Genomic DNA, 57,671 nt, shown 5'->3' on the forward strand with positions numbered 1-57,671 from the left:
GCACGCGATGAACACAATCCCGGGATCGGCCAGCACCGGAGGCACCTGGTTCATGATGGTCGACTGCGCCTCGGCGACCAGTCCAGCGCTGCGCTCCAGCGTGGCGGCCGTGGGCAGCAGGCCCAGCACGGCCGTTGACGCGGCGAACAGCCAGGTCAGGACGACGACGAGGGCAGCGAGGCCGACGGCGGGAACCAGAGCGGTGGGAAACCGGAACCGGCGGGCGGCAGCCATGGCGGAGACCACTGCTGCCGTGGTGAGGACCAGCGGAGGAAACCAGGCCCAGCCGTCGAAGACTCCGTACAGGCTGATGCTGCACAACAGGACCGCGGCAGCGCTGGCTCCGGCTGACGCCCAGTCCCACGGGGGCCGGAAACGCGAACGGGTGGACGCCGGCGGGGGAGGAGCCGGACCATCCGTTGAGGGCCGGCTCAGTGTGGCGGTCATGGGCGGTCCTCGTGGGGAATCGATGCAGCAGGAACGGGCGGGGCGGCGGAGGTTCCGAAGGTGGCCCAGATGCGGGCCACGTCGGATTCGGGGGTGGCTGCGGCAGCGTCCCAGCCGCCCGCGCGCAGGACGGCCAGTGCCGGGCCCACGTCCTGGACCCGGTCGGCCACCAGGATGGCGCAGGCCCGGGACGCGTAGTCGGCCACCGGCGCCAGCCGGCGCGCATCCTCGACGGACAGCCGTCCCAGCACGGCCACCAGCGGGCCGCGCCGGCGCTGGGCCAGGAAATCGAGCAGGGCATCGCCGAACGCTGCTCCGTTCCCGGCCGGTTGCTCGGACCCCGCCCTCCGTCGTCCGGCACGGTGGCCCGGCACGCTGCCGGCGCCGTCGTCGTTTGCGGCGTTGAGCAGCCGCTCCGAGGAGCGGGAATCAAGTTCCAGCGCCGCCAGCCCGTCAGCGATGTCCAGCAGGCCGCCCGGACCGCTGAACTCCCGCTGCCGGGGATCGGGCGCCGAGGGGGAGCGCGCCAGTGCCGGGCGGGCGCAGGCGTCCAGCAGGTGGAGGGAGTAACCGTTCTCCACCAGGTGCGCGGCCGTGGAGACCGCGGCCGTCACCGCCCACTCGAAGGACTCCGAGGTGGACAGTCCGTTGCCGCCGGCCGGATCCATCCAGAGGCTGGAGCCGGCGCCTCCTGCATAGCAGCCCTCCCGCGCGTCGAGCAGCAGCGTGGCGCCCGGGGAGGTGACGGGTTCTTCCTGCCGGACCATCAATTCGCCGTGCCGTGCGGTTGCTGCCCAGTGGACCCGCCGCATCGGATCGCCGGCGCGGTACTCGCGCGTGGACACGTCGTCCTCGCTGGGACTGCCGCGGCGCGGGCTGGCCACCGACCCTTCGGTGCCCCGCGGACTGCCGAGCACCGTGCGGGGCAGGGGCTGCGGTGCCGGGGACACCACCAGGGAATCCACGCCGCCGAGGGTGTGCAGCCGCCGGGAGAGGCCAAACAGGTCCTGGAAGTCCGCGGTCACGGGCCCGATGGAGAAAAGGCCGCGACGGGCGGAGCGCAGCTGGTACTCGTAGGTGCTGGCGCCGTCGGGTCCGGGAAAGCGCGCCGGAAACCGGAACACGGGGCTTTCCCCGAAGCGCAGCGGCAGCCCCTCGCGCATGGTGGCGCTCTCCCGGAGCGGCTGCGCCGGGCGCAGGGACAGGACCACCGTCACGGGAACCCCCGTCTCCGCGGAGGAGGGGCTGAAGGTGCGCTCGACGTCGAAAACCGGCTTCAGCAGCCGCAGCGCCAGCGCGGACAGCAGCGGCAGCACAAGCAGGAACACCCCCAGGACAAGCACGTCCCGGCGGCCCATGACCTGGGCGGTCAGCAGCGCGGCCAGTCCGGTCAGGAGCAAACCCCAGCCGCGCGGCGTCAGCAGCCGGGCGGTAGTCGCTAATTCCATGGAGCCTTCCCACGAGGAGTCGGACGAATTATGCCGGTGGTACTGCCGGAAGATGCCCGGCCTAACGCCGCATGCGCTCGCCGGCGGGACTGCGGGGAACGGGAACGCGGGAGAGCAGGTGCGCCAGCAGGCCGGTGGGCGTTTCGCCGGAGCTGGCCGCCTTGCGGTCCAGGATGATGCGGTGGGCCAGGACGGGGTCGGCCAGGAGCGAGATGTCATCGGGCAGAACGAAGTCCCGTCCCGCCAGCGCGGCGTGGGCCTTGGCGGCGCGCAGCAGCTGCAGCAGGGCCCGGGGGCTGGCGCCGAGCCTCAGGTGCGTGTGCTCGCGGGTCGCCTGGCCAATCGCCACCGTGTATTCCTTCACGGCGCCGGAGACGAAGATATCCCGGACCCGGGCCGTCATGGCGGCCACCTCAGCGACGTCGACGACGGCGGCAACCTTGTCCAGCGGCGACGTCGACTGGTGGGATTCCAGCATCTCGATTTCGGATTGCGTGTCGGGATATCCCATGGAGATGCGGGCCATGAACCGGTCGCGCTGGGCTTCGGGCAGCGGATAGGTGCCCTCCATCTCGATCGGGTTCTGCGTGGCCACCACCATGAACGGCTCGGCCAGCCGGTAGGTGCCCCCGTCCACGGTCACCTGTCGCTCTTCCATGCATTCCAGCAGCGCCGACTGGGTCTTGGCGGAAGCCCGGTTAATCTCGTCCCCGATCACGATGTTCGCGAAGATCGGGCCCTGGCGGAACTCGAACCGGTGGGAGTCCTGGTTGTAGATCGACACGCCGGTCACGTCCGAAGGCAGCAGATCCGGAGTGAACTGGATCCGGGTGACGGAACAGTCAATGGTCCGGGCCAGTGTTTTGGCGAGGAGTGTTTTGCCCACGCCGGGCACGTCCTCCAGCAGCACATGCCCCTGGGCGAGCAGCACGGTCAGCACCAGGGAGGCCGCCTCCTCCTTGCCGTCAATCACGGTGTTGATGGCGGAGAGGATGTCCGAGGCTGCTTGGTGGAAAGCCTCGGCATCCGGCGCCGGCGCCGCCCGCCGGTTCCAGGCTGCCGGTTGTCCGGAGGCCGCCGCTGCGGGAGGCTCCCCGGAAAACGGTGCGGTGCCTGCAGCTGGATTTCGAGCGTCCATGGATACCTTCCGAGCATCGGCGGATCGCGGGCGGACCCCCGGGACCGGGAACCGCCGGCGACGCTAAACAGTCCCCAGCCGGTACGGCAGCGGGCTTATGTCAGTACAGGTTACAAGCTCAATTAGGGTTAAAGACATGTGCAATGACAGCGGCTTTGTTCCGGGCGAAATACCTGCAGCCTACCTGGACTTCGCGTCCGGTTCGGGGAAGCCTTATCCTCCCGCACCGGAACCGCTTCCGGTGCCGGTGATCGACAACCACACGCACCTTGATTTTGCGCCCGGCGAGGCGGGCACCGCGGGCGTCAGGGCGGCCATGGACGCGGCCGAGGCGGCGGGCGTCCGCGGAGCCGTGCAGGTGGGCACCGACCTGGAGTCTTCCCGCTTCACCGTCCGGGTCCTGGACGAGGAACCGCGGCTGCTCGGTGCGGTGGCGATCCATCCCAACGATGCGCCGGTGCTGGCCGCCGAGGGCGCCCTGGACGCGGCGCTGGAAGAGATCGAAGCACTCGCCGGGCATCCGCGGGTGCGCGGCATCGGCGAAACCGGACTGGACTATTTCCGCACCGGCGCCGACGGCGTCGAGCGCCAGCAGTATTCCTTCCGCCGGCACATCGACATCGCCAAGCGGCTGGGCCTGGCCCTGCAGATCCACGACCGGGACGCGCACGACGACGTCGTGCGCGTGCTGCTCGAGGAGGGGGCGCCGGAGAACGTGGTGTTCCACTGCTTCTCCGGTGACGCGGACCTGGCGCGGACCTGCAACGAGCACGGCTGGAACATGTCCTTCGCCGGCACACTCACCTTCAAGAACGCGGGAAATCTCCGCGAAGGCCTCGCCGTGGCCGACCGGCGGTTGCTGCTGGTGGAAACCGACTCCCCGTTCCTGACCCCGCATCCGTTCCGGGGCCGGCCGAACGCCAGTTACATGGTGCCCTACACGGTGCGGTTCATGGCCGCCCAGCTGGGCGAGGATCTGGCCGAACTGGGCGCGGACCTGGTGGCGAACACGGTGCGGGTCTACGGCTCCTGGGACGCCGCCTCCTAGCGGTTTTACTGCTGCCGCCCCAGCCAGGGGCCCCGTGCTCCGCCACCGTGAGCCATGTCACATCGGCACCATGGACCACTTGGGAGCTCAAAAACTTCGGGTTGCTCTCACATCACGGTTCGATTACGGTAAGGAGCTATTAGCCGGGGTCGGGGAAGGCGCCGGAACTAATATCGAACCACACACCGTCCTGTGAACAGTGGCGCGCTCATTTCGCTTGAGATGCGGCGATGCCTCTGTGCCTGGTTGCGGCAGCGGTTCCTCGCCTGCGCACAGTGCCGCCCCGTGAGATCCGGGGACAACGGCTGCCACGCGCCCTCATCCCCGTGCCCGGACGCTCATAACGTTTGGAATTTCGTGGCACATGCACTCCTGAGGCGTGGGGTAAAACTGACCGGGCAGGCCGTAGTAATGGTCGCTCTCATCCTGGGGCTGGTGGCCTTTGTCGGCACCAACAAATCCGTTTCACTGACCGTCGACGGTCAGAGCAGCGACGTCAAGACCTTCGGCGGCACCGTCGCTGAAGTCCTGCAGAAGGCCGATGTCCAGGTCACCGCCGCCGACCGGGTGAGCCCCGATCTGGCCACCGAGGTCACCGACGGCGCCAGCATCGAGGTCTTCAAGGCCAAGACCGTGGACGTCACGCTCGACGGCGAAGGCCATACCATCAGCACCACCGGCCAGACCGTGGCCGACCTCGTCTCGGAGCTGCGCGTCGCCTCCAACTCGGCCGTATCGGCGTCGCTGGACACCGAACTGACCGGGCTGGACGATCCGATTTCGATCTCCACCCCCAAGACCGTCACCATGGTGCTGGACGGCAAGTCCTACAACCGCCCGACGACGGCGGGTACCGTCGCCGAACTGCTGGACGAAGCGGGCATCACCCTTGCCGCAACCGACCGGCTGTCCGCCCCGTCCACCGCTGCCCTGGCGGACGGCATGGCTCTGAAGGTCACCCGCGTGCAGCCCGGCGAAAAGGACACGGTCGCCGAGCCCGTGCCCTACAAAACCACCGAAGTGCCTGACCCCAACCTCCTTGAGGGTGAGAAAAAGGTGACGGTGAAGGGAACTCCCGGCGAGATTGTCCGGGTTTTCGACACGGTCCTGGTTGACGGCCGCGAGGCCAGCCGCACCCTGGTCAGCGAAACAGTTGCGGTCCCGCCGGCCGACGAGAAGATCGCCGTGGGCACCAAGAAGAAGCCTGCGAAGCCTGCAAAGCCGGCACCGGCCCCGGCCCCGGCGTCGGCATCGGCACCGGCTTCACCGGGCGGCGCTGCACCAGCCGGTGGAAACTGGGCCGCGCTGGCGCAGTGCGAATCCGGCGGAGACTGGCACATCAACACGGGCAACGGTTACTCCGGCGGGCTGCAGTTCAGCGCCTCCAGCTGGCTCGGCGCCGGCGGCGGCCAGTACGCGCCGATTGCTGCCGGAGCTACCCCCGCACAGCAGATTGCCGTGGCCGAGAAGCTTCGGGCCAACGGCGGATGGGGCCACTGGCCGTCCTGCGCCGCGAAGCTTGGCTTGCTCTAACGCAGCTTGCTCTGACGGAATCTGGCTGCCAAGGCCGCTGGAAAGCGCGCAGCCCGAATCCAGTTCGGCTGCACAACCCGGAACCGGGACCTGTAATCAGGTCCCGGTTCCGCCGGTTAAGCCCAGCGGAAGTCCGGTTCGCGCCTTGGCTGCCAGCCGTCCGGCGTGACCGGCGCGTTCCAGCGCGCCGGCGGCCGAGAACGCCGCCGCGCTCTGATCCAAAAACTCCGCGGCCTCCCTGTCGCTGCCCAGCGCCGCCAGGCTCAGGCCCAGGTGCAGGGCCACCTCGCCGGCCCCCTGTGGTGAGAGCGCCTCGCGGTGCTCGTAGACGTCGGTCAGCACCTGGACTGCCCCCACATGGTTGCCGGTCAGCTGCAGCCAGCGGCCGCGGCTGTGCAGGTTGGACAGCTTCTCTTCCTCGGTGCCGCCCACCACCGACAGTGCTGTTTCGGCGTGCATCAGGCACTCCCGGGTGGCGGCGTCGTGCAGCCCCTCCGCCAGCCGCAGGGCCGCCGAGCCACGGGTGAACGCGGCCCAAACCTCCAGGTCCGCGGCCGGCGTCAGGAGCGACGCTGCCCGGCCGTGATAGCGCACGCCGGCGGCGGCGTCACCGCGGCGGAAGGCCACGTCGCCCACGGCCCAGAAGCCCTTGCCGGCCGCCTGCCGGTCCGTGGAGGCTTCCAGCAGGGGAATCAGCAGTGTTCGGCAGTACCCCCAGGCCTCGTCCTGCAGGCCGCTCTCCGAAAGGGCTCCGATCAGCGCCTGGTACACCTCTATGTGCTGACCGGCGTCCAGCCGCACCGACCACCCCAGCTCCAGCGCACGCCGGGCGTGGTCCACCGCTTCGGGCAGGCGCCCGGCACCCTGGCAGGCCGTCGCCAGCAGCGTTTCGGCCTGCGGGCGCAGCGGTTGCCCTTCGGCCGCCAGCGGATGCCGGGCCAGCAGCTGCGCCTCCTCCACGCACGCAGCGTACTGATGCAGCCGGTGCAGGCACACGGCGGCCAGGAAAGTGAGCTCCCACCAGCCCATTGGGTCGCCCTCGGCCAGTGCGGCGTCGGCTGCCAGCTGAGCAAACCGCCGGGCAGCCCGGTAATTCCGTTCGTCCCAGGCCTGCGCGGCGGAGAACTCCAGAAAGGTTCGGCTGTCGGCACCGCTCTGCGGCCGCGGATAGCCCGGCACCGCCGTGAGCCGTTCGGCCAGGATCCGGACGGCGCCTCGGGGCGGTTCCCGCCGGCCCTTTTCCAGCTGTGATATCTCCCGTGCCCGGAAGGTGCTCCCGCCCAGTTCCGACTGGGTCAGGCAGCGGTCCGTGCGCACGAATTGAAGCCGTTTTCCGAACATTTCGCCCATTTGCCATTTCCGCCGATCTTGGGCCGCGGGACACCTGAACGCCGCGGGACATTTGAGCGGTGCATCCGTGTGGATCGTGCCTCTGTGTGAATTGTGCCTCCGTGCAAAAGGCTACCGACCACGTCACGGGGATGGCAGGGTGCTTGCCCGTTGACGGGAGGAAACGCGACGAACAGGAGTTTGCGCCCGGCGCGCGGCCCGCGGCGGCGGCGGGAACCTGGCCCGACCGGACCGGGCCGGGATGGCGCGCTCGGCTAGTATTACTCAGTGACTGAATCCGCTTCCGCCTCCCGTCCTCCGGTCAAACCGCTGCTGGGTGCCACCGATATCCGCGCCCTGGCCGATGAACTGGGAGTACGCCCGACCAAGACCCTCGGGCAGAACTTCGTGATTGACGGCAACACCATCCGCCGCATCGTCGCCGCCGCAGGCATCGGCCCTGAGGAAACGGTGCTCGAAGTCGGACCCGGCCTGGGCTCGCTCACGCTGGGGCTGCTGGACGCGGCCCGGTCCGTCGTCGCCGTCGAAATCGACCCCGTCCTGGCGGGGCGGTTGCCGGCCACCGTCGAATCCTGGCGGCCGGAAAAAGCCGGCCAGCTCCATGTGGTCCTCGGCGACGCGATGCGGATCACCGAGCTGCCGGTCGAGCCCACCGCACTGGTGGCCAACCTCCCGTACAACGTGGCAGTGCCCGTGGTGCTGCACCTGCTCGAGCGTTTCCCCTCCCTGCAGCACGGACTGGTCATGGTCCAGGATGAAGTCGCGGACCGGCTGGCCGCGGTGCCCGGTTCCAAGGTCTACGGCGTGCCCTCAGTGAAGGCGGCCTGGTACACCACCATGCGCAAGGCCGGGGTGATCGGGATGAACGTCTTCTGGCCGGCCCCCAAGATCGCCTCCGGGCTGGTCGGGTTCACCCGCCACGAACCGCTGGAGACAACGGCAACCCGTGAAGAAGTCTTCGCCGTGATCGACGCCGCCTTCGCCCAGCGCCGCAAGACCCTGCGCGCAGCACTGTCCGGCTGGGCCGGCAGCCCCGCCCAGGCGGAGAATGCGCTGGTGGCCGCCGGAGTGGATCCGAAGGCCCGCGGCGAGGTCATCGACATCCACGCCTTTGCGCGGATTGCCGAGGCCAAGGGTGCCGAGCCTGCAGCCTCGCCTGCCGCATCGCCGGCCGCGGACGGCGCATCCGGCAGCGAAGCGGACGGCGCAGCATCGGTCTAGGCGCAGGCCCCCGCATTAACGGCGCGGGCGGCACTTCCTCTAAGTTGGAAGATATGAGCGCAGCGAAGTTTTCATCCGCACAACCCCCGGCAGCGGCCCCTGCCTCCGTGCGGGTCCGCGCCCCGGGCAAGATCAACGTGTCACTGCGCGTCGGCCCGCTCCGGCCCAGCGGCTACCACGGGGTCGCCAGCGTCTATCTGGCCGTGTCGCTGTTCGAGGAGATCACCGCCACGGTCACCGAGACCCCGGGCATCACCGTCACGGTGAACAGCGACGGCGCACTGCAGGTTCCCGTCGGTGACATTCCGCTGGGCCCGGACAACCTTGCCGCACGCGCCGCGCAGGCCCTGGCCGCGTACGCGGACAACCCCACGGGCGTGCACCTGCACATCACCAAGCGGGTTCCCGTGGCCGGCGGGATGGGCGGCGGATCGGCCGACGCCGCGGCGGCCCTGGTGGCCTGCGACGCCCTCTGGAACACTCACCTGTCGCGGCAGGAACTGGCAGGCATCGCGGCCGGCCTGGGCGCTGACGTGCCCTTTTCGCTGCTCGGCGGCATCGCCGTCGGCCTGGGAGTGGGAGACGAACTCACCCCGGCCATCTCGAAGACGCCGCTGCACTGGGTGCTGGTCGCCTCCGACGCCGGCCTCTCCACGCCGGCCGTCTACGGCGCCCTTGACGCCCTCCGCGACGAACAGCAGGTACACGCCGCAGAGCCGGACGCCGTCGATCCGCAGATCCTGGCAGCCATGCGTTCCGGGAATGCCCGGGAGCTGGCAGCCGTTGTGTCCAATGACCTGCAGGCCGCGGCGCTCCGGCTGGCTCCCGAGCTGGACGGCGTCCTGCGCGCCGGCGAACGGCTCGGCGCGCTGGCCGGCATGGTGTCCGGCTCCGGGCCCACGGTGGCCTTCCTTGCCGAAGACGCGGACGCGGCAACGGACCTTGAAGCGGCGCTGCGTGCCGAAGGGCACCGCGCCCTCGCCGTCGAGGGGCCGGTCCACGGCGCCCGGCTGGCCCCCGCCGTCGTCGGCTGACCTTTCCAAACCTGCACAACACCCGTAAATCCCTGACCCGACAAGAAAGTAGTACCGATTGGCACACCTGCTTGGTGCTGAGAACCTCAGCATTTCCTTTGGCACCCGCACGATCCTGGACGGGGTTTCCCTGGGCCTGGAAGAGGGGGACCGCATTGGCGTTGTCGGCCGCAACGGCGACGGCAAGTCCACCCTGATGCGCCTGCTCGCCGAGCGGCAGACGCCCGACGACGGCCGCGTCACCCGCCGCCGCGACGTCACGGTCGGCTATCTGGACCAGTCGGACGTGCTGGACGGAGACCTCACCGTCGGCCAGGCCATTGTGGGCGACGCCGCCGACTACGAGTGGGCCTCGAACGCGCGCATCCGCGACGTCATGAGCGGGCTGATCCAGGAAGTGGACTGGAACGCCTCCGTCTCCTCGCTTTCCGGCGGGCAGAAGCGCCGCGTCGCCCTCGCCAAGCTGCTGACCGGGGACGACGACGTCGTCATGCTCGATGAGCCCACCAACCACCTGGACGTGGAAGGCGTGGCCTGGCTGGCGAAGCACCTGAAGACCCGCTGGCGCTCCGACGCCGGCGGCCTGCTCGTAGTCACCCACGACCGGTGGTTCCTGGACGAAATCTGCACGCGCACCTGGGAAGTCCACGATGCGATGATCGACCCCTTCGACGGCGGCTACGCAGCGTACGTGCTGGCCCGCGCCGAGCGCGACCGCACGGCCAACGTCATGGAGGGCAAGCGCCAGCAGCTCGTGAAGAAGGAACTGGCCTGGCTGCGCCGCGGCGCCCCCGCCCGCACCGCCAAGCCCAAGTTCCGCATCGAGGCGGCGAACAACCTGATCGCCGACGTGCCGGAGCCGCGCGACACCCTGTCGCTGAACAAGATGGCCACCGCCCGCCTCGGCAAGGACGTCCTGGACCTTGAAGAAGTGTCCCTGACCCTGGGCGACACCGAGCTGTTCAAGAACATCACCCTGCGCCTGGCGCCGGGGGAGCGGCTGGGCCTGGTGGGCGTCAACGGCGCCGGCAAGACCACCCTGCTGCGCCTGCTCAACGGTGAAATCGAGCCCACGTCGGGCCGGCTGAAGCGCGGCAAGACCGTGCAGACCGCCGTGCTGACGCAGGAGGTCAAGGAACTGGACGAGGTTGCCGACCTGCGCGTCATCGAGGTCATCGAAAATGAGAAGCGCGTGTTCAGCGTCGGCGGCAAGGACGTTTCCGCCGGCCAGCTGGTGGAGCAGCTGGGCTTCTCCCAGCAGCGCCAGTGGACCCCGGTGCGGGACCTCTCCGGCGGTGAGCGCCGCCGGCTGCAGCTGCTGCGCCTGCTCGTGGGTGAGCCGAACGTGTTGATGCTCGATGAGCCCACCAACGACCTGGACACCGACACCCTGGCGGCCGTCGAGGACGTCCTGGACGGCTGGCCCGGCACCCTCGTGGTGGTCTCGCACGACCGGTACCTGCTCGAACGCGTCACCGACCACCAGATGGCCCTGCTCGGCGACGGCAAGCTGCGCGGACTGCCCAACGGCGTCGACCAGTACCTCGAGCTGCGCGGCCAGGCGCTGGCGGCGAACTCCTCGGCGTCGACTGCCGCCCGCGGCTCCTCGCAGGCGGCCCGTGCCGCTGCGGCCGGCTCCTCGCGTCCGGGCTCCGGCGGCGGAGTGGCGACGGCGGTGGCCACCGCCTCGGGTGCCTCCGAGGCCGAGAAGCGGATCGCCAAGAAGGACCTGGTCCGGATCGACCGGCAGATGACCAAGCTCAAGGCGCAGGTCGAAAAGGTCAACACCCAAATGACCGCTGCCACGGAGAAGTCCGGCGGAGCAGACTTCGAGCAGCTGGCGGACCTGAACAAGAAGCTGCAGACCTTGGCCTCCGAGCAGGAGGACCTGGAGCTGCAGTGGCTGCAGGCCTCGGAAAAGCTGGAGTAGGGGTTCTCGGCCCGGTTCTGGGTTCAGGTTCTGGGTTCAAAGGGGAGGGCCGGGTCCGGTATTGGTCCGGAACCGGCCCTTCCCGCCCTTCCCGGGTCCCGGCCCTTCCCGGGCCCGCCCCTTCCCGGGCCCGCCCGCTCCGGATTCCCTCCGTTTTGTGAAAATTCGACCGGTTTGGTAAATCCCTGCCACTGCGGACTGGCAGGGATTTACCAAACTGGCAGCAGAATCCCAAAGTGGCAGCAGAACCGGGGTCAGGCTCGGTGTCTCGGGCTCGGCGGGTTCTGAGTGTGCACGTCTGGCGACTTCAGCGGCTCGGCGGGTTTCGAGTGTGCAGGTCTGCTGACTTTGGCGGCTCGGCGGCTCTCGAGTGTGCACGTCTGGCGACTTCAGCGGCTCGGCGGGTTTCGAGTGTGCACGCCTGGCGACCAAAACGGAGCGGAAGTCACCATACCTGCGCTCTCGGGGCGGTGGCCGGGGCGGAAGTCACCATACCTGCACTCTCGGGATGTGGGGCGGCCGTTCGGGGACTCTCTACCTGCCAAACCGGAGCGGGCCAGGGATTCTTGTTCCCCGCGCAGATCTTTCGTGCAGATCAGGGCCTCCGCAGAATTCCTTCGTGCAGATGAGGGCTTCTAATCATCAAAACCGGCCCATGTGAGTGCATTATCTGCACGAAGGATCCGGCCCGGGGCGGTTTGAGTGCATTATCTGCACGAGAGATCCGGCCCCGGGGCGGTTTGAGTGAGTCTGATGTCCCTTTCGGGAGGAATTGGGAGGGATCAGGCGCCGGCGAGCAGCTGCGGCAGGATGTGATCGCGCAGCAGCGGGGAGAGATCGTCGCGGACCAGGGCCTGCTCCGGATCCACCCAGAGCAGCTCCTCGATTTCGGCCGCAGCCACCAGCTGATCGGCGTGGACGCCGCTGGCCGCGGAGATCGTCCACGCGAAGAGCCCGGCATCAATGAAGGTGTCCTCTTCATTCGCGGCCGGGCCGTACCAGCGGCCCAGATCCAACAAATCCGTCTCCGCCAACTGCAGGCCCAGCTCCTCCCGGACTTCGCGGACAGCCGCCCCGGCGAAGGACTCGCCGGGCTCCAGCTTGCCGCCGGGCTGCATGAACTTCGAGGTTCCGCGCTTGCGCACCAGGAGCACCCGGCCGCGGTCATCGCGCACCAGCACCGCCGAAAGGGTCAGCACCACCGGGGGTTCGACGGCGAGACCGCCGTCGACGAGGAGGCCGCGGGAACCGGAAGGCAGGTCCGCCGGCTGCATGTGGCGCAGCTCGGGATCCTTCTGCAGCCCGGTCAGGCCGTTCCAGGACAGGTTCACCAGGTGTGCCGCGACAGTCGCCTTGTCCGGGGTGCGCGCGTCGAGCCACCACTGTCCGGTCATGGCAACCATGCCCACCAGCATCTGGGCGTACATGCCGCCCACTTCGGCGCTGAGGCCGCGGTTGCCGAATTCCTTGGACAGGATGTGCTCCACGTCGCCGGTGATCCGCGAGAGCAGCGTGGCGAAGGTGCCCTCGGGCTGCGACGGCGGTGCGTCCCGGACCAGGATGCGGAACCCGTCGGTGTGGTTTTCGATGTAGTCCAGCAGGGCGTAGGCCGCCCGCTCGATCAGGACGCGGGGACCGGCGTCGGCGCCGAGCGCTTCGGTGATGACAGTCAGGAGGCGGTCGAACTCGGCGTCCACCACCTCGGTGTAGAGCGCTTCCTTGGACCCGAAGTGCTCGTAGACAACGGGCTTGGACACGCCCGCGGTCGCGGCAATGTCCTCGATGGTGGCGCCGTCGAGCCCGCGCAGGGCAAACAGGCTGCGCGCCACGGTGAGCAGCTGGGCGCGCCGTTGCACGCCGGTCATGCGCAGGCGTGCTCCGCCCGCCGGAATTCTTACCACCTCCACAGTCTAAGGCCTCGCCCCGGGACTCCCGGGAACGCCCCGCGGGCCACCGGGAGCCGCACGAGCCCCGCCCCGGCGGGCCACCGGGAGCCGCACGAGCCCCGCCCCGGACCGCCCGCAGAGCGCCCCAAATGACGCCAACTCGCGCCGGTGTCCGCCGGCATGGCAAACTAAACTCTTGTGTGCGGGGCGACCTGCACATTTTCCGCCCTGGTGTAATGGCAGCACCCCGGCCTTTGGAGCCGTGGAGTATAGGTTCGAATCCTATGGGCGGAACGGCAGCAGTGCCGGTCCACACCCCCGGCGGCCGCCCCTTCAGCGGCCGTCCGACAACAGGAGCGCTTTTTCGTGACCACTCAGGATGCCGAATCCATCGAAAGCGCCGGCGGCGGTCCCGCCGCCGTCATCGTCTTGGCCGCCGGAGCCGGCACCCGGATGAAGTCCCGGACGCCGAAGATCCTCCACCCGGTCGGCGGCACCTCCATGGTCGGCCACGCCCTGGCCGCGGCCGAGGCCCTGCATCCCCGGGCCCTCGCCGTCGTCGTGCGGCACGAGCGGAACCGGGTGGCGGAACACGTGGCCGCCGCCGCTCCGCAGGCAGTGATCGTGGACCAGGACGACGTCCCCGGCACCGGCCGCGCCGTCCAGGTCGCCCTGGAGGCCCTGGATCGGTTCACTCCGCTGGAAGGCACCGTCGTGGTCACCTACGGCGATGTTCCCCTGCTGGAAGCGGACACCCTGCGCGAGCTCGTCACCGTCCACCGCATCGACGGCAACGCGGTCACCGTCCTCACCGCCCACCTGGCGGATCCCACCGGTTACGGCCGGATCCTGCGGGCCGACGACGGCACCGTCACCGCCATCGTGGAACACAAGGACGCCGACGCCGCCCAGCGCGCCGTCACCGAAATCAACTCCGGCATCTACGCCTTCGACGCCGCCGTGCTGCGCGATGCGCTGGCAAAGGTCACCTCGGACAACTCGCAGGGCGAGATGTACCTCACGGACGTGCTGGGCCTGGCCCGGGCCGACGGCGGCCGGGTCGCCGCCGTGGTCACCGACGACTTCTGGCAGGTGGAAGGCGCCAACGACCGCGTCCAGCTGGCCGCCCTGAACGCCGAGCACAACCGCCGGAACCTGGTGCGCTGGATGCGCGCCGGCGTCACCATCGTGGATCCCGCCACCACCTGGATCGACGGCTCGGTGACCCTCGACGAGGACGTCACCATCCTGCCCGGCACCCAGCTGCACGGCACCACCACGGTGGCGCGCGACGCCGTCGTCGGCCCGGACACCACGCTGACCAACGTGAGCGTGGGGGAGGGGGCAAAGGTCGTCCGCACCCACGGTTCCGATGCTCGCCTCGGCGCCGGAGCCGACGTCGGCCCCTTCGCCTATCTGCGTCCGGGCACCGTCCTGGGTGCCAAGGGCAAGATCGGCACGTTCGTGGAGACCAAGAACGCGAACATCGGCGCCGGGTCCAAGGTTCCGCACCTTTCCTATGTGGGGGACGCCACCATCGGCGAGCAGTCCAACATTGGTGCGGCGTCGGTTTTCGTGAATTACGACGGCGTGAACAAGCACCACACGACCATCGGATCGCACGTCCGGATGGGCAGCGACAACATGTATGTGGCCCCCGTTACAGTGGGCGACGGCGCGTACAGTGGAGCTGGAACGGTGGTCCGCAAGGACGTCCCGGCCGGTTCCTTGGCCATCAACGTAGCGCCGCAGCGCAACCTCGACGGCTGGGTGCTGACCAACCGCCCCGGCACCGCCGCCGCGGAAGCAGCGGCCGGCGCCACCAGCACCTCTTCCTCAGAAACTGATTCCCCCACGCGAGAAAGCGATCATTAATGAGCAGCGAGATCACCGCACAAGGTGAAAAGAAGCTTGTCCTTGCCACTGGCCGGGCACACCCGGAACTGGCCGAGGAGATCGCGCGCTGTCTTGACACGGATCTGCTGCCGCTGGCTTCCTATGACTTCGCCAACGGCGAGATCTATGTCCGTCCCGGGGAGAGCGTCCGCGGCACCGACGCCTTCGTGATCCAGGCGCACCCGGCACCCATGAACAACTGGCTCATGGAACAGCTGATCACCGTTGACGCGCTGAAGCGGGCCTCCGCCAAGCGCATCACCGTCGTCTCCCCGTTCTACCCGTACGCCCGGCAGGACAAGAAGGGCCGCGGACGCGAGCCCATCTCGGCCCGCCTGATCGCGGACCTGTACAAGACCGCCGGCGCGGACCGCATCATGAGCGTTGACCTGCACACCTCGCAGATCCAGGGCTTCTTCGACGGCCCCGTTGACCACCTGATGGCCATCCCGCTGCTGGCCGACTACATCCGCACCCGCGTTGACGTTTCCAACGTCACCGTGGTGTCCCCGGACACGGGCCGCGTCCGTGTTGCCGAGCAGTGGGCCGAGCGCCTGGGTGGCTCACCGCTGGCCTTCGTGCACAAGAGCCGCGACCTGACCGTGCCGAACCAGGCCGTGTCCAAGCAGGTCGTGGGCCAGGTCGCGGGCCGCACCTGCGTGCTGATTGACGACATGATCGACACCGGCGGAACCATCGCCGGCGCCGTGCGCGTGCTCAAGGAAGCCGGCGCCAAGGACGTCATCATCGCCGCCACCCACGCCGTCTTCTCCGACCCGGCCGCACGCACGCTGGCCGAGTCCGGCGCCCGCGAGGTAGTGGTCACCAACACGCTGCCGATCCCGGCCGCCAAGCGCTTCGACCAGCTGACCGTCCTCTCGATCGCACCGCTGATCGCCCGGGCCATCAAGGAAGTCTTCGAAGACGGCTCCGTCACCAGCCTCTTCGACGGCAAGGCCTAGCCTTCAAAGGCCGCCTCACCGCGGCCTGCACCACCGCACCGCCATGCTGCCCGTTCGGACTCCGGTTCGAGCGGGCAGCGTGCTGCTGGTAGGATGGTCTGCGATGCCTAGGCGAGGGAGAGGTCCGGATAATTCCGGACGTTACTCCGTTATCGACGGTGGCTGGCAACTTCTGACCGCACGTGCCTGATCTTCGGATCGGAGCGAAGCGCGCGGCGCTGTTCCCATACCGGCGCCTTCGTCCCGGCAACCACGGAACATCCAATATCAGGAGTTTGAAATGTCTGAGCAGAAGCTCGCAGGAACCGTCCGCACCGAATTCGGCAAGGGTGCTGCCCGCAAGGCACGCGTCGACAACATGATCCCGGCAGTCATTTACGGCCACGGCGCCGATGTCCTGCACATCCTGCTGCCCGCCAAGGCCACCACGCTGGCCGTGCGCACCGCCAACGCCCTGCTGGAAATCGACGTCGACGGCGAATCCCACCTGGCCCTGGCCAAGGACATCCAGCGCGACCCGATCAAGCAGATCATCGAGCACATCGACCTGCTGACCGTCCGCAAGGGCGAAAAGGTTGAGGTTGAGGTCAACGTCCACGTTGAAGGCGAACTGGCACCGGGCTCCTCCGTCTACAACCAGGAAGCCAACACGGTCCTGGTTGCCGCAGATGCCACCAACCTGCCGGAAACCATCGTGGTCAGCATCGAAGGCCGTGTCGCCGGCGAGCACATCTACGCTTCCGACCTGGAACTGCCTGCCGGCGTCGAGCTCCTGCTCGATCCCGAAACCATGGTCATCAACATCTCCGAGTCCACCGTTCAGGACCTCGGCGCTCCGTCCGACGAGCAGGTTGCCATTGCAGCTGCTGAAGTTGGCGCCGAAGCTTAATCCACTTCCGGGGTCTGCTCCCGGTGACGGAGCCGTCCGGTTCTTTTGAAGGAGCAGTACCTGCAGTGAACAGCAATACCTGGCTTGTAGTCGGGCTCGGGAATCCCGGGCCCGGCTACAGCCGTAACCGGCACAATATCGGCCAGATGGTCCTCGATGACCTGGCCTCCCGGGTGGGCGGGAACTTCAAGACCCACAAGTCCCGGGCACAGATCCTGGAAGGCCGGCTCGGCATCGGCGGCCCGCGCGTCATCCTGGCCAAGCCGCTGACCTACATGAACCTCTCGGGCGGGCCCGTGTCGGCACTGAGCAAATTCTTCGACATTCCGGCCGACCACGTGGTGGCGGTGCACGACGAAATCGACATCCCCTTCAACACGGTCAAGCTCAAATCCGGCGGCGGTGAAGGCGGCCACAACGGGCTCCGCGACATGAGCCGGGCCCTGGGCACCAAGGACTATCTCCGGGTCCGCGTCGGTGTGGGCCGCCCCCCGGGCCGGATGGACACCGCCGACTACGTACTGAAGGACTTTCCCTCCGTCGAGGCCAAGGAACTTCCCTTTCTGATCGGCGACGCGGCGGACGCCGTGGAACTGCTGCTGACCGACGGACTGACCGCCGCACAGCAGAAATTCCATTCCGTCGGCTCCTGAAACTTCCCCTGTTTCGATCTCCGGCCGGTCTGCCGTGAAGCCAACGCCCATGTCACAGGTAGTGCCGGGAAGAAAAACGGGTACGGATCCCGTCACGGCAAAGGCACCCAACCCCATTGTTGGACTCCCGCCCCGGGCCTAGACTTAAACCATGCCTTCGGGCATTGAAAGCTGGGGCCGGCGTCGGGAGGCCTCCGAGACTGGGCCACCCCCATCCCGGCGCCGGTCCCTTTACACAATAACCGGACAAATTATCCGGTGCACAACAGCCGGGCCCCGAACTGTTTTCCTCCCGTCGGGCGCCCGGTTTTTTTGCTGCCGCGGGTTGGGCATTCCCACCCGGCCTGTTCATGCATTTGTATCTAGTAGACGAAAGTCGTCATCCGGCGTACGCTCACCAGTGAGCGGCGGCAATACCACAAAGGAACTCTCAGCTCCGACGTCAAGCATCGAACGTGCTGCAGGGCGCCAGTGTGTGTTGCTCGCCGTCTGGCGTATTTGAATCGCGGGGGGCGCGGAAATACATATGGGGACCGACACTGAGGAGCGCGGCTGGCTGGTGGGCCGCGACGACTCCCTTGCCGAAGTTTTGCGCGCCGTCGAGGCGGGCGGCGGTGCCGTGGTGGTGGGCCCCGGCGGAATCGGAAAAACCGCACTGGTGCGGGCCGCTGCCGCCAATTCGTCCTTTCACGTGGTGAAGGTCAGGGGAAGTCAGATCGCAGGCAGGACTCCGTTCGGTGCCCTGGCCTGGCTAATCTCCGACCTGCCGGAAGGCCTGGCCTCCAGCCCCCTGAAGCTGCTGCAGGAACTGGAATCCTGCTTCGTGCGGCAGGCCGGGGGAAAGCGGATCCTGCTGCTGGTCGACAATGCCGAGCACCTGGATGATTCAACTGCCATGGTCCTCTCCCAATTGGTGCGCCGCTCCGCGGTAACCGTCCTCGCGGCCGCCGAAAAGCTGTCGGCGTCGGCACCGGAATTTCTGGCCCTGTGGACCGAAGGCCTGCTGCACCGGATCGATGTTCCTCCGCTCGCAGCGGAGCAGACCCGGGAGCTGATGCAGAAAGTCCTTGGGGGACGGGTCTCATCGGTGGCGGCCCAGGCCATGCACCGCCACTCCGGCGGCAATCCGCAAATGATCAGGCTTCTGACCCAGGATCAGGCTGATGGCGGAAGCCTCGTCCTGCAGGGCGATGTCTGGGGCCTCGCCAAGCCGCTCGTCTTCTCTGGGACAGTCACTGAATTGATCACGTCCCGGCTCAAACGGCTCCCGCCGGCGGAGCGCTCCCTGGTGGAGCTGCTGGCCTTGTCCAATGAGATTCCGTTGACCGTGGCGCAGACCTTGTTCCCCGCAGAAACCCTGGACTCCCTCGAAGAGGGCCGGGTCGTGGACATCACTGACCGCGTGATCCGGCTCGCCAGCGCCGGGACTGCCGCCGCCGTTGCCGGGGCCGTGCGGCCGGGCCGCAGCCGGGAACTCTGGGAAGAGGTTTCGCCTCTGGTGGATCCGTCGTTGCTGGGCCCTTCCGCGCTGGACAGTTTTGCCCGCTGGTCGCTGACCTGCCAAGGCACCCTGGACCCGGAGACAGCCACGCGTGCGGCCCGGCTGTCCACTGCATCGGACGATCCTGAATCCGCGCTGGAATTTATCCGGGCAGTTCCGGTTTCCCGGCGCAGCCAAGCAATGCTACTGGAAGAAGTCCACGCACTGGAAGAATCCGGGCATTATCCGGAGGCCCTGAGCGCACTCGACAGGATCGCCGGGGTGCCGGAACCGGGCCAGCTGGAAACCTGGGTGGAACTGAGGCTGCATCAGGCGGGATTGCTGCGGCTCTTCCCTCACCACGGTGACCCGGTTGAACTCTTGGACAGCATCGGCGCTGACCTCACCGCCTACGAGGACCAGGCCGCATATCGGCAGGCTGAGGCAGCGGTGCTGCTGAGGCGCAGCTCCCTGGCCATTGATTCCGGACGCACCGTTGACGTGCCGGATCGGCAGCTTTCCGCCGTTGCCTCCGATGCTGCCCTTAGCCCGACGCATCGACTTCGGGGCCTCGCCCTGCAGTCCCAGCTCCTTGCGATGTCCGGCAACGGTGAAGAGGCGCTGCAGCTGCTGCCGGCTTTTCGGAAGGAGTTCCGGAGCACGCTTGCCGCAAGTGCGATGGATTCCGCCCATCTCCGGATGTTCCAGGCCCTGATCGCGTGTGGTGAGTACTCGTTGGCCGAGGAGCTGGTCACCGAACTGGTGGACGGCGGAAACCGCCGGGCCTTTCGCGGCAGCGCCGGCGATGCCGCAATCGGATTGGCTCATGCGCTGGCGGGCAGGCAAGACAGTGCCTTCTCCGCCGTGACCTCCGTCAGCAGTCAAATTCGTCTGCAGGATTCCAATGACGTCCTTCCGCTCGTGCAGGCTGCTGTGGGCTATGTCCTGGCTCTCCAGGGGAACGCGGAGGAGGCCGGGCGGGAGGCCGCCGCTGCTGCAGAGTACAGGTTTGAACCGCAGCAACCGGTGCGGCTGTTAACGCATGCGCTTCGGCTCCAGGCCCTGCTGGCCGGGGACATTCCCAGGCTCTGCGGCGAGCTGCGCTCCCTGGCCGGGCACTGCCGCGAGCAGGGCATGGTTGCGATTGCCCTGCTCTGCCTCGCTGCAGCCGCCCGGCACGGCGATCAAAGCGTTGCGCGTGAACTGGCGGAGGCCGCCGCCCCCGCCACTGGCCGCTGGGCGAGGGCGCTCTGGTGCTTCGGCGCGGGTATCGATCGAAACGATCCGGCGCTGTTGCTGGAAAGCGCCGAGCTGGCGTCCCGGACGGGGAACGTACTGTTGTGCAACGACGCCGCACGCGCCGCACTGGTGCTGCTGGACGGCAGGACTGACGCCACGTCACGCGGGCTGGCCCGCAGCGCGCTGAGTCATGAGCGCGCCAGTTTCCGAAAACTCCGCGACGCCAATACCGTCCACGCCCGGATGGCAGCACTGAGTCCGTTTGAGGCGGATCTGGCCCGCCGTGCAGCCAGCCCGGCGACACGGACCGAAATAAGCGAAGCGCTGAACCTCTCTCCGCGCACCGTCGACTGGCACCTGGGTAAGATCTTCGACAAGCTGCACGTTTCGGGCCGCTCGGAACTCGCCGAGGTTCTGGGGTAAGCCGTGATCATGCCGAAGTCAGGGGGGACTGCGTGATAGAGGGGGTTGCTGCGCGCCCGCTGGTGGGCAGGGAGGCCGTCCTGGAGGCCGTGCTGTCCAGCGTCCTTCGACCCGGCGGCCAAGGCGCCGTAGTGGTGGCCGACGCCGGATTGGGCAAGAGCGCGCTGGCCGGCGCGGTTGCGGCGGAAGCCGAAGGCCGGATCCGCGTCCACCGGATCCACACCAGCTCCTCGCTGTCCCGCGTCCCCTACGGTGCGCTGGCGCCGCTCCTCCCGGACCTGGACCCCCGGGACACCGATTCTCCGCTGGCCGTGATGCGGTCGCTGCTGCAGCGGCTGTTTCCGGGCGACGACGTCGATCCCGCAGCGGCGCCGCTGCTGATCATCGACGATGCCGACGCCCTTGACGAGGCAGGCGCCGACCTTCTCGCCCAGCTGGTGGCGTCGGCGCGGATCCGTGTTGTCCTCCTGGCGCGGCGGATCGCCGACATACCCGCCGGCCTCGCCGGCCTGGTGTGGGAGGGCGCGCTTTCCCGGCATGAACTGCTGCCGCTGACCGAGGACCAGGTCAAGGACCTTTGCGTCCAGGTCCTGGGGGGCCCGGTGCTGACCAGCACCAGCACTGATCTGGCACGGGTCAGCGGCGGAAATCCGATGCTGGTCCTGGCGTTGCTGTCCGAAACCGTGCGGATGGGAAGCCTGGTGCTCCGCAACGAAGTGTGGCTTCTGCAAGACCAGATGCTGCCGCCGGAGGGACGGTTGGGCGATCTGCTCAGGGCCCAGCTGGCGGGTCTGAGCAAGGAGGAACACGAGGCCCTTGAGATTATTGCCCTGGCGGAGCCGCTGCCTGCCGCAACAGCGTTTGAACTCGGGCTGCACCGGGCCGTGGATTCACTGACCGAAGCAAAGCTGGTGAAGATCTCCGCCGGCCGGGGCCGGCTCCTGCGGCCCATGCACCCGGTCTACGGCGAGGTGGTGCGCCGGTTGGTTCCGGCCGCCCGAAGTGCCCGCCTGCGCCAGCGGCTGCTCACCGTCACCGATCCCTCCGAGCGCGAATCGGACAACCTGCTGCGCTGGGTGTGCTGGTCGTTGGACTGCGGGGCGGAAGTCAGCGACGCGGACCTGGTGGCGGCCGCGTACCGGGCCAACAACGTCTTTGACAGCCCCGCGGCCCTTCGAACAGCCGGTGCCGTCAAGGGGCCGGACCACGCCTTGGCGGCGCGGGTGCAGGCGGCCCGGGCCTGTTTTCAGGACGGGCACCTGGACTCGGCACGGGAACTGGTCGACGGCGTGACGGCGGTTGCATCTGACCTGACCACGCTCAAGATGGCGGTGCTGATCCGGGTCCAGGTGCATCTGTACAACCACGGGGATCCCTCAGGACTGGCCGCCATCGCCGCGGAGTGGCTGGCCGGCGTCGACCGCATTGAACGCAGCGCGGACAGCGAAACCGCGGACGCCGAGCTGATCGCGGACATCAGCTCTTCGCGCCGCGGCGGCCGGCTGCTCGCGCTGAAGGGCAGGGTTACCGCCGGCAGCTTCCACCCGGCGGAGGCAGAACTCGAGGAGATCCTCGCTGACGCGCGCAGGGCCGGCGACGACGAGGCCATCCTCGTCGCTGAGGCGCTTCTGGCCGAGATTCTCATCGCCACCGGCCGCGCCCGGGCAGCCGGGATTCTCTCCCGCGATGCCATGGTTATCCTGGATCGCGGCGGGCACCGTTTCCTCTCCTACTCGCTGTTTGTGCTGCACCGGCACGTGGACGTGCTTCTGTGGCTGGGGGAGTGGGAGGAACTGCACGCGACCCTGCGCCAGGGCGTGAGCGGAATCTTCGGCGCACTCGTCCATGTGGGCGGGACGGCTGACCTTGGGCTCGCGGTCCTGAACCTGCGGAACGACGACTCCGCTGCAGCTTTGACCCATCTGTCCGCGGCGATCGAGGGGCTTCGGACACATGATTCCGAGGGCATGCTCCCGATTGCCCTCGGCCTGGGAGCCTTGATTGCCGCGGGCGAGGGCCGCGCTGCCGCAGCGGAGGGACTGCTGGCTGAGATCAAGGTCCTCAGCCGCCGGGGGGCCGCCGCGTCGTGGCTGCTGGCGCACGGTTACGCGGCTGCGGCCCGGTCCGTGATGTCAGGTGAACAGGGACCGCCGAAAGAGTTGGGGGAGCTGGCCGCTGAGGCCGAACATGCGGGGTTCGTGGCTGCTGAACTGGAGCTGCGGACCTTGGCCCTGTCGTTCGGTGACCTGGACGGGATGAGCCGGCTGAGAAAGATCTCGGAAGAGTTTGAAGGTCCGCAGGCGGAGGTGATCGGACGCTTCGCCCGGGCCGTCCTGGACGAGGATGCCGAAGAGCTGCTGCGGCTGGGATCGGATCCGGTGGAGCCGGGCTGGGAGCGCCTGGCCAAACGGTGCACCGAGGAAGCCCTCCGCCTCGCCCGGGCCGGCGGCGACCGGGCACTGCTCAAACGGGTGCAGCGCGAACTCAACAAGAAAAACGGTCTCCCGGCGCGCCAGAAACAGAAGGCGGGGGTTCCCCTGCTGACCCGCCGGGAACACGACGTCGCGGCTTTGGTCATGCAGGGTTGCCGCAACGCTGAAATCGCCGAGCGGCTCTTCCTCTCGGTTCGCACGGTGGAGGGACACATCTACCGGACCTTCGAAAAACTTGGGATCAGCCGCAGAGAAGACCTGAAGCCGGAGCTCCTGGCCCGCAACAGCGAAGACTGACGGCGCCCGCACGACGACGGCGGCTTGCCTCGGCGCGGGAACGACGACGGCGCCCGCCCGCACGACGACGGCGGCTTGCCCCGGCGCGGGAACGACGGCGGCGCCCGCCTCGGCGCGGGACCAGTACCGGCGGGGCCGGCTCAAGGTAAATCCACGCACCCGGGTGGCAGCGGATCGGGTATCCGGTACCCGTGCGGACTCCCGGCGGAAAACCTTAGGGTGGGGATGATCCTTGGCGGGCTGGTTCCTGCCGGGGGTAGCAAGGTCTCGGGAAGAAGCCGGCTGTGACCCGCCAGCCGCGCGACGCGCTCGGCTAATCATTAAGGTCCCCGATGAGTACGCTTCAACATCCCAGCCCGCCCACCGGGCCTGCAGACGCCCGCAGCAGCGCGGCGCCGGCTGTTTCTCCGAACCCGGAACGGGCAACCGCACCGGTGCAGCGGCAGCTCCTCAGTGATGCGCGCGATGTTGCGCGCGGCGTGGTCACGGCTTCGCTCGACGGCCGCGGGGCGGTCATCCTGGGCGCGCCGGGCATTGGCAAAACCACCCTCGCCCGGGAAGCCGCGGAACGCTACGGCGGATTCCAGGTACAACTGCGCGGCAGCAACCTCTCGGCCCAGACACCATACGGCGCGTTGGCCTGGCTGCTCAGTGATCTGCCCGCGGCGGAACTCGCCAACCCGGTCCAGGTGCTGCGTGCACTGGAAGCCCTGCTGCTCCGGCAGGCGGCCGGACGGCGGATCATCATGGTGATCGACAACGCCGAGGAGATCGATGAACTGGCTGTGCTGGTGACCTCGGAGCTCTGCCGGCGGGGAACCGTGGCCCTCCTGCTGATCTGCGGTGACCTGATCCGGTGCCATCAGGAATATGTCCGGCTGTGGACGGACGGATCCTTAAAGCGGCTCGACCTGGCACCCCTTGACCCGGTGCAGACCGGGGAACTGCTGGCCAAGACCGCCGGCGGACCGCTGACCACCAGGGCGCGGCAGATGCTGTGGCAGCAGAGCAGGGGAAATCCCCTGCTGGCCTCGCTGCTCTGCCGGGACCACATCGCGGCCAAGTCCCTGGTGCACCGGCGCGGCTTTTGGACCTGGGCCGGCCCGCCCGTGCACACGGGTGAGCTGCTGGAACGCGTGGAAGCGGTGCTGCGCCGCTTCACCGGCGAGGAACGGCGCGCGGTGGAAATACTGGCCCTCTGCCGCGAACTGCCGCTGGCAACTGTCCTGCAGCTCGTCCCCGCCCACACCCTGGACTCCCTCGAAGAAGGATCGGTGGTCACCATCAATGGGGGACATGGCCAGCCCGTCCGGCTGGCCTGGCATCTCCAGCCGGCCACGATCGCGGCCAGGATTCCCTTCGGCCGCAGCCGGGACCTGTGGTCCGAGATGACGCGGGTTGTTGATCCGACCGCCCTCACGGCAGCCACCGCCGCCGGTTTGGCCGACTGGTCCCTCTCCGTGGGAATCGCACCGGAGGGGCCGAGCGCCCTCGCTGCCGCGCGCTGGGCCAACGAAACGGGTGACACCGACGCGGCACTGCGGTATGCGCGTGCCGTCGTCGCCCCGCGGCCCCTTGCCGTTCTGCTGGAGGAAGCGGATGCGCTGAGGGCCGAGGGCAAGCACACGCAGGCGCATCGGGTTCTTGCCGCAGCGGAAACCGGGCGCGCCGGCAACCCGGACGATGCGCCGGCGGAACTGCGACTGAGGCTCCTGATCGGCCGTGCCCTTGCGGCGGCCCGCACGCCGGGTTGCTGGGACAATCCGGAGCTGCTGCTGGAACGGGCCGAACGGCTGCTGCCCGAAGACACGGGGGCGCAGCCCGGTCCCACGCTGGAGGTCACGCTGGCGCGGGCCGAGCTCCTGTCCCTTGCCGGCCGGTTCAGCGAAATGCCGGCGTCCCTGGCCGACGACTTCGCCGATCCGGCCGTGCCGGCGGCCCGCCGGCTGTGGGCCGGAATCCGCTGCGCCCAGCAGAGTGCTGCCGCCGGCCGGTTTGCTGAAGCGGCATCGCTGGCGGGCCAGGTGCGAAACAGACTGGCGGCCGGCATCCAGGCCGACGTCCGCACCCGGGAGCAGCTGTTCCACCACCTCTTTTTCCTGCTGATTCAGTGCGGTGAGCTGGGGGCTGCGCAAGCCATGACCTCCGCAGCTGCGGATCCCGGAAACAGCTCCGGGCTGTGCACGTCCACCGGCACTGAACTTCCCCTGGGGCTGGTGCACGCCTACGCCGGGCGCTGCGATGTGGCACTGGAGTTTCTCCAGCCGGCGCTGGCGCAGCTTGAATCCCATGATCCGGATGGCATGCTGCCCCTCGCCGCCGCAGCTGCAGCCTACTGCGGCCTGCTCAAGCGGGAGACAGGCAGCGCTGCGGACCTGCAATCGCCCCCGGAAGCTCAGGATCACACCGATCCCGGCACCGAATCAGCCCAGCGGTACTTCCGACTGCTGGCGTCGCGGGCTTACTCACCGCCAGCGGCAGCGGATGAGCTTTATCTCTTTGCCTCGGACGCGCTGAAGACCGGGGACGTCCCGAGCGCACTCCTCGGGTTCTCGGCGGCGGCGGTCAGCGGGCACCGGGCGGCCGCGCAGGATCTTGCCGCGGCGGCCGAAGCCGCGGACGGAGCGCCGGCCGACATGTACGCCCACCTTGCAGCCGGCCTGTTGAACGACGACGTTCCGGCCCTGATCATGGCCGCTGAAGCGGCGCTAAGGCAGCGGAACAGCCTCCTGGGCCACGCCGCTGCGCAGGCCGCCCGCGAGCTGGCCGACGGCGGCAGCAACCGGGCGCTGCTGCGGCGGGCGCGGCAGCTGGAGTATCGGTCCTTTCGGACACTGTCGCCGAGAAACAGTGTCGAGCACGGGCTGTCGCAGCTGGGAGACTTCGAGCGGGATCTGGCGCTGCGGGCCGCAGCCGGTGAAACCAGTGCCGATCTGGGTCGGCGGTTCCACCTGTCGGCGCGGACCGTGGACTGGCACCTGGGCCGCGTATTCGCCCGGCTGCACGTTGTGGGCAGGACCGATCTGCAGAACGTACTGACGAAGCGGGAATGAGCAGCTCCGCTGGCCGCCTGCACGCGCAAAGCCGTTCCGGCACCTAGGACCGGGTAATCCGATACGTCCTAACCGAGTAATTTCCGCACGGAAACGGAACGAAAACTGAGTAGTGCGTCCGTGCCGCTGGTGAGTGCTACTCGTGTTCCTACTCTGAGGGGCTCCTACTCTTGCGGCAGACATTGAACACGAGCCTTGCCCTGCGGGAACTCCGCGAGGTCAGGGCCGCCGGCAGAATTGGGTCTCACCGTGCACAACAGCATTCACCAGTCCTATGTTCGTCATTCCTCCGGTCCGGCACCAGACACAGCCGGACCGGCTTCCTTTGCGCAGCTTCCCCGGCCCGACGGTGCGCCCCGGGAAGACACCACGCGGGAAGACCAGGCAGCTCCGCCGCGCTTTGTCGGCCGGGCCGCGGTGACCGCGACCATCCTTGATCGGCTGGCGGCCGGCGGGGGAGCCGGCTGCATCCTCGTGGGTGAGCCGGGCAGCGGCAAGACCGCCCTGATCCACCACGTGCTGCGGCACTGCAGCTCGGACACCTACGTGGTCCATGTGCGCGGATCTGCCTTCTCCGGGCGCACCCCCTTTGGCGCCCTGACCTTTCTTCTGTCGGAACTGGAACCGGACGTTTCCTCGCACCCGGTGCTGATCCTGCGCGGACTGACCCGCCTGATCCAGGAGCGTGCCCAGGGCCGCGCCGTCCTGCTGGCGGTGGACAACGGAGAAGACCTGGACGAGTTCTCCGCCATGGCCCTCAGCCAGATGGTCCTGAGCCGGACGGCGGGGCTGCTGGCCTGCTTCCGTGATTTCAGCAAGGCGCCGGCGGAGTTCACCGGCCTGTGGCGCGAAGGCATCCTTTCCCGGGTGGACCTGGAGCCTCTGGACCTGGCGGAAACCGCCGAGCTGTTGGCGGCCGAACTTGATGCTCCCGTCTCCGGCGCCGCCGTTGCGGATCTGCAGCGGTTTACCGGCGGCAACCCGCACCTGCTGACCCTGGCCTGCCAGGACTACCGCGATTCCGGCCGGTTGCGCCGCTCCGGAGCGGTCTGGGTGTTGGAACTGAACCAACCCGCACCGGCGGGGCGCGTGGCCGAGGTCGTCCTGGGACGGCTGGCGTCGCTGACCGAGCGGCAGACGGCGCTGGTGCGCACCGTGGCGCTGGCGGGCTCAATGCCGCTGGCCGCGGCCCTGCACGACGTGGAACCCGGAGAAGTGGACACGCTCCAGGAACAGGGGATCCTCGCCGTCGACCGGCAGAGTGTTCCGCGTGTGCGGATCCGGGATGCGGTGCTGGCGGGCGCCGTCCGCCTCTCCCTTGATGCCACCGAGCGCAGGCGGCTCCTGCACCGGCTGCGGTCCGCCGTTGCGGTGTCACCGCAGGAGAACGGTGCGGCAGGTGCCAAGGGGACACCGGAGAGCGACGACGTCGATCCGGCGGCGGGCGTGCTGGATCCGGCGAGCCTGGCGCTGTGGCGCCTGGACGGCGGCGAGTCGTTGACTCCCGGCGCGGCAGTGGCTGCCGCCCGGGCTGCCAACGAGGCGGGCGATCCGGCGGGCGCCATCCGCTTCCTTTCCGCCCGGGTGGATTTTGGGCGGAGTGCTGAAGCCGTGTTGGAGCTGGTGGCCGCCCGGATGACACTGGGCGAATACGGCGCGGCCATGGCAGCGCTCAGCGGCTACCGAAACCGCGGGCAGGAGGCCACGCCGCTGGAGGAGGTGCGGCTGCTGCTCGCGGAAAACCGGGTGCTGTGCATGGCCGCCACAGGGGCCCTGTCCGGTGGACTTCCGGCCGGATCCCTGCCTGCCGGCGCCGCGAAAAAGCATGACGAGCTGCTGCGGCAGGCCGAACAACGGGTGGCGGAACTCGCTGCGGCGGGGACGATCAGCAGGGCGGACACCGCCGTGCTGGACCGCGGCATGATCCTGGCCAGGGCGGAGTGCAACTCGACCCACGGGCGGTTCCTGGAGAATGCCGCCTATCTGGCTCCGGTGCACGCCGGTGCGTCGGGGCGTGACAAGGGATTCCGGGTTCTGATCGGTTCCTGGCTGTGTGAGGCGCTGGGGATGACGGACCGGCAGGATGACGCCGTGGAGCTGGCCCAGGAGGTTGAGCGGCTCCTGGCGGAGCCGGACGTCAGCCCCGGTGACAGGAGCTCGTCATTTGCGCGGATCATCCACGTCTACCTGGCTATCGGCGCCCTGCAGGATGCCACCCGGCTCCTGGCCCAGCAGCAGGCGCACGGGCAGCCCACCCTGTTCCCCGGGATGTTTGGCGAACTGGGCGAGGGGCTGCTGCACGCCTTTGCCGGGGATCCGGAGCAGGCGTTGCGCTGCCTGGTTCCCGCCGTCGCGCAGCTTCGGCTCGGAGGCCCGGAATCGATGATCCCGCTCGCCGCGGCGGCCGCGGCCTACTGCCATGCGCTGCAGACGGACCGCTTGGGAGCGGAGATGTACCTGAAGCTGGGCGCCAAGGCAGCCGACGGCGGCCCCTGGTCGGTGCGCCGCGGCGCCCGGCACTTTGCCGCCCTCGCCGACGCAGCCCTGGCCGGTTCCGTCCCGTATGCCGCCGGCACAGGTTCCGCGGGCGGCAGTTCCGCCGGCGCCCGCACCACGAGGTCTCCGCAAACGGCGGCCCGGCGCTTCATCGATCTGGCTGCCCATGACCACCGGCGCGGTGCGTACTCCTACGAACTGCTCTCCCTGCTCAGCGCCGTCCGGCTGGGAGACCTGGAGAACTTGGACCGGGTCCTCTCGGTGGCAGCCCATCAGCAGGGACCCTTTGCCAGGATTTGTGAGACCTATGCCAAGGGGGCCGGCAGCTTTGATGCGCAGCTGCTGATCCAGGCGGCGGAAATGGCGGAGGCCAACGGCCAGGTGTTGTTCGCCCGGGAAGCGTCCGAACGCGCGTTGGCGGTGGCATCAGGTGCGGGGGACCGGGCCACGGTGCGGTTCATCCACCGCAGCCGGCGCGGCACTGCAACCCCGGGAGCCGTCGAGGGAACGGACTCCGCAGGTGACTACCTCAGCGCGCTGACGTCGCGGGAACGGTCGATCGCCCGGATGGCTGCCGCCGGGACAAGCAACAAGGCCATCGCCGCTGAGCTGAACATCTCGGTGCGGACCGTGGAAGGACACCTGTACCAGGTGTATTCCAAGCTCCATGTGGGGAGCCGGCGGGAGCTGGCCAAGATCATCGCCGACAAGTCAGGGGAACGGAAATGATGGGCAGCACCGGTACCGGCGAGCGCAGTACGTCCGCCCTGTTGCTTGGCCGGGACAAGGAAGTGCAGGAGATCACCGCCCGGCTGCTCGAACCCGGACTGCGCGGCGCCGTGATTATCGGAGCCGGGGGCATGGGCAAATCGGCGCTCGCGGACCACGTGCTGGAACGGCTGGACGGCATCGTGAGCGCTTCGTTCATCCACGGGAGCCCCGTCCTGTCCCGCATGCCGTACGGTGTGCTGTCGCCCTACCTTGAAGCTGCCGGCCCCGAGGACATGGAGTCGCCGCTGGCGGTCCTGCGCACGATCCGCCGCTACTTCCGCCGGCTCACCGAGACGGGCAGCCCGCAGCCGCTGCTGGTGATTGATGATGCCCAGTACCTGGATGAGGCGAGCTGCCACATCCTGACGCAGCTGGCGATGTCCGGCGAGCTGCGGCTGCTGGTGCTGACACGTCCCCGCGCACACCATATCCACGAACTCCTCTCGCTGGCCCGCGACGGTTTGCTGGCCCGCATTGATCTTGGTCCGCTGTCGGCGGAAGCGGTTCACGAAGTGTGCCAGGGTGTCCTCGGCGGTCCGGTGCTGAGGGCCACCTCGGCACTGCTCGGCGCGGCATCCGGGGGCAATCCGCAGTTCCTGAAGGCGCTGCTCGCCCAGTCCCGCCGGCACGGCCAGCTGGCCGAAGGCAACGGTGCCTGGTTCCTGCGCAGCGAGCCCGACGGCATGGACGCCTCAGTGGTGGACCTGGTCAAGGGACAGCTTGCGAGCCGGACACCCGCGGAGCGTGAAGTACTGGAAACCCTGGCACTGGCGCAGCTGCTGCCCCGTTCCGTCCTCTCCGCCGTCAGCGGGCCCGCCCCGGTCCACGCCCTGCTGGCTGACGGCGCCCTGCAGCCCGGTACGGGACGGGCCGAACTGCTCGGCCTGCCTCAGCCGCTGCACGCCGAAGTCATCCGGTCCCTGGTACCCGCTGTCCGCAGCGCTGCCCTTCGGGCCCGGGTGCTCAGCGCGCTGGACAGCGAACAGGCGCGCGGGGCAACGTTCCCCGCGGATGACGCGGGCTGGCTCCGCCGCATGGAATGGGGTCTGGACTGCGGTGACACGGTGACGGACGAGGAGCTGGTTCGAGCCGCAAGAATGGCCAACGACGCTGCCCGGCCTGCGCTGGCGGTCCGCTTCGGAGCCGCCGTGCGCAGCGACCGGCACCTGCTTTCGGCGCGCGTGGAAACGGCTTCCGCCAGTGTTCAGGCCGGTGATTTGGCCCGCGGACATGTCCTGCTGGAAGGCATCCTGGAACCCGGACAACCAACCCTGGCGGCGGACCAGGAAACCCTGGAACGTGCGGTGCTGGCGACGGCCCACCTGTATTTCCGCTCCGGGAAATCCGGAGCCGAGATGACTGATCTCGCCGATGCGTGGTGCGCCGCGTCCGAAGAACTTTCCGCCCGAAACGGGGGCAGTGGAGAACTTCCCGAAGGGGCTGCCGCAGGGGTTGAACTGCTGCGCACCATGGCCCTGATGGTGGACGGAAACTACCCTGCCGCACTGGCCCGGCTTACCGGCCCGGCCGTCCACCGGATGCCGGCGGACTCCGGCGCAGATCCCCGGTGGGCCGTGGCGTTTCACTGTCTGCTGGCCGAACTGCTGGTGTCGTCGGGCGGGATCAGCAGCGCCCTGGAGCATTCCGGTGCCGCCCTTGAATTTATCGGGCGCCACGGCGGAGCCCTCAATGCCGCGTGCGGAGGAGCACTGGTGCGTCACGCGCAGGGGTTGCTGCACGGGGGCCGTTTTGCTGACCTCGAGCAGCTCCTGGAGGCAGTGCTGGAGGGGCCAGCGCATCACCTGATCACATACGGCGGCACCATGGGGGTTTTTGAGGGCGCGGTGGAGATTCACCAGGGCAGGCTGCGGGAAGGCCTGGAACGCCTGCATCCGGCCGTGGAAGCCCTCAGGGTGTCCGACCCGCAAATGCTCCTGCCCTACGCCCTGGGACTGGCCGGCTACGCGTCCACGGTGGTCGGGGACCAGAACCAGACGGCCCGCTACGCCAAGGAGCTCCGCAGCCTCAGTTGCTCCGGCCCGCGGCCGCAGTGGCTGGTGGGTCAGGCCTACGCCGCTGCGGCCCTGGTGTCGTCTGAATCCGACGGCAGCGTTCAGCAGCTGGCCGAGATCGCCGAGCAGGCGCGCGCCGAGGGATTCCTGGCGGCCGAAATGGACATCCTCGAGCTGTGCCTGGCCGTGGGCGACCTTCGCCAGGCTCCCCGGATGCTGGAGGTCAGCGCGGCCTGCGAGGGAGGGGCAGCGCAGGCCCTGCACGCCTACGCGGGCGCCATAACGTCCGGAAGCCCGGACCGCATGGTGGCAGCCGCCGACGAAGCCGTCCGGCATCGGAAGTACCTGATTGCGGTGGAGAGCATCGGCCACGCCATCCGCTTTTACGGCGAGCACGGCAATCTGCGCCGGCAACGCGCCCTGATCCAGCAGCTGCGCCGGCGCCGCGGGGAGCTCGCCGGAGTCACCGTGTCGTATCTGAGCCCGTCCCTCCACCTGGTCCGGCTGACGCGGCGTGAGCATGAGATCGTCGAGCTGCTGCTCTCCGGCGCCAGCACCAAGGACGTGGCGGCTCATTTCACCCTCTCGCAGCGGACGGTGGAGGGCCATGTCTACCGGATCTACGTGAAGTTGGGGATCAGCCGGCGGGCCGACCTCGAAGCGGCCTACCTGGCGCTGGAGCCGGGGGCCAGCTCGTCGGCCCGCCACTGACGGGCAGCCGGCCGGCAAGCTATGGAGCCGGCCCGGCGGCACAGTGTGCCCGGCTGCTCAGTGGGCCCCGGTTTTATGAAGACCGGCCCAAACGTTGACTCAACGTTTGGGCCGGTTTTTTTGCGTGCCGGAGCACTGCAAAAGGGGCGGCTCCAAGTAGTGGCAGGTAAATCTCCCGCAAAGGGAGAAGTCGGGTCGGGGAGTCGAGTACGCATTACTCGTGCTGCACTTTGCCGCCGCTTCTAATGTCGTTTTTGTTGATTGATTGTTGCGAACTAAAGCGGGTTCCAAATGCAGGTTTGTGCGGTATTCCCAGAACGGAATTATCCGGCGCAAACCACGGCCCGCTTCGCAGCCAGTCATCCGGCGCCCCAGGCGCCGGCCCCCCGACCGGGGTCGACGGCGTCGAAGCCTCTTGAGACCAAGGCTTCCCCCCAGCCGTCGTCGGCCCCTTCGGAAGCCTCCAAATCATAGGGAGGGTCCCTGATGACCGAAGTCAAAGATGCCCCAGCCCGGCTCGATCTGACGCTGCCCGTTCCCTTCACTTTCCCCGACTACAAAAGCTTCACGCCCGTGCGGCGGCGGCTGGCCAGTGACAGCGTGCGGGAGACCAACCGCTACCGCAAAATCCTGCTGGCCTTTGATCTGGCAGTGGTGACCTCTGCCGTGGCGGTGGCTCATCTGACGCGGTTCGGAGTGGAAACGCAGTACATGTCCGGCGGTGGAAACCTGAACATTCCCTACATCGCCGTCTCCGCCGGCATCTGGGCCGCCTGGGCGGTGTCGCTGGCCATCTACCGGACCCGCGATGCGCGGATTGTCGGCACCGGAGCCGATGAATACCGGCGCGTCACCAGCGCCACTGTGGTGGTGATGGGGCTCATCGCGGTGTTCTGCCTGGCCCTCCAAGTGGATATTGCCCGCGGCTACTTCGCGCTGGCGTTTCCGATCGGGCTGGGCGGTCTCCTGATCTTCCGGTTCCTGCTGCGCCAGTGGCTGGCGGGGCAGCGGAGGAAGGGCCGGTACCTCTCCAAGGTCATCATCCTGGGCAAGCCCAAGGATGTCCGCTACGTGGCCAATCAAATCCAGCGCAGGGACGGCTCCGCTTACCGGGTCATCGGCGCTGCGCTCACCACCCCCGGCGACAAGGAGCTGTGCGTCAACGGGAAGCGGATTCCCGTCGTGGCGGACCGCGACACCGTGGTGGGAGCCGTGCGCCAGCTGCGGGCCGACGCCGTCATCGTCGCCGGCCGCATGAAGGGCGGCAGTTCCTACGTGCAGAAGCTGGGCTGGCAGCTGGAGGAATCCGCCACCCAGCTCATCCTGACCACCGGCCTGACCAACGTGGCAGGACCCCGGATCCACGCCCGTCCCGTAGAGGGCCTGCCCCTGATGCACGTGGAGCTGCCGCAGTACGCAGGCGGCAGGCACATGCTCAAGCGCGGACTGGACATGCTGCTTTCCGGCGGCGCGCTGGTGGCACTGATTCCGGTCTTCGCGGTCCTCGCGGTGCTGATCCGGCGGGACAGCCCGGGCCCGGTGATTTTCCGCCAGGAACGGGTGGGCCGCGGCGGCGAACCCTTCGAGATGCTCAAGTTCCGCTCCATGGTGCAGACCGCCGAGGATGACCTGGCCGGCCTGCTGGACCGAAACGAAGGCTCCGGAGTGCTCTTCAAGATGCAGCATGACCCGCGTGTCACCTCGGTGGGCCGCTGGATGCGCAAGTACTCGCTGGATGAGCTGCCGCAGCTCTGGAACGTCTTCCTGGGGCACATGTCCCTGGTGGGCCCCCGGCCGCCGCTGCCGCGTGAAGTGGCGCAGTACGGCGGCCAGGTGCACCGCCGCCTCTACATCAAGCCCGGCCTGACCGGCATGTGGCAGATCAACGGGCGGTCGGAACTCAACTGGAAGGACGGCGTACGGCTGGACCTGTACTACGTCGAAAACTGGTCGCTCGCCGGCGACCTCATCATTCTCTGGCGCACGGTGCAAATGCTCCGCCGGCCAGTGGGCGCCTACTAGCCCGTCCCTTCCGGCTTCGGCTGGTCTCATCACAAAGAAAGCGGAAACCATGAAAAAATCCCTAGTTACCGGCGCCGGCGGATTCATTGGCGGCCACCTCGTTGCCCGGCTGCTCAGCGACGGCCACGAGGTGCGGGCAGTGGACTGCAAGCCCCTGGACGAGTGGTACCAGATCTCCGAGGGCGCTGAAAACATCCAGGGGGACTGCTCCCTTCTGGAGACGGCGCACGAGGTCAGCCGCGGAATGCAGGATGTGTACAACCTCGCCGCGGACATGGGCGGCATGGGGTTCATTGAGAACAACAAAGCCCTGTGCATGCTCACCGTCCTGACCAGCACGCACATGCTCGTGGCAGCCCGCGACGCCGGAGCGGAACGGTTCTTCTACAGCAGCTCGGCGTGCGTCTATGCGGCCGACCACCAGACGAACGCCGACGTCGTGGCGCTGCGGGAGGAAGACGCCTATCCGGCCCAGCCCGAGGACGGCTACGGCTGGGAGAAGCTGTTCACCGAACGCATGTGCCGGCACTTCCAGGAGGACTACGGCCTGCAGACCCGGGTGGCCCGCTTCCACAACGTGTATGGCCCGGAAGGCACCTGGGAGGGCGGCCGGGAGAAGGCGCCGGCAGCACTGTGCCGCAAGTTCGCCCACGCTTCGCTGACCGGAGAGCTGGACGTGGAAATCTGGGGCGACGGCGAACAGACCCGCAGCTTCATGTACATCGACGACTGCGTCCGCGGCATCCTGGAAATCATGAACGGCGACTCCGCCGAACCGGTGAACCTGGGATCGGCTGAGCTGGTGTCCATCAACCAGATGGCGGACCTGCTGGAGAAGATCTCCGGCACGGTGGTCAACCGCAAGTACAAGCTGGACGCCCCGCAGGGCGTGCGTGGCCGGAACAGCGACAACACGCTGTTCCGGGACACCTACGGCTGGGAACCGTCCATCTCCCTGTATGACGGCCTGGAGCGGACCTACGCCTGGATCCAGGACCAGGTCAAGGCGCAAAGGGTGTAGCCGTGCGCATCCAAATGCATGATTTCTCCGGTCATCCCTTCCAGGCCGAGCTGTCCCGCGAGCTGGCGGCCCGCGGGCACTTTGTGGACCATGTGTACTCGACGCAGTACGGCAGCGGAAAGGGAACGCTGGAACGGACGGCGGCGGATTCGGACCGGCTGACCTTTTCTCCGCTCACCGCGGACACGCCGTTCCAGAAATACAGCGCCATGGGCCGGATCCGGTTCGAACGGTCCTATGCGGCGGCCTGGCAGAAGCACATCCGGGCCACCGCCCCGGACTGCATCGTGGCCTGCAACGTGCCGCTGTTCACCCTGGCCGATTTCCGGCGGGCAGCCGCCCGCCGGAAGCAGCCCTGGCTGCTCTGGCACCAGGACCTCTTCAGCAACGCCATTTCCGAGGAGCTCAGCCGGCGGCTGCCCGGGCCGGCGGCCTTCGCCGGCCGTGCCCTGGTACGCCGCATGGAGGCGAAGGTGGTGCGCTCAGCCACGCAGGTGGTGGCGATCGGTGAGGAGTTCCGTCAGGCGTACCGGCTCTGGGGTCTGGCCACGGACCACGTCACAGTCATCCCCAACTGGGCGCCGCTGGATGAGATCACACCGCGTCCGCGGGAAAACGCCTGGTCGGCGCGGCATCTGCCGGCCGGGCCGGAACTGCGGCTGCTGTACGCAGGAACCCTGGGCCGCAAGCACAATCCGCTGCTGCTGGCCGGGCTGCTGAGGTCGGCGCTGGCTGCGGGCCTGCCTGCACGGCTGGTCGTGGCCTCGGAAGGGGACGGGATCGAGATGCTGCGGGAGGACGTCGGCCGTGAACCGGAGCTTCCGGTCACGCTGCTGCCGTTCCAGCCGGCGGCAGAGCTGCCGGACATGCTGGGCTCCGCTGACGTGTTGGTAACCATCCTGGAACCCGGTGCTTCCCGCTTCTCGATTCCCAGCAAGGTGCTGTCCTCGCTGGCCGCGGGCCGCCCGATCCTTGGGCTGATGCCCGATGACAACCCGGCCGCGGCGGACATTCGGTCTGCGGACGGGTTTGTCGGCCCGCCCACCGACTTCGGAGTTGCCGGGGGCGTGGGATGGCTGCGCCGGCTGCACGGGGATCCGGCTGCGGTCCTTGCCGCGGGCGCAAAGGGACGGGAGCTGGCGGAGAGCAGGTTCGGCATCGGACCCATCACCGACCGCTTCGAAGCGGCGCTTCGGCGCGCGGCTCCCGGACTTCCCGAGCCCGCTGACCTGGACACCTTGCCCCGGCTCCGCCCCGCTCACGCCGCCGCGCCGCGTGGCTTCCTGCGAAAGGTGTCGTGATGCTCAAGCACCAGCCGGACGGGCAGGCACCGGAGACCGGGCCGGCGCCGCAGGACGACGGCGGTGCGCCGCGGCGCCGTCGTCCTCCGGTGATTGACCTTTCCCGGGCACCGGGTGCGGGTGAGGCGTGGGGCCGGCCGCGGGCGGTGGTGTACCTGTGGTCGGCGTGTGAACTGGTCTTCGTCACCAACCCGTGGCAGATCAGTTCGCGCCTGCGCGTGGCAGTGCTGCGGGCCTTTGGCGCGGAGATCGCCGACGGGGTGATCTTCCGTCCGCGGACCCGGGTCAAGTCACCGTGGAAGCTGCATGTCGGGGCGCGTACCTGGATCGGTGAAGGCGTCTGGTTCCACAACCAGGACCACGTTTATGTGGGCGCCGACGTCGTGATTTCCCAGGAGACGTTCCTGACCACCGGCAGCCACCGGGTGCGCAGCGACATGGGGCTGGTCACCAGCCCCATCCGGATTGCGGACGGTGCCTGGATCACGTCCCGCTGCATGGTCCTCGGCGGATCCCTTATCGGGGAGTCGGCCGTCGTGCAGCCCATGACGCTGGTCAAGGGCGAGGTGGGCGCCAACCGCGTGTTTGGCGCTGCGGTGCCGCCCGCGGAACTGGGCTACAGGTTTGCTCCGGAAACAGCTGCCGGTGAAGCCCGTCCGGGGGAGCGGGCATGAGCTTCACCGGGCAGCCGCACTTACTCGGCGGGAACGGTCTCCTGGACCATCTCCTCGAGGACCGGGAAGATCTTCGAGGCCAGGTAGGCATGGCCCTCGTCGGTGGGGTGGATGCCGTCGGCGCCGATGAGTCCTTCATCGGCGTCGGCAAGCCAGCCCTCGGCGAGGGCGTCAATGTAGAGGATGCCTTCGTCGGCCGCCGCCTGCTTCATCTCTGCGTTGTTGGCAGTGATGAAGCTGGGAACGGCTCCGTTGACCCAGATGGGCCCGACAACCACCAGCCTGGCCTGCGGAGCAATGTCATGGATGTCCGAGTAGAGGGACGTCGCTGCGTTGTACATGGCCTCCTTCGTCTGCCGGCCGTCGTTGCGGCTGCCGAACACCACCACCACATCGGCGGTGGGGCGGAGGCGGAGCGTGGCGGCTTCACGAAAGACCAAATCGGTGCTGCCGCGGGCCAGATAGCCCGAGCCGGGCTGGGCCATGACGTTGAGCTCCACCCGGGCGCCCTGATCGTAAAAACGCGAGCCCACTACTTTGGTCCAGTTCTCGGCTCCGTTGCCGCCCTCGGAGGAGCCGCCAACGTAGGAGTCGCCCAGGATGTCGATTTGCGGCACCTTTTTTCCCACGGCCGGCGTGGTGCCCGACGGTTGCGGAGCGCCGCTCGCCTCCGTCGACTGGGACATTGCGTAAAAGGTCAGCAGCCCGGCGGCCAGGAGAAGGCCCAAAAATCCAAGGATCTTGGGCCACCGGCGGCGGCTGGAATAGGAGGTTCGGCGATCATCGCGTCGAGTTGACATTCCTAAATGATAACCGAGCGGTCTCGTAGGATGAACGCTTATTCAAAACAATAAAAATACTTGCTTCAGGGGGGAAAGTACGTGAATAAAATACCTGTATCTGTGTTGGTGCAAACAAAAAACGAGGAAAGGGGAATTGCCGGCTGCCTGGCTGCTCTCGAGGAATTTGATGAGGTAATTGTTGTTGATTCCAACAGCACTGACCGCACCGCGGAACTGGCCAAGGAGGCCGGTGCCACGGTCATCAACTTCACCTGGGACGGCAAGTTTCCGCAGAAGAAGCAGTGGCAGCTCACCGAAGTGGACACCCGCAACGAGTGGCTGCTGATGCTGGACGCTGACGAGTTCCCCACACCGGAGCTGGCCCGCGAACTCCGGGCCATTGCCGAGGACCCCGCCGAAATCCGGGTGGCGTTTGACCTGCCGGTGGCCTACCACTTTGCCGGAGTGGGGCTGCAGCATGGTCACCGCGTGGTGAAGCGCTCGTTCCTGCGGCGCGGAATGAACTCCTTCCGCAACATCGACCTGCTCCATCTGCCGGGCATGGGTGAAGTGGAGGCGCACTACCAGCCGGAACCGCGCGGACCGGTGGGCAGGACCACCGCGAAGCTGGTCCACAACGACGTGGATCCGGTCCGGACCTGGTTCGACCGGCACAACCGCTATTCCGACTGGGAAGCCTTCATCCGCACCCATCCCGGCATCCGAGGCACCGTCCGCGAGTCCAAGAGCGGGCAGGGGCGCCGGTTCGATGCCCTTCCGCTGAAACCCCTGGTCTTTTTTCTCTACAGCTACGTACTGCGCAGAGGGTTCCTGGACCGCAGGGCCGGCTTTGACTACGCCCTGGCGCTGTCCATGTACTACTGGCAGATCGGGCTGAAGAGCCGGGAAATGCAGCGCGCGCAGGCCGCCGCCGAGCAGGTGACCGCCCATGGATAACACCGGCGCGAACCCCGCGGGCGCAGAGCGCCGCGGCCTTCGAATCCTGCAGCTCGGCGGGTTGGCCGGCCCCGGAGCCGCAGCCGGCGGTGTCTGGGCCGTTGCCCGGACCCAAAGCGCTGCCCTGACAGGCATCGGCGAACACACCGAACTCGTGGGCGGCTGGCTGGGCGCGGTCCCGGCTGCAGCGGAAACCGCCGGCGGACCGGGCCCGGTTCGGCTGTTCCGGGTCCGGCGGCCGTTCCCCGGGGCACGTCTGCGCGGGCTGGTGAGCCTGCGCCTGCCCCGCTATGTGGCGGCCGGCGCCGCGTCGGCGGATGTGGTCCAGGTTCATCTGTGCCGCGACTTCATCACCACAGCGGCCACCCTGCTGCTCGGCCGGGGGAACACCCCGGTGATTGCACAGTCCCACGGCATGCTGGCGCCGTCGCGCTCGTTGCCCGTCCGGATGTACGACGCCGTCATCACGCGCCGGCTGGTGCGCATTCCGCGGCTCTGGTTGACGCTGACCGAGGACGAGGAACGCGGCCTGCAGCATCTGGGCGTTGATCCGGCCCGGATGCGCCGCGTGGTTAATGCCACCGCCGAGTCCGGGAGCGCCTGGGCGGATCCGGAGCCGCAGGTGTTCCTGTTCGCTGCCCGGCTGGCCGCCCGCAAGCAGCCGGCAGTGTTCGTCCAGGCAGCGTTGGACGCGCTTGACCGTGGACTCGATGCCCGCTTCATTCTTGCCGGGCCGGACCAGGGGGAGACCGCTCGCGTCCGCGCCCTGATCGCCGCGTCCGCGCACGCCGAACGTTTCGAGCTGCCGGGGGAGCTGTCTCCTGCGCAGGTGCAAAGCGCCATGGCAGAATGCACGGCATATGTGTTGCCAGCGCTAAAGGAGCCGTATCCAATGTCAGTGATCGAGGCAGCCGCCGCAGGAACACCGCTGATCGTGACGTCCGAATGCGGACTCGCGGCCGACCTCTATGAAGCGGATGCCGCCGTGCTGCCGGAGCCAACGGCAGAGGCTTTCTGTGAGGCCATGCTGAAACTGGGCGCCGATTCGGGCCGGCGGGCTGAACTGGGATTGAACGCACGCCTGCTGCACCGGCGGCTGTGGTCCGCCCAGCGTCTGGCCGAGGATCTCCGCGGGCTTTACCTGGAGGCCATGGGAGCGGCGGCAGCGGCCGCGCCCGCCGAAACCGTCCGGCAGGGAGCCCGGTCATGAGCACGAAACAGGTGCCTCCGCTGACCCCGCCCGTCCCGTACAACGGCCGCGGAGCCGAACAGCGGACCGGAGTCCGCACCGCCGTCGCACTGGTGGCCTTTCTGCTGTTCGCTGTGGTCTTTCCGCTGGAGGTCCGCGGCGCCAGCGCCGTCCTCTTCAGCAACAGCGACTTCCTGATCCGGTACGCCGTGGCGCTCTATGCCTCCGTGAAGCTTGCGCTGCTGCTGTGGCAAGGCGACATCCGGCCCGTCGCCGGGGTGTTTTGGATTTTCGTCTACACCGGCATGGGCCTGGCACCGCTGGCCCAGCTGGCCACCGGCCGTTCCACGGCCCTGGCCATTCAGGTCGGCGACCGCGAGCTGACCATGGCCAGCCTGCTCACGCTGCTGGGATGTGTCTGCTTTGACGTGGCCTATCATCTGAAGCTGCGCCGGCGGGGCGGTGCCTCACCGCAGCTGCGCTTCCGGACGCTGCGCAGCATGGACGTGCTGCGGATCTTCTCGGTGGCTGCCGTGGTGGCGGCCCTGGTGTACATCATCCAGGTGGGCGGTCTGTCGGTGTTTTTCCTCAGCCGTCAGGAAACCAGCCAGGCACTGGATGAGATCAGTCCCGACAGCGGGCAGGCCCTGCGCGCCATCATTTCCGCTGCCGGTTCGGTTGGCTGCCTGACGGCGCTGATCTTTTACCTGCACGTCTGGCGCACCCGGGACGTTGCCCTGGCAGCGGTGGACGGCCTCCTGGTGGCTGCGCTGGCGGTGATGAACATTGTGGTCAACAACCCCGTCTCCAATTCCCGGTACTGGACGCTGGCAGTGGTCTTTGGCCTGCTGCTGCCCCTGATCCGCGGCCGGAAGGGAATGTTCAACGCGGCGGTGGCCGGCGGGGTGATCGCATCCATCGTCATTTTTCCGCTGTCCGACATTACCCGGCGGGCGGCCGGAACGGGTGCGCCGCTCAGCAGCGAGTCCGTGTGGATCACCATCGCCACCAAGGACTACGACCAATTCACGATGTTCGCCAACACCCTGGCCTACACCGCGGACCACGGTTTGTCGTGGGGGATGCAGGCCCTGGGCCCGGTGCTCTTCTGGGTACCCCGCGTCATCTGGCCCGACAAACCGCTGGACACCGGCGTCGAGGTGGGCCAGTGGATGAACAGCATCAACGTCAACCTGTCGGCGCCCCTGTGGGCCGAAGCCTGGATCAACTTCGGGCTGCCGGGCCTGATCCTGGTGTTCGCCGCGCTGGGCCTGCTGGCCCGGCGGCTGGACTCCGGATTCCGGGCTGAAATCCTGAGCAAGGGTTCGGTCGGATACCTGGGCATTTCCATCTTTGCCGGATACCTGTTCATTCTGCTGCGCGGGTCGCTGCTGCAGTCCATGGGCCGGTTGATGATCCTGGTACTTTCAGTCCTGATCCTGACCGCTGTGACAAACCGCCGAGAAAGGCTGCAGCCATGAGTCAGACCCTGCCGCAAACACCCCGAGCCACCTTCCAGGAGTCCTTCAACCAGCTCAAGCAGGCGCAGAAAACCCGCAAGGGCGTGCCGCTGTATCTGCTGTACGTCAACCGGCCCGCCGGCCGTGCCGTGGCGGCAGCGCTGCGCCACAGCGGCCTGACGCCCAACCACGTCACCCTGGCCGGCGCGGTGCTGACCTACGGCTCGCTGGTGTGGCTTGCCTTCGGAGCTTCGGCGAACCTTTCATCGGCGCTGGTCGGTGTCCTCCTGGCCCTGGGCTACATCCTGGACTCGGCCGACGGGCAGCTGGCCCGCCTGCAGGGCGCCAGTTCCGCCTTCGGGGAGTGGCTGGACCATGCCCTGGACAACGGCCGCATCACCGTGATGCACATTGCCGCCTTCTGCTTCCTCGCCCGCACCACCGACTACGACCACATCCTCCTGGCGACAGCCTGCGGACTGTTCCTGCTGTCCAGCTCCTGCATCTTCTTTGGCGGCGCGCTGCTGGACCAGCTGCGGAAGAACGCCAAGGCGTTGGCCGCACCGGAAGCGCCGGTGCCAGCGCCGTCGGCACCAGGCGCACAGCCGGGGGCAGCCGCCGAGCGGGACAACAACCGGCGCCTGCTGCGGCGGTCGGTGCTGACCCTGCCGGTGGACTACGGCATGACGTGCCTGGCGTTTCTGCTGCTGCCCTGGCCGCAGGTGTTCCTGGTGGCCTATCTGGTGCTGGCGGCAGCACACGTGCTGATGTGTGCGGCCTTCCTGCCGAAGTGGCGCTCCGAACTCCTGGCGCTGGGTTAGGTGGGCGGATTCCGCCGGCTGGTCACCTTCGCGGACCAGGGCGTTTCCAGCGTCTCGAACTTTGTGGCGGTGGCTGTAGCAGCCAATGTGGCAACCGCCGCGGATTTTGGCCAGTTCTCCCTGGCCTACGCCGGCCTGCTGCTGTTTCTGGGCGGGCAGCGGGCCCTGGTGGGCGAGACACTCCTGGTGCGCTATTCCCAAAGCGGCACCCTGACCCGGCAGGTGGCATCAGCGAGCCTGGGCGCCACCGCGCTGGTGGCAGTGCCCACGATCCTGCTGCTGCTGGCCGGGGCACTGCTCTCGGGCCCCGAAAATGCCCGCCTCTGGCTGGTCATGGCCGCAGTGTCGCCGTTTGTGCTGCTGCAGGACAGCCTCAGGTACCTGTTCATCTGCCAGGGACGTCCGGCGCGGGCGCTTTTGATTGACGGCATCTGGGCCGTGGGATCCATTACCGCCATGCTGCTGACCGCCCGGTCCGGCGGCGAGCTGTGGATGGTCCTGGTCTGGTGGGGGATCGGTGCCGCCGTCGCGCTGGCGGTGGGGCTGCTCCTGGCCCGGAGCGTTCCGGCCGTTCCCTCCGGGATCCGCTGGCTGGTCCTGAACCGGGACTTTGCCTTCCGCTATCTTGCCGAATTTGCCACCCTCAACGCTTCCACCTTCGCCGTCCTGTATTTTCTGGTGTTTCCGCTCGGCGCGGCGGGCGTGGGGGCGCTTCGCGCGGCGCAGCTCCTGTTCTCGCCGTTGAACACCGTCTTCGGCGCCATCAAGACGGCCGTGATCCCCGAGCTGGTCCGGACCCGGGGAACCGCAGCGTTCCGCAGCAGGCTGCTGGAGACGTTTGGCATTGTGCTGGTCCTGTCCCTGGGGTGGGGCGCAGCCGTGCTGCTGCTGCCGGCGTCCGCCGGCGAGTTTGTCCTGGGCGAGACCTGGCACAACGCCTCGGAGCTGCGCTGGCCGTACGCGGTGCAGTATCTGGCGATGGTGCCCTACACGGTTCTTTTGGCCTACTTCCGGGCCGCTCAGGCCAACCGGCTGTCGACCCTGATGCGCGGCGTCCTCGCGGCGCTGACGCTCGCGCTGCCGCTGGCCCTGGCGCTGGGCGGATCGGCGGCGGCGTCGGCCTGGGGATTCACCGGCGCCGTGGCCGTGGCAGCGGTCTGCGGCCTGCTGGCCGTCCGTGCCGGCCGCAGCCGTTCCACACGGGCTGCGGCAAGCGCACTCGAACCGGTGGAGTAGCCCCCGGGCAAACAAAAAGCCTTCCGGATGGTGTGCCTTGGCAAGCTGCACACCATCCGGAAGGCTTTTGCGTCTTCGGTGAAACCCCCGTCGCTGCGGGGAGACGTTATCTCTTGCTCAGCGCCCGGGTGTCCTCGCTGTCCCGGACAATGGCGGCTTCGGCTTCGGCCACCGGAGAGGCGGCGCCGCCGTCGTTGTCCCGCACCACCGGCAGCGGGGTGACGCCGTAGTCGGAGAGGTAGGCGGTGTTGGCATCGGGGCCGGTGCGCGGAATGCGGTTGAGGACCACGCCCACAACGTTGGCGTTCACCAGGCTCAGCTGCTCAACCGCCTTGGAGAGGTTGTGCTGGCTGACCCGGGTGGCTCCGACCACCAGCAGGATGCCGTCGGTGTGGCGCGTCAGGATCGGTGCATCGGCCACCGGCAGCACCGGAGGAGCGTCCAGGATAACCATGTCGTACTCGGCTTCCAGTTCCTCGATCAGGTTCTGCATGGTCTCGGATCCGAGCAGCTCGGTGGGATTGGGCGGCAGCGGTCCGGAGGTCAGCACCGACAGGCCGCCGGAGCCCCAGTGCTGGGTGGCTTCGGCCAGGGTGGTGCGGCCAATCAGCACGGTGGTCAGGCCGACGCCGCCTTCCAGTCCGGTGGCGTTGGCCACCGACGGAAGCCGGAGATCGGCGTCAACCAAGATGACCCGCTGTCCGCTTTGGGCGATGCTCAGCGCCAGGTTCAGCGCCACGGTGCTCTTGCCCTCACCGGCCTGCGATGACGTCACCACCAGGGACTTCATCTGCTGGCTGACGGCGACAAACTCCAGATTGGTCCGCAGCTGGCGGAAGGCATCGGTTCCGGAGCCGCCGAGAATCGTCGGCCGGCTGGTTTGCCGCGGCGCCGTGGATTCGGTAATTCCGCCGAGCAGGGGCAGCGGGGTGGACTTGCGCAGATCAGCCTCGGTGCGCACGTGCCGGTCCAGGACATGGCGGAGAATCGCCACCACCAGCCCGAGGGCGAGGCCGTACAACAGTCCCAGTGCCAGGTTCAGCGGTATCTTCGGGCTGGAAGCAGCCGAAGGCGGTTCGGCGGTGTCCACTGACGTGAGCCGCATGGGAGACGGCAGTCCGTTGGTGGGCCGCTCCAGATCAGCCACGGAGGAAATCAGGCTGGCCACCACGCCGTTGGCGATGTCAGCGGCGCGCTGGGCCGAGGAGTCAGCCACCTCAATGTCGATGAGGACGGTATTGCGGGAAGTGGTCGGTTTGATCTTGGTGGCCAGCTCCTGCGGCGACATATCCAGCTCGAGGCTGTCGATGACGGGATTCAGGACCTGCGGCTTGGTCACCAGTTCCACGTAGGACTGCACCCGGTTCAGGGAAAAAGCGCTGCCCTGCTGGAGTTCGACGGTGGTTTCGCCGTTCTGCGTGGAGACGAACAGGCTGCTGGTTGCGGTATAGGTTTTGGGCATAAGAACAGAAATGACGCCCGCGGTAATAAGGCCGATGAGTGCAAATGAGACTATGAGCATCCAATTGCGGCGAAGGATCAGTATTTGTTCGCGCATATCCATTGGTTACCCCTTCCCTTGGATAGGCAGATGAATTGAGCAGAAAAAGAAGCTGGACCCGGAAATCATGAACGGAACCATGAATAGCACTGTTCCGATTCCACGCGTGCAGCGTCAGCGCCGATGGTCACCGGCGCGGACCCGTCATGAGACCCGAGCAGTTCCCCGGAGCCGGCATAAACAAGAAGGGAGCAGCCCTCGGGCAGCCCGTAGGCATGGTAGGTTCCCGGTTCAATCGAGGGCTCCTCGGCATGCGGAGCGGCCCCGCCGACCGAGAAGATGCCGTCCGGGAAACCCCGTCCGGCCGCCTCCAGTTCGGGCAGGAGCTCCGGGCAGAGGGCGGCGATCGCATCGGCGGTGTCCTGGGCCGGGCTCATGATCAGCTCGCTGAGCACCGACTCGGCGTCCACGGCCTTGGCGCTGAGCAGCTGGTCGCAGCGTTCCTGGCCCACCTGCAGCACGGCGTTGGGATCAGTGCCTTCCGGAACCTTGTCCTGCAGGTATTGCTCCTGCGTGGGCTCGAAGGTGGGTTCCGGTGCCGGCTGGGGGGACTGCACCACCGATTCCGGTGCCGCCGTCGCGCCTTCCCCCGCGGCGTCCCCCGCAGGGCTTTCAGTTGCGCCGGCGGCGGGGGCGGAGGCCCCTGCGGTTCCCGGAGCGGCGGACGGCGTCGGCGTGCGGGAGGCGGAAGAGGAGGACGATGCTGACGGCGGAGCCGCTTCGGGAGAAGGGTCTGAGGAACTGCATCCTGTTGCCGCACCCAGCAGCGGCAACAGCAGCAGTCCCAGGGCCGATCGTTTGAGACCAGTATTCATGGAGTGCGCTTTCTTTCGGTTGTGAACGTGCAGAACGTTGCCGCCCCTCCTCAGGGGCGGAGGCTAGGGGCCAAAGACCAGGGTCAGGACCGGACGGCGGGTGGAGGACGCTTCCTTGGTGTGGAACCAGGCGTTGTCGGTTCCGGCGCTGGTGATGCCCAGATCAATGGATCCGGACAACATGGCCGTCACGGCGGCCGGGTCCAGGTCCACCGTGTAGGCGGTGTTGGTGGCCGTCGGCGAAATGCTGCCCAGCACCGAGGTGCCCAGCGCCGGCCGGGTGTTGTAGGTGGTGGCCGCTTCCGTCCAGCTGCCCGTGACCGGCTGCACCGAATGCTGGTCAGTGGAGTTGCTGAAGGATTCGGACGTGGTGTAGACCCGCAGCGTGGCCGACGTCAGCCGCATCCCCGCCGGCACTGTGGTGCCGGGGGCGAACCGCAGGTACGAGGTGTAGGCCAGCGAGCCGCGCGAGGCCATGGACACCGCTGAGCCGTGAACGCCGTTGGGAGCCCCCTGGTTGACGTAGGTGTCGGCGGTGGGGGACAGGGACAGTGTCACCGGCTCAGCCGGCGGTGCGCCGGCCACCGTGGCGTTCACCTGGGCGGAAGCCGCCCCGGCGTTGCCGGCGGCATCGACGGCCGCCACCCGGTAGTAGTAGGTGCCCGGGGCCAGATTCGCGTCGCTGACGGAGAGGACGGAACCGCCCGTGGTGGTCAGCAGATTGGCGGCCGACGGCGTGAAGCCCTCCTCCACCGACCGGTACACCCGGTATCCGGTGACGCCCACATTGTCGGTGGCAGCCTGCCAGCTCAGCGTCGCGGTGCTGTTGCTGACGGCGGCCGCGGCGCCGGTCACCGCAGCCGGCGCGGCGGTGTCGGGCGCCGGCTCCGGCTGGCCGGGAGTTCCCCCGCCGGCAGTGAAGTGCCGGGCCACCTGCGCGGCACTGAGGGCCGAGGGGTAGGCGGAGAACTCATCGATGGACCCGGCCAGATAGTTGCTGGTGGGCCGTCCCGGCCAGTTGTTCAGGCTGTCTCCGCCCACCCGCCAGGAGCCGGTGTAGGTCTGCGCCGCCGGTGTCTGGCTGCTGCCCACGGCGTTGCCGTCAACGTAAAGCGTGAAGCCGGAGGCCGTTTGGGTGGCAACGGCGTGGTGCCAGGCATTGTCGTTGTAGGCCTGCGCAGTGGTGACGGCAACGGGCGTGTTGGCGGCATCCAGCACACCGAAGGCAAGGGTGCCGCCGGTGGTCATGTACAGGTGCCGGTCAACGGTGCCGCTGGAGTTGCGCGTGCCGTGGCGGTCGGGCTGGCCGGAAGCGAAGCCGAAGATCTTTCCGCCCTGCACGGAGTCCGTCTTGAACCAGGCCTCGGCGCTGTAGGTGGTCGGAGCGGAATACCGCTGCTGGCCGGAAACCTGGTCATCGACGCCGTCAAAGACGGCTGCGGTGCTGCCGGGAACGGCCCCTGCGGTGCCGGCCAGCAGCGGGCCGCCGAAGGTGACGCCCCGGTTGTTGCCCGGTGAACTGTCGGCCGGAGCCTTGGCGGTGCTGTCGTCCAGGCGCCAGTAAGTGGAGGCGCCGTCGCCGAGCACGGCGGCCGGGTAGGGCTGTGTGGCTGCGGCAGTGGTGACCGAGACCTGGCCGGAAAGCGCGCTGGTGCTGGTACCGTCGCTGGCCCGGACCCGGTAGGTGTAGGCCGTTCCGGGGGTGGCGGTGGTGTCGGTGAAGGACAGCTGCGGGGTGTTGAACCAGGTGGAGTTTCCGGTCACGGTGCCCAGGGCAGTGCTGCTGCCGTTGCGGTAAACACTGTAGGTGAGCGCTGAGTCGTCGTTGTCCACGCTCTGGGTCCAGCGGACCTGGTTCTGGCCGGCTGCAAAGCTCACGGCGCTGACGTTGGCCGGGGTGCCGGGCGCGGCCGACGCCGGTCCGGGACCGAAGCGGGTCAGGCCCTGCTGGGCGGTGCCGTTGGTGGTGGTGAATTCACCGGCCACCCACAGGACGTCATCGCGGCCGGTACTGGTGATTTCCAGAGCCCGCGGGCCCAGGCCTTCGCCGGTGCCGTCATTGGTGTCGGGACTCCAGCCGAGGAACGGGTACGGATTGTCGATGTCCTGCGCGGAGAGGTGCTTGCGGGTGCCGTCGGCAAAGCCGCCCATGGCGGAGCAGTCGTGTACGTGGTGCCCCGAGTAGAGCACATCCTTGTACGGCAGCACCGCCTGCGTGGCGCCCTGGCAGGTGTCCTTCCAGATCTGCTCGTAGTTGTTGTCCAGGGACAGCCGGGCCCGTCCGTCGAAGGAGCGGCCGCCCATGCCTTCACCGGCGATGTAAAAACTTGTGCCGTCGCTGGTGACGTCCTTGACCACGGCGGAAGCGGGCACATATTCGGCGGCCGGATAGGTGCGCACGTTCGCACCGGTGCCGTTGTCCACCACGGCCATGGCCCGTGACGGAGTGCCGTTGACGTTGCTGAAATCACCGGAGATCAGGACCACGTCGCGGCCGGCCGGCACGTCCAGGGCGCGGCCGACGCCGTCGGCCACCGGGGCCCAGGGAAGCAGGCTGCCCGTGGGGCCCACTGCAGCGAACCGGCTGCGGGAGGTTCCGTTGACGGTGGTGAAGTCACCGCCGAAGTAGACGGCGTTGGCGGTGGCGGCGATGGTCCGCACCGTGCTGTTCACCGTGCCGGGCCGGAAGGTGGTGTCCACGGTGCAGCCGGGCAGGTTGATGGCTGCCAGCCGGTTCGCGGTGACGCCGTTGACCGTGGTGAAATTGCCGCCGACGTACAGCTTGCGGCCGTCGGGAGACACGTCCATGGCCCGGACAGTGGCACCGGTTCCACCGCTGAAGGACAGGGCGCAGGAGGTGGGCGTGCCGGTGGAGGCATCAAAGGCGGCAAAATTCACGGCCGCCCGGGACTGGCTGTTGCCGGCCGCGGTGCCCGGGGGGCGCACCTGGGTGAAGGTGCCGCCCACGTACATCACGCCGTCGGCCTCGGTCATGGCCCAGGCAATGCCGTTGGTTTGCCAGGTGGGCAGGGCGACGGCGGAGAAGGCCACGCCGGGGGACAAGGCGCTTGCCGGAGCGGCAACGCCAATCAGGGTTGCTGCTGCAACAGCCGCAACCGAACATATTGCCGCAATTTTTTTGTGCACGGCTTTACCGCCTCATGAAATGGGGACGGGCCCGCGGCCCGAAACTGAATGGAAGCGTAGCCGCAGCCCACTGCGTGTCCCACGGTGGCCTTTACTCGAGTTGAGGCGCTGAATACTCGGGCCGGCACTCCCTCTACTCGTGTTTTTCCGGGCCCTACGTGATTGTGCTGAATTTGCTTTACGGGCCCGGAAATATGCGTTGAAAATGAAAAGAGATTTAACGGACCACAACTGGGGGTTGTTCATAATGGCAGTTCGGATCGGCTATGCCTCGGGGGTTTATGACCTTTTCCATATCGGCCACCTGAATTTGCTGAAGCATGCCCGCAGCCAGTGTGACTATCTGATTGCCGGCGTTGCTTCCACCGAAATGACGCAGCGGCTCAAGGGCACCACCCCCGTGGTGCCGCTGGCTGAGCGGCTGGAGATTGTGCGCAGCGTCCGCTTTGTGGATGACGTGGTGGTGGATGAGCACCTGAACAAGGCGGACACCTGGCGTGAGGTGGGCTTCAACGTCTTTTTCAAGGGTGATGACTGGCGGGGCACCGAGAAGGGCGACCGTCTGGAGCGGAACATGGCGCAGATCGGAGTGGAAGTCGTGTATTTCCCCTACACGGTCACCACGTCCTCCACCGTCCTGCGCCGGGCCCTGACCCTTTTGGACGGCGGGCGGGCCGGGGACACAGCCCTGAACGCATGAACGCTCTGCACCGTTCCGGGCAGCGGCCGGCCCGGGGACTGTCCCGGCGTGAAGTGCTCGCCCTGGGCGCCGCCGGGCTTGTCCTGACTGCCTGCGACAACCGAGCTGACGCTGATGCCTCCGACGGATCCGGCACGCCCGAGCCCGCTCCGGTCCACACCATCGAATCGATGCTGGCGGCCGCTCCGTTCCTGGTGGCGCACCGCGGATCGTGGGACAACTGGCCCGAGCACACCATGGCCGCGTACCGCGGTGCGGTGGACGCCGGCGCCGTGGCGTTGGAAGTGTCCGTCAGCGCCACCTCGGACGGGAAGCTGGTCTGCCACCATGACCTGAACACCGAACGCACCACCGGCCGCATGCTGATGATCAAGGATTCCACCTACGCCCAGCTGTCCGAGCTCGTGGTTGACGCCCGGGCCTGGCTGGGCCCGAAGGCGGGCACGGAAAAGATCCCTCTGCTCAAGGACGTCCTGGATGCCTTCGCCGCCTCCCACGTCATTTTCATCGAGGACAAGCAGGGCACCAACACCCGGGCGCTGCTGGATCTGATGGACACCTATCCGGAGTCGCGCAGCCATTTGATCTGGAAACAGTCGGCGGAGGCGGCGCAGATCGATGCGGCGACCAAGCGCGGATACTCCAGCTGGGGCTACTTCACGGCGGAGCAGCTGGACCTTGTGCCCAAGCTGGCCGGGCAGTTCACCTACCTGGGCGTGCACCATTCGGCCTCCGACGCCGAAATCGCGGACGTGGTGGCCATCGGCAAGCCCGTCATTTGCTGGGAGGCACACACCCGCGAGCTGCGGGACCGGCTGCTGGCGCTGGGCGTGTCCGGGGTGATGTGCGCCAACCTTCCGTACCTGGCCACCGATGAGCCCGTGGCAACCGCCGACAGCTTTGGCGAGGGGATCCGGGCCGCCGGCGACCTGCCGTGGATGGTGGGACAGGGCTGGAATTTCCAGCCGGAACTGAAGCTCGCCGGCGGCACCCTGCTCATGTCCGCCGCAGCCAACAGCAGTTACCGGATGGGTTCGCTGTGCCCGGTGCGCCGGGAAATCTACAGCATCCACTTCGACATGCGCTGGCCGGTGGCCCTGCCGGACGATGACACCCTGCACGCCGGCATGGCGTTCGGCCAGGAGGATGACCGCCCCTACCGGGTGCTGATTCCCAGCGACGTCGGCGGCTACCACTTGGTGGTCCGGCCCACCGGGGAAATGACACTGCTGCTGCGCAGTCCGGGCGAACCCGGCGGACTGCGGCTGAGCGCTGTGGACACGGCGCCGGTGAAAGCCGGCGAGTGGATGTCGTTCAAGATTGATATCGCCCCTGACAGTGTCCGGTTTTCCCGTCTGGACGGTGCCGGCTGGGCGGGCATCACCTCGAACCGCAAGTACCGCGGCGGCTACTTCAGCCTGGCCCGCAACTATTCGGATGATTACCCGGTGGAGTTCCGCAAGGTGAAGGTTGCCTAGCTTGCGCTGACGGCATTGCGCTGACGGTGACGGTTCGCTGACACCTACTGCGGTACGCGGATCGCTTCCGGTGAACGACGACTCGCTGCCGGTGGACGACGACGGCGGCGGCGCAGGGAGCGCAGCCCCCGCCCGGCTGCGGTCAGCGCCAGCCCCAGCAGGGCTCCGCCGGCATTGAGCAGGACATCCTGCGCGTTGCCCTGCCGGTGCGGGAGGTACACGTCCTGAAAGCCCTCCATCCCCGTGGCGAATCCGGCGCACAGCAGCAGCGCGAACCACCAGCGGCGCGGCGGCAGCAACGCCGCGACCAGCGCACCCAGCGGAATAAACAGGAGCACGTTGGCGGCGGATTCCAGCATCGCGTAGTCCACCCAGCCCGGCAGCCCGTGGTCCTGCAACCGGTGGAGTAACCGCAGCAGGGTGCCGTACAGCGGCCGGTCCACCGGCGCGGGCCAGAGCAGGATCGCCGCCATCACTGCCAGCACCCCGCTGGCGGCGGTCCACAGCGCGGCACGCCGGGCGGAGCCGTCCCGTACCGGCGCCAATTACCGGCGGCCCTGCTGGTTGTGGGCGGCAACCTGCGCGGCGGTCAGCGCCGTCGGGTACACGGCGAACTCGTCGATGGAGCCCTTGAAGTGGCGGCTGGTCGGAGCATTCGGCCAGGTGGACGGGATCGAGTCTCCGCCGATGCGCCAGGATCCCAGGGAGACGGTGTTGGCGGAGACGGTATTGGAGGCAACCCTCACGCCGTCGACATAGAGCACCATGCCGCCCGGGCCCTGGGTCGCCACCACGTGGTGCCAGGCGTTGTCGTTGTAACTGGCGGGCGAGGTCACCACCACCCTCGTGCCGGACCAGGTGCCGAACACGAGCTTGCCGGCGTTGCTCATGTAGACGTGCCGGTCATAGACGCTGCTGTAGCCGAGCAAGCTTCCGTTGCGGCGGGGCTGGGCGTTGCCGAAGCCCAGGATCTTCCCGCCGGTGGTGGTGTCCGTCTTGAACCAGGCCTCGGCGCTGAACACCGTCGGGGCGCTGACGCGCTGCTGACCGAAGATCATGTCGTCGACGCCGTCAAAGCTGGCCGCGCGGTTGCTGTCGCTGCGCAGGGCTCCGGCGGATCCCGAGAGTTTCGCCCCGAGGTTGGGCAGGCCCATCTTGTTGCCGTTGGAGGAATCGGCCGCCGCCGCCAGGGAGTCGCCCAGCCGCCAGTAGGTGGTGGCGCCGTCGGCCCGCACCAGCGCCGGATAGGGGGCAGCCGACGTCGCCGTGGTGACCTGAACCTGCGCGGACAGCGGGCCGCTGCGTCCGCTGGGATCCGTGGCCTGCACCCGGTAGGTGTAGGCAGTGCCCGGCACCGCAGTGGTGTCGGTGAAGGAGGCCTGCGGCAGGTCCCACCAGCGCGACGACGAATTGACGGCCGCCAGCGGGGTGGTGGAACCGTTGCGGTAGACCCGGTAGGTGAGCTCGGAATCGTCGGGGTCCGAGGTGGACTGCCAGCGGACGGTGTTCTGGCCGGAGGCCCGGGACTCGGCGCTGACAAACTTCGGGGTGCCGGGGCCGGCGGTGCTGGACGATGCCGGTCCGAAGCGGGTCAGGCTCTGCTGACCGCCGCCGTTGACGGTGGTGAATTCTCCGCCGGTCCACAGGACGTCCCTGCCGCTTCCGGCCGTGGTATGGGCCAGGGCCCGCGGGCCGATCCCTTCGCCCTGGCCGTCATTGGTGACCGGGTTCCACTGGTGCATGGGGGAGGGGCTGCTGATGCTCTGTGCACTCAGGTGCACCCGCGGTCCGTCGGGAAAGGAGTCCATGCTGGAGCAGTCGTGTGCGTGATGCGCGGAGTACAGCGTCTGGCTGTAGACGCTCACCGCCTGCGTGGCGCCCAGGCAGGTGTCCCGCCAGACCTGGTTGTAGGTGTTCAGGTCCAGCCGGGCGCGGCCGTCGAACACGCCGCCGCCGGTGCCCTCGTTGCCGATGTAGAAGCTGGTGCCGTCGGAGTCGATGGACTTCACCGTGGAGGTGCGCGGAATGAAGAAGTTGGGATAGGTGCGGACGTTGGCGCCGGTGGTGTTGTTCAGCACGGCCAGCGCCTTGGAGTCGGCGCCGTTCATGGTGAGGAAGTCGCCGCCGGCGAGCACCGTGCTCTTGCCGGCGGGGACGTGCAGGGCCCGCACCGGCTGATCCGCCGACGGCGCCCACGCCTGCAGCGCTCCGGTGGCACTGACTGCTGCCAGCCGGTTGCGGGCCGCCGTTCCGACGGTCCTAAAATCTCCGCCGAAGTAGACGGCTGAGGCCGTGGCCTCGATGGCGCGCACGGTGGAGGACACCGCTGCGGGTTTGAAGTTGGTGTTGACGGTGCAGCCGGGCAGATTGATCGCGGCAATGCGGGTGGTGTTCACGCCGTTGACCGTGCCGAAGCTGCCCCCGATGTACAGCGTGCGCCCGTCTGGGGAGACGTCCATGGCCCGCACGGTGGCGCTGCCGCCGGTCACCGACAGCGAGCAGCTGGTGGGGTTGCCGGTGTAGGCGTCGAACGCGGCAAAATTCACTGCGCTCCTTGATCCGGCGGCGCCGGCTGCGGTACCGGGCGGGCGGATGGCGGTGAAGGTTCCCCCGGCGTACACCACCCCGTTGGATTCGGCCATGGCCCAGACAATGCCGTTGGTCTGCCACGTGGGCAGATTGGTGGCGGAGAATGCCACGCCGGGGGAGAGCGCGGCCGCGGGCGGAGCGAACCCGATCAGGGATGCGGCGGCGAGGACAACCCCGCTCAGGACGGCGGCGACTTTTCTGAACATTTCGAACCCGGCTTTCATTCCGCCAAAGCGCCCGGCGGGGCGCACCCGCTAAGCAACCTAACCTCCGGCGGCGGGCAGGGTAACCGGTACGGAATACCCGTTTTCGCCGGCTTACCTACCTGCCGGCGGCAAACCTGCGTACGGCGCTCGCAGCCCGCCCAACTAAGGTGCGGCTCAGGTGCGCTCGCGGCCGTGCAGTGGGATGATTAGCACAGACTTATGTTGCGTATTGATGCAGATCACGTGCGCACCCGACCGGCCAGCCAAGGAGTTTTTCCAGTGCCTGTGGTTTCCACCCCCGAAACGCTCAAGCCCCTGACCGGGCCCCTGGACAACGCCGAGGTCCTGCGCATCCGCAACGACTTCCCGATCCTGCACCAGCAGGTCAACGGCCATCCGCTGGTGTACCTGGACTCGGGCGCCACCTCGCAGAACCCGCTCAGCGTGATCGAAGCCGAACAGGAGTTCTACGAACAGCGCAACTCGGCGGTGCACCGCGGCGCGCACACCCTCGCCGTGGCCGCGACCGACGTGTACGAGGATGCCCGCGCCAAGGTCGCCGGCTTCGTGAACGCCCGGCCCAACGAGATTGTCTGGACTTCCAACGCCACCGAGGCGATCAACCTGATCGCCTACTCCTTCTCCAACGCCGCCGCCGGCCGCGGGGGAGAGGCCGCCCGCCGCTTCGCGCTCGGCGCGGGCGACGAGATTGTGGTCACCGAAATGGAGCACCACGCCAACCTGATTCCCTGGCAGGAATTGGCCGCGCGCACCGGAGCGACGCTGCGGTTCATTCCGGTGGACGACGACGGCGCGCTGCGGCTGGAGGAGGCCGAGCGGCTGATCACCGGGCGCACCAAAATCGTGGCGTTCACGCACGCCTCCAACGTGCTCGGCACCATCAATCCGGTGGAAACCCTGGTGCGCCTCGCGCACAACGCGGGGGCGCTCGTCGTGCTCGATGCCTGCCAGTCGGTGCCGCACCTGCCGGTGGACGTGAAGGCGCTGGACGTGGATTTCGCCGCGTTCTCCGGGCACAAGATGCTCGGCCCCACCGGCATCGGCGTGCTCTACGGCAAGGCCGAACTGCTGGACGCGATGCCGCCGTTCCTCACCGGCGGATCGATGATCACCAAGGTGACCATGGAACAGGCCGACTACCTGCCGTCCCCGCAGCGCTTTGAGGCCGGCACGCAGCGCATTTCGCAGGCCATGGCCCTGGGCACCGCCGTGGACTACCTGCAGGAAACCGGGATGGACCGCATCCACGCCTGGGAGGCCACGCTGGGCGAGCGGCTGGTGTCGGGCCTGGAAGCGATCGAGGGCATCCGGGTGCTCGGCCCGCGCGCCGGCGTGGAGCGGATCGGGCTGGCGGCGTTCGACGTCGACGGCGTCCACTCGCACGACGTCGGCCAGTTCCTGGATGATGCGGGCATTGCCGTGCGCGTGGGGCACCACTGCGCGCAGCCGCTGCACCGCCGCCTCGGCCTGATCTCCACCACCCGCGCCAGCACCTATCTGTACAACACCACCGACGACGTCGACGCGTTCCTGAACGCGGTGGCCGGCGTCCGTCCGTTTTTTGGAGTGAAGTAAATGAGCGCCGAGCTGCAGCAGCTGTACCAGCAGATCATCCTGGACCACGCCAAGGCCCGGCACGGCGCCGGCCTGGCAGAGGTGCCGGCGGGGCTGAAGTCGGGGGAGAGCCACCAGCTGAACCCCACCTGCGGTGATGAGATCACGCTGCGCGCGGTGATGACCGACGCCGAGGCGGACAGCACGTCAGTGCAGGGCATCAGCTGGGAGGGGCAGGGATGTTCCATTTCGATGGCGTCGGCCTCGGTCCTCACCGATCTGGCCGCCGGGCTGTCCCGGGACGAGATCATGGCGCTGGTGGATAACTTCCGCGAGGTGATGCGCTCCCGCGGCACCGTGGAGGCGGACGAAGAGGTGCTCGGCGATGCCGCCGCGTTCTCCGGCGTCTCCCGCTATCCGGCCCGGGTCAAGTGCGCCATGCTCGCCTGGGTCGCGCTCGAGGAAGCGCTGCTGGCTGCGAACTAGGCCTGCTCACTCGGGCCGTAGTCCATACCTTGGCGCCGAGCAAGTAATTTCGGGGCACAGACGAGTATCCAATACCGTTCTGCGGAACCATGACGTGACCGTATGTTCGAACACATGGACACAATTGAGCCGACCAGGGAATGGCGGCGGAAGCGCTACCGCCGTACTCGTCGCGACTGGATGACTCTCACCGGGTTGGCTGTGCTGATGCTTGCCACGGCTGTGGTAGTGACTGCAGCGTTGGTTCGCTGACGCGGGGTCCTACGCTGCCTGGGTCAGGGCATCGGATGAAACTCTAGGCTCTTCTGCCGTGTCCTTATTGAGTTTAGTGCTTGAGACAGGATTGACTGGCAGATTTCGGCGGCGGGCAACCCCGACCGTGATGAGGCCGCTGACTAAGCCCGCGAGACCGATGAAGGCCCATATGATCATGCCGGCGCTGGCGATGGCGCTGGAAAAAGGAAGTGCAGAGACCGATGCTGAAAGCAAGAAATTCCCCAGGAATTTAGTAGTGTAAATGAGACCTATTGCACCCTGTCATGTTGTGTTTCATCTGGGAGCAGAGTCATCCTAACAAGCCTCATCCGCCATGGATAGAGGTTAAACAACCATTGCGCTGCAGAACCGGGAAATAAGTCCTGCAGCGCAATGGTTGTGCGCGGTTTGAGAGGCCGCGTTACGGGCGGCCCATGCCTTTGAAGTTCCAGCCGGCTTCGCGCCATGCTGCTGAATCCAGGACGTTACGTCCGTCAACGATGTTCTTTTCCGACACCAATGCGCCAACGGTCCGCGGATTCAAAGCGCGGTATTCCTTCCACTCGGTCAGGAGCACCAGCGCGTGCGCGCGCTCAATGGCATTCTCGGTTATCGGCTCGTAACCGAGTTCCGGGAAGCGCCCCTTGGCATTGGTGAGTGCTTCGGGATCGGTCACCGTAACGGTGGCGCCCTGAAGCTGCATCTGGGCCGCAGCGCTGAGTGCTGGGGAGTCGCGGACGTCGTCGCTGTCAGGTTTGAAGGCAGCGCCCAGGATCGTGATGCGCTTGCCCATGAGCGATCCGCCGCAGATCTCTCGGGTCATTTCCACTACACGGGTGCGGCGCCGCATGTTGATCGTGTCCACCTCACGCAGGAAGGTCAACGCCTGGTCAGCGCCCAGCTCACCGGCACGGGCCATGAAGGCGCGGATGTCCTTAGGCAGGCAACCGCCACCGAATCCGACACCAGCGTTCAGGAACTTGCGGCCAATCCGGTCATCCATGCCGATGGCGTCAGCCAGGGCGGTGACGTCCGCTCCTGCGGCAT

39 protein-coding genes and 1 tRNA gene (2 of these 40 cut by a window edge) are annotated in these 57,671 nt (G+C 67.9%); 28 read left to right on the top strand and 12 right to left on the bottom strand.

The annotated features are described in order from the left end of the window. The 3 genes from QNO00_RS07650 to QNO00_RS07660 all read right to left on the bottom strand — a co-directional run. Positions 1-447, bottom strand: partial view of a transglutaminase TgpA family protein gene (locus tag QNO00_RS07650; RefSeq protein ID WP_284024129.1) — the start only. It extends 2,097 nt beyond the left edge of the window; 447 of the gene's 2,544 nt are visible here — the first part of the coding sequence; it begins with the start codon at positions 445-447; the stop codon falls past the left edge of the window. Next, positions 444-1,895 (bottom strand): DUF58 domain-containing protein, encoded by a 1,452-nt coding sequence (locus tag QNO00_RS07655; RefSeq protein ID WP_284024130.1) that lies wholly within the window; start codon positions 1,893-1,895, stop codon positions 444-446. The genes QNO00_RS07650 and QNO00_RS07655 overlap by 4 nt, the downstream gene beginning before the upstream one ends. A 61-nt stretch (positions 1,896-1,956) precedes the next feature. Then, positions 1,957-3,033 (bottom strand): AAA family ATPase, encoded by a 1,077-nt coding sequence (locus QNO00_RS07660; protein ID WP_229967183.1) that lies wholly within the window; start codon positions 3,031-3,033, stop codon positions 1,957-1,959. A 136-nt stretch (positions 3,034-3,169) separates the two neighbouring features. On the opposite strand from QNO00_RS07660, the gene QNO00_RS07665 reads away from it, so the two are divergent. After that, positions 3,170-4,081, top strand: coding sequence for a TatD family hydrolase (locus tag QNO00_RS07665; protein WP_229967185.1), 912 nt, complete (start codon positions 3,170-3,172; stop codon positions 4,079-4,081). Positions 4,082-4,492: 411 nt separating this feature from the next. Then, positions 4,493-5,614: a resuscitation-promoting factor gene (locus QNO00_RS07670; RefSeq protein WP_284024131.1), complete on the top strand. Its 1,122-nt coding sequence runs from the start codon at positions 4,493-4,495 to the stop codon at positions 5,612-5,614. Positions 5,615-5,710: 96 nt separating this feature from the next. On the opposite strand, the gene QNO00_RS07675 is transcribed toward QNO00_RS07670, so the two are convergent. Beyond that, on the bottom strand, positions 5,711-6,964 hold the full coding sequence (locus tag QNO00_RS07675; protein WP_284024132.1) for a helix-turn-helix domain-containing protein: 1,254 nt from the start codon (positions 6,962-6,964) through the stop codon (positions 5,711-5,713). A gap of 267 nt (positions 6,965-7,231) precedes the next feature. Between QNO00_RS07675 and rsmA the strand changes: the two genes are divergently transcribed. The 3 genes from rsmA to QNO00_RS07690 are packed head-to-tail and all read left to right on the top strand — an operon-like array spanning position 7,232 to position 11,149. Next, positions 7,232-8,185, top strand: a complete 954-nt coding sequence (gene rsmA, locus QNO00_RS07680) for a 16S rRNA (adenine(1518)-N(6)/adenine(1519)-N(6))-dimethyltransferase RsmA (RefSeq protein WP_229967191.1) — start codon at positions 7,232-7,234, stop codon at positions 8,183-8,185. Positions 8,186-8,238: 53 nt separating this feature from the next. Continuing rightward, on the top strand, positions 8,239-9,219 hold the full coding sequence (locus tag QNO00_RS07685) for a 4-(cytidine 5'-diphospho)-2-C-methyl-D-erythritol kinase (protein ID WP_229967193.1): 981 nt from the start codon (positions 8,239-8,241) through the stop codon (positions 9,217-9,219). A gap of 58 nt (positions 9,220-9,277) precedes the next feature. Further along, complete coding sequence (locus QNO00_RS07690) at positions 9,278-11,149, top strand: ABC-F family ATP-binding cassette domain-containing protein (RefSeq protein ID WP_284024133.1); 1,872 nt, start codon at positions 9,278-9,280, stop codon at positions 11,147-11,149. Positions 11,150-11,931: 782 nt separating this feature from the next. Here the strand turns inward: QNO00_RS07690 and QNO00_RS17310 are convergent. Next, positions 11,932-13,050 (bottom strand): NUDIX domain-containing protein, encoded by a 1,119-nt coding sequence (locus tag QNO00_RS17310; protein ID WP_349643471.1) that lies wholly within the window; start codon positions 13,048-13,050, stop codon positions 11,932-11,934. Positions 13,051-13,257: 207 nt separating this feature from the next. Between QNO00_RS17310 and QNO00_RS07705 the strand changes: the two genes are divergently transcribed. The 14 genes from QNO00_RS07705 (at position 13,258) to QNO00_RS07770 (ending at position 37,367) form a co-directional block, all read left to right on the top strand. Further along, positions 13,258-13,329: transfer RNA gene (locus QNO00_RS07705), tRNA-Gln, on the top strand. Positions 13,330-13,401: 72 nt separating this feature from the next. Then, positions 13,402-14,910 carry a bifunctional UDP-N-acetylglucosamine diphosphorylase/glucosamine-1-phosphate N-acetyltransferase GlmU gene (gene glmU / locus QNO00_RS07710; RefSeq protein ID WP_284024134.1) on the top strand — a complete coding sequence of 503 codons (1,509 nt, stop codon included), beginning with the start codon at positions 13,402-13,404 and terminating at the stop codon, positions 14,908-14,910. After that, positions 14,910-15,893 (top strand): ribose-phosphate diphosphokinase, encoded by a 984-nt coding sequence (locus QNO00_RS07715; protein ID WP_210230341.1) that lies wholly within the window; start codon positions 14,910-14,912, stop codon positions 15,891-15,893. The genes glmU and QNO00_RS07715 overlap by 1 nt, the downstream gene beginning before the upstream one ends. A 280-nt stretch (positions 15,894-16,173) precedes the next feature. Beyond that, complete coding sequence (locus QNO00_RS07720) at positions 16,174-16,782, top strand: 50S ribosomal protein L25/general stress protein Ctc (RefSeq protein ID WP_229967197.1); 609 nt, start codon at positions 16,174-16,176, stop codon at positions 16,780-16,782. A gap of 65 nt (positions 16,783-16,847) precedes the next feature. Beyond that, positions 16,848-17,435 carry an aminoacyl-tRNA hydrolase gene (gene pth, locus QNO00_RS07725; protein WP_229967199.1) on the top strand — a complete coding sequence of 196 codons (588 nt, stop codon included), beginning with the start codon at positions 16,848-16,850 and terminating at the stop codon, positions 17,433-17,435. A gap of 526 nt (positions 17,436-17,961) precedes the next feature. Further along, entirely contained in the window at positions 17,962-20,577 is a 2,616-nt protein-coding gene (locus tag QNO00_RS07730; RefSeq protein ID WP_284024135.1) for a helix-turn-helix transcriptional regulator, read from the top strand. A 32-nt stretch (positions 20,578-20,609) separates the two neighbouring features. After that, positions 20,610-23,306: a LuxR C-terminal-related transcriptional regulator gene (locus tag QNO00_RS07735; protein WP_284024136.1), complete on the top strand. Its 2,697-nt coding sequence runs from the start codon at positions 20,610-20,612 to the stop codon at positions 23,304-23,306. Between the two features lie 332 nt (positions 23,307-23,638). Then, positions 23,639-26,359: an AAA family ATPase gene (locus QNO00_RS07740; RefSeq protein WP_284024137.1), complete on the top strand. Its 2,721-nt coding sequence runs from the start codon at positions 23,639-23,641 to the stop codon at positions 26,357-26,359. A gap of 249 nt (positions 26,360-26,608) precedes the next feature. Further along, positions 26,609-29,584, top strand: coding sequence for a helix-turn-helix transcriptional regulator (locus QNO00_RS07745; RefSeq protein WP_284024138.1), 2,976 nt, complete (start codon positions 26,609-26,611; stop codon positions 29,582-29,584). Continuing rightward, complete coding sequence (locus tag QNO00_RS07750; protein WP_284024139.1) at positions 29,581-32,349, top strand: LuxR C-terminal-related transcriptional regulator; 2,769 nt, start codon at positions 29,581-29,583, stop codon at positions 32,347-32,349. Before QNO00_RS07745 ends, QNO00_RS07750 begins: the two co-directional genes overlap by 4 nt. 486 nt (positions 32,350-32,835) lie before the next feature. Further along, positions 32,836-34,371: a sugar transferase gene (locus QNO00_RS07755; RefSeq protein WP_229967211.1), complete on the top strand. Its 1,536-nt coding sequence runs from the start codon at positions 32,836-32,838 to the stop codon at positions 34,369-34,371. Between the two features lie 49 nt (positions 34,372-34,420). Then, the gene (locus QNO00_RS07760) at positions 34,421-35,392 is read left to right on the top strand and encodes an NAD-dependent epimerase/dehydratase family protein (RefSeq protein ID WP_229967213.1); all 972 of its coding nucleotides are present in this window, start codon (positions 34,421-34,423) and stop codon (positions 35,390-35,392) included. 2 nt (positions 35,393-35,394) lie between these two features. Further along, the gene (locus QNO00_RS07765) at positions 35,395-36,693 is read left to right on the top strand and encodes a glycosyltransferase family 4 protein (protein WP_284024140.1); all 1,299 of its coding nucleotides are present in this window, start codon (positions 35,395-35,397) and stop codon (positions 36,691-36,693) included. Then, a complete protein-coding gene (locus tag QNO00_RS07770) occupies positions 36,693-37,367 on the top strand; it encodes an LbetaH domain-containing protein (protein ID WP_229967216.1) in 675 nt (224 codons plus the stop codon). The genes QNO00_RS07765 and QNO00_RS07770 overlap by 1 nt, the downstream gene beginning before the upstream one ends. 20 nt (positions 37,368-37,387) lie before the next feature. On the opposite strand, the gene QNO00_RS07775 is transcribed toward QNO00_RS07770, so the two are convergent. Next, positions 37,388-38,167 (bottom strand): SGNH/GDSL hydrolase family protein, encoded by a 780-nt coding sequence (locus QNO00_RS07775; RefSeq protein WP_229967218.1) that lies wholly within the window; start codon positions 38,165-38,167, stop codon positions 37,388-37,390. Between the two features lie 102 nt (positions 38,168-38,269). Between QNO00_RS07775 and QNO00_RS07780 the strand changes: the two genes are divergently transcribed. From QNO00_RS07780 to QNO00_RS07800, 5 genes are read left to right on the top strand one after another with little or no spacing between them, the layout of a single operon-like run. Then, entirely contained in the window at positions 38,270-39,106 is an 837-nt protein-coding gene (locus tag QNO00_RS07780; RefSeq protein ID WP_284024141.1) for a glycosyltransferase family 2 protein, read from the top strand. Then, positions 39,099-40,316, top strand: coding sequence for a glycosyltransferase (locus QNO00_RS07785; RefSeq protein WP_284024142.1), 1,218 nt, complete (start codon positions 39,099-39,101; stop codon positions 40,314-40,316). The genes QNO00_RS07780 and QNO00_RS07785 overlap by 8 nt, the downstream gene beginning before the upstream one ends. After that, positions 40,313-41,776, top strand: a complete 1,464-nt coding sequence (locus QNO00_RS07790; RefSeq protein WP_284024143.1) for an O-antigen polymerase — start codon at positions 40,313-40,315, stop codon at positions 41,774-41,776. Before QNO00_RS07785 ends, QNO00_RS07790 begins: the two co-directional genes overlap by 4 nt. Next, positions 41,773-42,576, top strand: a complete 804-nt coding sequence (locus QNO00_RS07795; RefSeq protein WP_284024144.1) for a CDP-alcohol phosphatidyltransferase family protein — start codon at positions 41,773-41,775, stop codon at positions 42,574-42,576. The genes QNO00_RS07790 and QNO00_RS07795 overlap by 4 nt, the downstream gene beginning before the upstream one ends. Next, positions 42,577-43,812 (top strand): MATE family efflux transporter, encoded by a 1,236-nt coding sequence (locus tag QNO00_RS07800; protein WP_284024145.1) that lies wholly within the window; start codon positions 42,577-42,579, stop codon positions 43,810-43,812. It abuts the gene before it with no gap. Between the two features lie 106 nt (positions 43,813-43,918). On the opposite strand, the gene QNO00_RS07805 is transcribed toward QNO00_RS07800, so the two are convergent. The 3 genes from QNO00_RS07805 to QNO00_RS07815 all read right to left on the bottom strand — a co-directional run bounded on the left by QNO00_RS07805 (position 43,919) and on the right by QNO00_RS07815 (position 49,335). Further along, complete coding sequence (locus QNO00_RS07805; protein WP_331461787.1) at positions 43,919-45,376, bottom strand: tyrosine-protein kinase domain-containing protein; 1,458 nt, start codon at positions 45,374-45,376, stop codon at positions 43,919-43,921. A gap of 62 nt (positions 45,377-45,438) precedes the next feature. Further along, complete coding sequence (locus tag QNO00_RS07810) at positions 45,439-46,188, bottom strand: hypothetical protein (protein ID WP_284024146.1); 750 nt, start codon at positions 46,186-46,188, stop codon at positions 45,439-45,441. 63 nt (positions 46,189-46,251) lie between these two features. Next, positions 46,252-49,335 carry a CBM96 family carbohydrate-binding protein gene (locus QNO00_RS07815; RefSeq protein WP_284024147.1) on the bottom strand — a complete coding sequence of 1,028 codons (3,084 nt, stop codon included), beginning with the start codon at positions 49,333-49,335 and terminating at the stop codon, positions 46,252-46,254. A 247-nt stretch (positions 49,336-49,582) separates the two neighbouring features. Here QNO00_RS07815 and QNO00_RS07820 point away from each other — a divergent pair, with 247 nt between their 5' ends. Next, on the top strand, positions 49,583-50,035 hold the full coding sequence (locus QNO00_RS07820) for an FAD synthase family protein (RefSeq protein WP_229967232.1): 453 nt from the start codon (positions 49,583-49,585) through the stop codon (positions 50,033-50,035). Beyond that, entirely contained in the window at positions 50,032-51,513 is a 1,482-nt protein-coding gene (locus QNO00_RS07825) for a glycerophosphodiester phosphodiesterase (RefSeq protein WP_284024148.1), read from the top strand. Before QNO00_RS07820 ends, QNO00_RS07825 begins: the two co-directional genes overlap by 4 nt. Before the next feature lie 44 nt (positions 51,514-51,557). On the opposite strand, the gene QNO00_RS07830 is transcribed toward QNO00_RS07825, so the two are convergent. Next, positions 51,558-52,058: a VanZ family protein gene (locus QNO00_RS07830; protein ID WP_284024149.1), complete on the bottom strand. Its 501-nt coding sequence runs from the start codon at positions 52,056-52,058 to the stop codon at positions 51,558-51,560. Next, positions 52,059-54,308, bottom strand: coding sequence for a LamG-like jellyroll fold domain-containing protein (locus QNO00_RS07835; RefSeq protein ID WP_284024150.1), 2,250 nt, complete (start codon positions 54,306-54,308; stop codon positions 52,059-52,061). Positions 54,309-54,587: 279 nt separating this feature from the next. Here QNO00_RS07835 and QNO00_RS07840 point away from each other — a divergent pair, with 279 nt between their 5' ends. Together QNO00_RS07840 and sufU are read left to right on the top strand one after the other, a co-directional pair. Next, positions 54,588-55,904, top strand: coding sequence for a cysteine desulfurase (locus tag QNO00_RS07840; RefSeq protein WP_284024151.1), 1,317 nt, complete (start codon positions 54,588-54,590; stop codon positions 55,902-55,904). After that, on the top strand, positions 55,905-56,369 hold the full coding sequence (gene sufU, locus QNO00_RS07845; RefSeq protein WP_284024152.1) for a Fe-S cluster assembly sulfur transfer protein SufU: 465 nt from the start codon (positions 55,905-55,907) through the stop codon (positions 56,367-56,369). Between the two features lie 676 nt (positions 56,370-57,045). Here sufU and QNO00_RS07850 read toward each other — a convergent pair. After that, positions 57,046-57,671, bottom strand: the 3' end of a protein-coding gene (locus QNO00_RS07850) for a UDP-glucose dehydrogenase family protein (RefSeq protein ID WP_284024153.1). The gene runs 688 nt beyond the window's last position; only the last 626 of its 1,314 coding nucleotides appear in the window; its start codon lies beyond the right edge, outside the window — the gene reads right to left on this strand; it ends in the stop codon at positions 57,046-57,048.

This window comes from Arthrobacter sp. zg-Y1219, assembly GCF_030125545.1.
In the GTDB taxonomy this organism is placed as follows: domain Bacteria; phylum Actinomycetota; class Actinomycetes; order Actinomycetales; family Micrococcaceae; genus Arthrobacter_B.

Bases quoted from the DNA above. Each gene is read 5' to 3' on its own strand.
- QNO00_RS07785 (WP_284024142.1), top strand. From the start codon at position 39,099: ATGGATAACACCGGCGCGAACCCCGCGGGCGCAGAGCGCCGCGGCCTT.
- QNO00_RS07835 (WP_284024150.1), bottom strand. From the start codon at position 54,308: ATGTTCAGAAAAGTCGCCGCCGTCCTGAGCGGGGTTGTCCTCGCCGCC.
- QNO00_RS07740 (WP_284024137.1), top strand. From the start codon at position 23,639: ATGAGTACGCTTCAACATCCCAGCCCGCCCACCGGGCCTGCAGACGCC.
- sufU (WP_284024152.1), top strand. From the start codon at position 55,905: ATGAGCGCCGAGCTGCAGCAGCTGTACCAGCAGATCATCCTGGACCAC.
- QNO00_RS07675 (WP_284024132.1), bottom strand. From the start codon at position 6,964: ATGGGCGAAATGTTCGGAAAACGGCTTCAATTCGTGCGCACGGACCGC.
- QNO00_RS07790 (WP_284024143.1), top strand. From the start codon at position 40,313: ATGAGCACGAAACAGGTGCCTCCGCTGACCCCGCCCGTCCCGTACAAC.
- QNO00_RS07825 (WP_284024148.1), top strand. From the start codon at position 50,032: ATGAACGCTCTGCACCGTTCCGGGCAGCGGCCGGCCCGGGGACTGTCC.
- QNO00_RS07755 (WP_229967211.1), top strand. From the start codon at position 32,836: ATGACCGAAGTCAAAGATGCCCCAGCCCGGCTCGATCTGACGCTGCCC.
- QNO00_RS07660 (WP_229967183.1), bottom strand. From the start codon at position 3,033: ATGGACGCTCGAAATCCAGCTGCAGGCACCGCACCGTTTTCCGGGGAG.
- QNO00_RS07810 (WP_284024146.1), bottom strand. From the start codon at position 46,188: ATGAATACTGGTCTCAAACGATCGGCCCTGGGACTGCTGCTGTTGCCG.
- QNO00_RS07760 (WP_229967213.1), top strand. From the start codon at position 34,421: ATGAAAAAATCCCTAGTTACCGGCGCCGGCGGATTCATTGGCGGCCAC.
- QNO00_RS07795 (WP_284024144.1), top strand. From the start codon at position 41,773: ATGAGTCAGACCCTGCCGCAAACACCCCGAGCCACCTTCCAGGAGTCC.
- QNO00_RS07770 (WP_229967216.1), top strand. From the start codon at position 36,693: ATGCTCAAGCACCAGCCGGACGGGCAGGCACCGGAGACCGGGCCGGCG.
- QNO00_RS07665 (WP_229967185.1), top strand. From the start codon at position 3,170: ATGTGCAATGACAGCGGCTTTGTTCCGGGCGAAATACCTGCAGCCTAC.
- QNO00_RS07655 (WP_284024130.1), bottom strand. From the start codon at position 1,895: ATGGAATTAGCGACTACCGCCCGGCTGCTGACGCCGCGCGGCTGGGGT.
- QNO00_RS07670 (WP_284024131.1), top strand. From the start codon at position 4,493: ATGGTCGCTCTCATCCTGGGGCTGGTGGCCTTTGTCGGCACCAACAAA.
- QNO00_RS07775 (WP_229967218.1), bottom strand. From the start codon at position 38,167: ATGTCAACTCGACGCGATGATCGCCGAACCTCCTATTCCAGCCGCCGC.
- QNO00_RS07820 (WP_229967232.1), top strand. From the start codon at position 49,583: ATGGCAGTTCGGATCGGCTATGCCTCGGGGGTTTATGACCTTTTCCAT.
- QNO00_RS07720 (WP_229967197.1), top strand. From the start codon at position 16,174: ATGTCTGAGCAGAAGCTCGCAGGAACCGTCCGCACCGAATTCGGCAAG.
- QNO00_RS07805 (WP_331461787.1), bottom strand. From the start codon at position 45,376: ATGGATATGCGCGAACAAATACTGATCCTTCGCCGCAATTGGATGCTC.
- QNO00_RS07730 (WP_284024135.1), top strand. From the start codon at position 17,962: ATGGGGACCGACACTGAGGAGCGCGGCTGGCTGGTGGGCCGCGACGAC.
- QNO00_RS07685 (WP_229967193.1), top strand. From the start codon at position 8,239: ATGAGCGCAGCGAAGTTTTCATCCGCACAACCCCCGGCAGCGGCCCCT.
- QNO00_RS07750 (WP_284024139.1), top strand. From the start codon at position 29,581: ATGATGGGCAGCACCGGTACCGGCGAGCGCAGTACGTCCGCCCTGTTG.
- QNO00_RS07715 (WP_210230341.1), top strand. From the start codon at position 14,910: ATGAGCAGCGAGATCACCGCACAAGGTGAAAAGAAGCTTGTCCTTGCC.